This is a genomic window from Lentzea sp. NPDC003310 (assembly GCF_040610935.1).
Lineage (GTDB): Bacteria > Actinomycetota > Actinomycetes > Mycobacteriales > Pseudonocardiaceae > Lentzea.
The window spans coordinates 189,558-246,336 of the sequence record NZ_JBEXNC010000001.1 but is presented as its reverse complement, the minus strand read 5'-3'; the positions used below and the strand labels follow the sequence as shown (position 1 = coordinate 246,336).

Below are 56,779 nucleotides of genomic sequence, written 5' to 3'. Positions count from 1 at the left end.
GCGCGGCCGGGCGGTTCAGCACCGTGGTGTTCGGGGCGACGCCGAGCGCGACCGCGGCCCTGACCGTGACGTCCTTGGTGGCCGTGGCGGTGAAGCGCAGCGTGTAGGGCTGCCCCGCCTCCAGCGGGATGTCGTTCTGGCCGATCATCGCCGACCACGGGTTCGCGGTACCACCGGGGATCTGCGCGCAGAGCCTACCACCGACCACTGTGGACGGAGCGATCCCGCTGCTCCACCACGGGGTCTTGACGGTGTCGAACGTGCCGTTGAGCACCCGCTCGTAGGCCTCGGCCGCGTGGGCGGACGGGACGAGCGTCGCGATCAGGACGAGCGGGAGGCCGACTGCCGTCAGCCTGGTCTTCACGGACATACCGGGGCCTCTTCGGGTCGAAGGTCGTCCGGCACGACCGCAGCGTCGGAGCGAATGGTCACCCACCCGGCCCGCGCTGTCAACGACCGGCGCGTCATCGAAATGTGACCGGGGCTCCCTCTTCCCCTCCGGATGAACTCGTGGTTACAGTCCTGTAAGCGCTCACAGTTTCCCCCGATCTATTGAGCGCGCACCGGCCGAAGCCGCAGCGTCGCAGCAGGTGAACGGTGTTCCAGGGGTCTGCCGGGCGGCCAAATCGAGTGTTAGCGCTTGCAGACCATCCACCAACTGGAGGTTCTTCGATGGGTGTTCGACCGAGGCGCGCTCTGCTCGCCACAGCTCTGCTCGGCTCGCTGGCGGCCGTGTCCGCCTGCGGCGGTGGCGCCGGCTCCGCGGCGTCGGGGGACGTCACGCTGATCGTCAAGACGTTCAGCCAGTTCGGCTACGACGAGCTCTACCGGGAGTACGAGGCGAGCCACCCCGGCGTCAAGATCAAGGAGGAGAACATCGGCAAGCTCGGCGACTACACGCCGAAGCTGCAGCAGTGGCTCGCCACCGGCAAGGGCGCGGGCGACGTCGTGGCCATAGAGGAGGGCATCCTCTCGCAGTTCATGGCGAAGCCCGACCAGTTCGTGAACCTGCTCGACCACGGCGCCAAGGACCTCTCGGCGAACTTCCTGCCGTGGAAGTGGCAGCAGGCGTCCACTTCGGACGGCGGCAAGGTGATCGGCCTCGGCACGGACGTCGGCGCGCAGGGCATGTGCTACCGCAGGGACCTCTTCGAGGCCGCAGGCCTGCCCACCGACCGCGACCAGGTCGGCGCGCTCTGGCCGACCTGGGAGAAGTACCTGGAGACCGGCAAGCTGTTCAAGTCCAAGAAGCCCGACGTCGGCTTCTACGACTCCACCGGCAGCGTCTACCTGAACATGCTGATGCAGTCGGGTGACCACACCTACTACGACGCCACGAACAAGCTCGTCATCGACTCGAACACGGCCGTGCGAGACACCTGGAACTCCTCCATCGACATGGTGGAAGCAGGGCTTTCCGCCAACATCGAGCAGTGGAGTCCACAGTGGAACGCGGGCTTCAAGAACGGCACGTTCGCCACGATCCCCTGCCCGTCCTGGATGCTCGGCACGATCGAGAAGCAGGCGGGCCCCGAGAACAAGGGCAAGTGGGACGTCACCCGCGTGCCCGGCAACGGCGCGGTGCGCGGCGGCTCGTTCCTCGCCGTCCCGGCCCAGAGCACGCACCAGAAAGAAGCTGCCGAGCTCGCCAAGTTCCTGACCAGCGCCAAGGGTCAGACCGCGGCGTTCAAGGCGAAGAACAACTTCCCGTCGTCGCCGCAGGCCATCGACGACCCGGTGGTGCGGGACTTCACGAACCCGTACTTCAACGACGCACCCGTCGGCAGGATCTTCGGCGACAGCGTGAAGGCGCTCGAGCCCGTCTACCTCGGCCCGGACAACAACGCCATCGGTGACCGCGTCGGCAACGCGCTGCTCGCCGTGGAGCAGGGCAAGCTCCGGCCCGACGAGGCCTGGAACAAGGCCGTCGACGACGCGAAGCGCCTGGCCAAGTAGCGACCTGGCGGCCGGGGCGCGCGGTGGACCCCGCCCCGGCCGCCATCCCCACACCCGAGGACACACGTTGGTGACTGATCTGCGGCCGAGGACGGCCACGAGCCCGACCAGCCCCGAGCCTCCCGCGACGACCACGCCGCCGGGCGGCCGGTGGCGCGACCGGATCTCCCGCGTCGAGGTGCGGTGGTCTCCCTACCTGTTCGTCGCGCCGTTCTTCGTGATCTTCGCGGTGTTCGGCCTGTTCCCGCTCGTCTACACGGCCTGGGTGTCGTTGCACGACTGGGACATCACCGGCGCCGGCGCGTTCGTCGGGTTCGACAACTACGTCACGCTGTTCGGCGACCCCGACTTCTGGAACGCGGTCCTCAACACCCTCGGCATGCTGGTGCTGGCGACCGTGCCGCAGCTGCTGGGCGCGCTCGTGCTCGCGAGCCTGCTCAACCAGAAGCTGCGCGGGGTGACGTTCCTGCGCATGGGTGTGCTGCTGCCGATCGTCACGTCCGTCGCCGCGGTCGGCATCGTGTTCAGCCAGATCTTCGACCGCGACGCGGGCATGGTGAACGGCCTGCTGGGCCTCGTGAACGTCGACGCGGTCGACTGGCGCGCCGACAGGTGGTCGTCCTGGACCGCGATCGCGACGATGGTCAACTGGCGGTGGACCGGCTACAACGCGTTGATCTACCTCGCCGCCATGCAGGCCGTGCCGAAGGACCTGTACGAGGCGGCCACCGTGGACGGCGCCGGCAAGGTCCGGCAGTTCTGGAGCATCACCGTCCCGAACATCCGGCCCGCCATCGTCTTCACCGTCATCATGTCCACCATCGCGGGCATGCAGCTCTTCACCGAGCCGCTGATCTTCGGCCAGGGCAGCTTCGCCATCTCCGGCGGCAGCCTGCGCCAGTTCCAGACGGTGTCGATGTACATGTTCGAGAAGGCGTTCCGGGACTTCGACTACGGCTACGGCTCCGCCGTCGCGTGGATGATCTTCCTGCTGATCACGCTGCTCGGCGTCGTCAACTTCCTGATCACGCGGAGGTCCCGCTGATGCGCAAGACGCACCCCCTGGTCTACCTCACGCTGATCGCGGGCATCGCGCTCTCCGCGTTCCCGCTGTACTGGCTCTTCGTCGTCGCCACCCGCGCCAACGACGTCGTCGGCGACTGGCCTCCCCCGCTCGCGCCCGGCCCGAACTTCGCCGAGAACGTCGGCAGGCTGTTCGCCGCCGAGGACGCGAACTTCCTGCTGGGCCTGGTGAACTCGCTGCTCACCTCGGCGGTGATCACCGTGTCCGTGGTGTTCTTCTCGTCGCTGGCCGGGTTCGCGTTCGCCAAGCTGAGGTTCCGCGGCCGCAACGGACTGCTGCTCGTCATCCTCGCCACCATGATGATCCCGGTGCAGATGGGCATCATCCCGCTCTACATGATCATGGTGGAGCTGGGCTGGCAGAACCGGATGGAAGCGATCGTCGTGCCCGCGCTGGTGTCCGCGTTCGGCGTGTTCCTGATGCGCCAGTACGCCGCGCAGGCCGTGCCGGACGAGCTGATCGAGGCCGCGCGCATCGACGGGTGCAGCACGTTCCGCACGTTCTGGACCGTGGTGCTGCCGGCCCTGCGGCCCGGGGCCGCCGTGCTCGGCCTGTTCACGTTCATGGGCGCGTGGAACGAGTTCCTCTGGCCGCTCGCCGTGCTGGAGGCGGACAACCCGACCGTCCAGTTCTCGCTCTCGCAGCTCTCCACCACCTACTACACCGACTACACGCTCATGTTCACCGGGGCGTTGATCGCCACCGTGCCGCTGCTGCTGGTGTTCCTCGCGTGCGGCCGCCAGATCATCGGCGGCATCATGGAAGGGGCGGTCAAGGCATGACCACGTTCGGACCCGGCTTCCTCTGGGGCGCGGCCACGTCGAGCTACCAGATCGAGGGCGCGGTGGCCGAGGACGGGCGCGGACCGTCCATCTGGGACACCTTCTGCGCCACCCCGGGCAAGGTCGACGGCGGCGACACCGGCGCGGTCGCCGCCGACCACTACCACCGCTACCCCGAGGACGTCGCGATCATGCGCGACCTCGGCCTCGGCGCCTACCGGTTCTCGGTCGCCTGGCCGCGCGTGCAGCCGGACGGGTCCGGGGCCGTCGAGCAGCGCGGTCTCGACTTCTACCGGCGGCTCGTGGACACCTTGCTGGACAACGGCATCCAGCCCTGGCCCACGCTGTACCACTGGGATCTCCCCCAGCCGCTGGAGGACGCGGGAGGCTGGCCCGAACGTGACACCGCGCTCCGGTTCGCCGACTACGCCGCGCTCGTGCACGAGGCACTGGGCGACCGCGTCACGCACTGGACCACCCTGAACGAGCCGTGGTGCTCGGCGTTCCTCGGCTACGCCACCGGACGGCACGCGCCTGGCCGGACGGACCCGGCCGCCTCGCTCCGCGCCGCCCACCACCTGCTGCTGGGGCACGGCCTCGCCGCGCGGGCGTTGTCCGGCGCGCGGGTCGGCATCACGCTCAACCTCACCCACGTCACCCCCGGCTCGCCCGCGCCGGCCGACCTCGACGCCGCGCGCCGGATCGACGGCCTGCAGAACCGGCTCTTCCTCGACCCGGTGCTGCTGGCCGAGTACCCGGCCGACGTGCTGCGCGACCTGGAACCCGTCACGGACTTCGGTTTCGTCGAGGAGGACGACCTCAAGACCATCGCGGCCCCGCTCGACTTCCTGGGCGTCAACTACTACTCCCCCATGCTCGTCGGCCACGGCACCGAGGCGCGGCCGTCCGCGTACGTCGGCTCCGAGCACGTCCGGCACCTCGACGGCGGCCGCGCCCGCACGTCCATCGGCTGGGAGATCGACTCCGGCGGCCTCCTCGACCTGCTGCTGCGCCTGGACCGCGACCACCCGGAGATCCCGTTGTACGTCACGGAGAACGGCGCCGCGTTCGACGACGAGGTGCACGACTCCGGCCGCGTCGCCTACCTCGACGGGCACGTCCGCGCGTGCGCCGAGGCCGTGGCGCGCGGGGTGGCGTTGCGGGGCTACTTCGCCTGGTCGCTGCTGGACAACTTCGAGTGGTCCTTCGGCTACGCCCAGCGGTTCGGCCTGGTCCACGTCGACTACGCCACCCAGCGCCGCACCCTCAAGGACAGCGCGCGGTGGTACGCGGCACTGATCCGGCGCGGCGGGCTGTGAGCGCTTACAGAGTTGCTACGCTCGACCCACGCCGACGCACACAGGGGGATCCCCAGCATGAACACCCGGCCTCCCACCCTGGAGGAAGTGGCCCAGCGCGCAGGCGTCTCGACCGGCACGGTCTCGCGCGTCGTCAACAACGCCCGCCACGTCAGCGAGAAGGCGCGGCTCGCGGTGCAGAGCGCCATCGCGGAACTGGGCTACGTCCCGAACACCGCGGCCCGCTCCCTCGCCTCGCAACGCCGCGGCGCGGTCGTGCTGGTGATCTCCAGTGACGACCCGGCGCTGTTCGCCAACCTCTTCTTCGCCGAGGCCATCACCGGCGTCAACGCGGTGCTCGAGGAGACCGACCTGCAGCTCATGCTCCTGCTCGCCGCCTCGGAACGCGGCCGCGAGAGGTTCGCGAAGGTGCTGCAGTCCCGCAGCGCCGACGGCGTGATGCTGCTGGCGCTCAAGGAGAACGACCCGCTGTCCAAGATGGCCGAGAGCAGCGGCCTGCCCGCCGTGCACGGCGGCCGCTCGCTCGACCGAGCACCCCAGTGGTACGTCGACGCCGACAACCGCGGCGGCGCCCGCACGGCCGTCGAACACCTGATCTCCACCGGCCGCACCAGGATCGCCACCATCACCGGCGAGCTCGACACGCACGCCGGCATGTCCCGCTACATGGGCTTCCGCGAGGCGGTCGTGCTAGCGGGCCTGAGCGACGAACGGGTGGTGCACGGCGACTTCGGTGAGGCCAGCGGCGCGGCCGGGATGAAGCGCCTGCTCGACGACCACCCGGACCTCGACGCCGTCTTCGTCGCCTCCGACGCGATGGCCGCCGGGGCGCTCGGCGTGCTGCGCGAGAACGGCAAGCGCGTCCCGCAGGACGTCGCCGTGGTCGGGTTCAACGACATCGTCACCGCGCAGCACACCCAGCCCGCGCTCACCACGATCCGGCAGCCCATCGAGGCGCTGGGCCGCGAGATGACCCGGATGCTGGTGCGGCTGCTCAAGGGCGAGCAGCCGACGTCGCTGATACTGCCGACCGAGCTGATCGTCCGCGACTCCGCCTGAGCCGCGACCCCGCGCTGCGGCCGCCCGGTCGAACGGGCGGCGGCAGGGCGGGGTTTCCGCGCCGAGTGCTGGGCGATCGTCGCCTGCGGCCACCCAGGGGCCGGGCAGCCGGAGGCCGGGGCTCACCGCACCGAGTGCTCCGCTCTCACCGCCCGCACCCAGCCTGCGCTCGCCGCGCCAAGTGCTGGGCGATCGCCACTCGCCCCCAGCTGGCGCTCGCCACACCGAGCGCAGGGCGATCACCACCTGCGGCCACCCGGAAGACCGGGCAGCCGCAGGCCGCGGCTCACCTCACCGGTACTCCGCGACCACCGCCCGCACCAGCAGCGGGCTGGTACCGGTCACGTCCGCGGAGCCCACCGCGAGCACCCGGTTCGTCCCCGGCACGGCGGCGACGGCGTTGTAGTACGCCGCGTGCGTTCCGGCCGGCACCGGCGCGGGCACCGTCGTCCACCCCGCCGGACCGTGCGAGCTGAAGCTGCCCAGCGGGTAGTTGGCCGCCACCCACGGCACACCGTCGGAGCCCACCGCGACAGCCGCGGCCGAGGTGGCGTTCGGGCCGGCGACGGTCTGCCAGGTGGTGCCGTCACCGCGCACGACCAGCGTGCCCGGCTCCGTGTCGCTGCCGCCGATCGCCCAGATGTCCTTCGAGGACAGGCCGTCCAGCTCCCGGAAGGCGAACCGCATCCCGTTGAGTCCTGTGTCGACGGTGCGCCAGGCGGTGCCGTTCCAGTGGAACAGCACGGGTCCCACGTAGCCGTTCCACCAGCCGTTGCCCGCGGCCCAGACGTCGTCGGGCGCGAAGGCCTTGACGGCGTTCACGGTGCAGAAGTTGGGGAAGCTGCCGCCGTTCACGCACTCATTTGGCGCCGGGCGCTCCACCCACGACGACCCGGTCCACTCGTGGAAGACCGGCGCCATGCTCCGGTAGCCGACGAGCCAGGCGCGTCCGTCCACAGCGGACAGGTCCTGGACCGACAGCGAAGGGTCGGTTCCCGGCGGGTACGGCACGTCGGTCCACGTGCTGCCGTCGTAGCGCCAGACCAGCTTGACGGTGCCCTCCGGACGCCGCTCCACCCCGGCGACCCACACGTCCTGAGCGGACGACGTCGCGACGTGTTCGAACGACACCTGTCCCGGCACGGTCGGGAGCGAGGTGCGGGACCACCTCTTCCCGTTCCAGCGCAGCATCAGCGGACCGCCGGCGCCCTGCTGGTCCGGGTGGTAGCCCTCGAGGCCCACCGCCCACGCGTGCCGCGCGTCGGCCGCGGCCACGTCGCGCAGGACGCTCGTGGCGGTGGTCGGCGAGATCGAGGCCAGGCGCCACGCGGGCGCCGCCGCGACCGCCGGGCTCGCGGTGCCGGCGAGGACGACGGCGGAGAAGACAGCCATCCATCTGCGAACTCTCATAAGTCCCCCAAGCTCTTGACCGGACTGGTGCGCCGCCGATCATGCCGGGCGCCCGGCGGCACACCGGGCGTCCGAAGCTTCTTGACCTGGTTGTGCGGTGATCGTGACGGAGCCGTCGCGGCGAGGTAATCCGAATGGGATTCAGGTATGCCCTTGTGATCTAGGTCACCGGTTCGGTAGAACTGAACGCACGGTTACCGGAAATCGCGCCTCACGGATCGACCCCCTGCCACCCGAATGCTTGTGAGGACCTGTGCGAACCGCAGTCGTCGTCGCCCTGCTCGGACTCGGTGCCGTCGCCGCCGCGACCGGCCTCGTGCTGCAGCTGCACGCCTATCCCCTGCTGGCGAAGCTGCAGCACGACATCGACACGATCTCCGTCTCGAAGGGAGAGGGGGTCACCGCCGTCGTCTACCCGCCCGGCGGGCTGCCCGAGGTCCGGCACAACCTCAGCCTCACCGCGACCACCCACGTCGAAGGCGATCTCGCCGCTCCCGAGATCGCGAAGGACGGCGACGTGACCGTGTGGAAGCGGGCCACGATCGTCAAGGAGGACGCGGACCAGCTGGTGCTGAGCGCCGAGGTCCGCAAGATCTGCCTCGACCGGCGCACCGGCGAGGCCGTCGCTCCCTGCCACGGCGAGTTCTACGAGACCGAGCAGGGCGAGCGGATCACCGCGCGCGGCGGGCAGCTGCTGCAACCGGGCCTCAACTTCGTGTTCCCGTTCGACACCGGGCAACAGGACTACCGCTGGCACGACACGGTTCTCAAACGCCCGGTCGACATCCACTTCGACGGCGAGCAGCTGCTGCAGGGACTCGACGTGTACCGGTTCGAGCACACCGTCCCGCCGACCGCGCTCGACCGGTTCGCGGTGCCGGGCTCGCTGGTCGGCAGCCCGGAGCAGTCGGTCGACGTCACCCAGTACTACGGCGTCACCCGCACGTTGCTCGTCGAGCCGAGGACCGGCGCGGTCCTCTCGGTCCGCGAGGACATCCGGCAGGAGCTGCGCACCGACGCGCAGGCCGAGGGCGCCGGGACCCCGGTGTTCGCCGGGGAGCTGCGGCTGACCAACTCCTCCGTCACCGCGAACGTCGACGAGGTGAAGAAGAACCTGCCGAGGCTGTTCCTGATCACCACGCTCCCGGTGGGCCTGCTGGTCGCGGGCGCCGCCCTGATCGCGATCGGTGTGGTGCTGCTGCTCGTGCACCGGCGCGGTCTCGTCGCCGGGGCGCTGGCGCTGGTGCTCGGCGCGTGCCTGGCGGGCACGATCACCTACGCCGTCACCAGCGGCAGCGACCCGGACGACGCGCTCGACCTCAAGAACGTCGTGTCGTCCTCCAACGTCGACTACGGGCTCCGATGACCCCCGCGCTCCTCGATGATCCCGGCGACGCGCAGGAGCTCGCCCTCCGCCGCGGGCACCGCGATCAGGGTCACCGGCAGGGGGTTCCCGTCGGCGTCCGACCCCGCGCGCACGGACACGGCAGGGTAGCCGCTGATCCGCCAGAGCGGGGAGAACGGCGAGGTGGCGCCGTTGCGCACGAGCACGGCGCCGGGCAGCGACATGGTCTCGGCCGGGCCGGTGTGCCCCGGCGTCACCAGCAGGTCGACGCCCGTGAACATGTGGTTGAGCATCACCCGCTCCGCCGCCCGCATCGACCGGCAGATGCCGCGGAAGGGCCGCGGCAGGTAGCGGTCGAGCAGCTCCAGCTCGCGGGGACCGGCGGCCAGGTGCGGCGCGAGGACCAGCCTGGCCTCGCTCGCCAGGTGCGGGTCGTGGTCCACCACCTCGTTGACGTGCAACGACAACAGCGCGGCCACGTCCTCGACGGCCCGGCGCATCGGCGCGCGGGTGCGCCTGGTGACGGCGAGACCGCGCAGCGACACCCCGATCCTGAGTGGACGGTTGGCCGGGTCGGCCGTCCAGCCGATGCCGCGCAGGACGTGCGCCACGTCGCCCACCGTCCGCGCCACGACACCGCGTCCGCCGGAGGTCTCGAAGCCCACGACCCCGGCACCGCCCGCCGGCACCTGCCCGGCACCGGGCGCGCGGCGGGCCAGCACCGCGGCCACCACACCGGTGGCGACCGCGACCGCCGTGCCCGACACCTTCGGGTCCAGTGCCGTGGCGGGGACGTCCAACACGGGGTTGCGGTGCGCCTCGGCGGCCGACGTCCGTCCGACCACGACGGCGCCCGCCGCCTCCAGCGCCTCGAAAGCCGACCGCGGCAGGGAGTCCTCGACGGCCAAAGGCAGTCCGAGCAGGCCGCCGCGTGCTCCGCCTGCCAACCGCCGATCGGCCTCTTCGGCCCTGCGCCGGGCGGCGGCCAAATCGACATCTGTGAAAACACCGCGCGACGACTTCAGGCGGAGCTCCGTGGTCGCAAGGAGTTCTGCTGCGGTCGTCGCACCGCGCGCGAGCAGCCGGGCCTGCTCAACTGCTCCCGGATAGCACACAGGGGTTTCTTCCACGTGTCTCTTCCTCCGGCATCGTCGCCGACGAGTAAGGAACTGGTTCGTTCAGCCGCTACCCGTTGGACAGCAGGGGTTCCGCCGAACGGCTGTGCGCAGCGGCGGCCGAGTAGCTTCTTTCTCCACGCGGACCGATCAAGATGACTTGAGTCACCCCGGTCGAAGGGTTGCGCAGAGGTTACTGTCCGGTAGTTTCCTCGCCACTGTGACGTCCCTCTCATACCCGTCACGCATCCAGAAGGAGGACGAGTGCGACGTGTTGCGAGCCTCGTGCTGGTAGGACTGGGCATCTTCTCGCTGGCGCTCGGAGCAGTCCTGCGCTTCTACGCGTACCCCGAGCTCGCCGTCGTGCCACTCGACCAGAAGACGGAATCCGTCGCCGAAGGTGCCGCGAAGGTGTTCTACCCCAAGGAACTCGTGGTCCGGGACGCCCGGCTCACGGCCACCCGCAAGGTCGAGAGCAACCTGGTCGCCGCGGAGGCCAAGGTCGGCGGCGACGTGATGGTCTGGGACCAGGGCCTGGTCGTGACCGACTCGGAGAACCAGCTCGTCTCGGCGATGAAGCACCGGGTGTGCCTCGACCGGCGGACGAACATGGCACTGCAGGAGTGCACCCAGCAGTACGTGACCGACGCCGAGGGCGATCCCACGGCGGCCGACAAGGCGGTGCACCAGGAGGGCCTGAACTACAAGTTCCCCTTCGACACGCAGCCGCAGGACTACGAGTACTTCGACACCACCCTGCGCAAGGCGACCACCGCGCGCTACGAGGGCACCGACGAGATCGGCGGGCTCGAGGTCTACAAGTTCGTCCAGAAGATCCCGTCGACCAAGTTCCGCGACCAGGACGTGCCCGGCACGCTGGTCGGCAGCACCGAGGCGTCGGTCAAGGCGGAACGCCGCTACCAGAACACCCGCACCATGTGGGTCGAACCGGTCAGCGGCATCATCGTGAAGGGCACCGAACAGCAGCGGCAGGCGTTGTTCGGACCGGACGGAAAAGAAGGAACGGTGCTGCTCGACGCCACCTTGACCTTCAACGAGAAAACCGTCAAAGAATCGGTCGACCGGGCCTCCGAGGCGCGCGGGAAACTGACTCTCATCAGCACGACCGGACCCATCGTCCTGCTTTCCGTCGGCCTGCTCCTGCTGGCCGCGGGAATTCTGCTGGGCGTGGTCGGGCGGCGAGCTAGGCACGTCGCCTGAGCACGATCACGAAGTTCCACGAGGCGATCTCCCGGACCCCCGGGACGCGGGTGATCCACTTCGCCCACCACGGGTGGTACCGGGGGAACGTCTCGACCACGTCGGCGACGGTCTGGCGGTGAGCCCACCGCCGGACCGCCCCGACGCTCACCGGGAACAGCGAGGTGCCGAACGCGTTCTTCGGCGGCTTGCCGTTGAGGCGTTCGTACCGACGGCGCGCGTAGTGCCCGCCGAGGAAGTGCCACGGCGCGGTCTCGTGCCCGCCCCAGGGTGACCACCACGGCGTGTAGGACATGAAGATCGTGCCTCCGGGCCTGGTCACGCGCACCATCTCGGCCAGCATCAGCCACGGGTCGTCGACGTGCTCGAGGACGTTGGAGGAGTAGCAGACGTCCACCGACGCGTCGCGGAACGGCAGCGCCGTCCCGCTCGCGCGGATCATTCCGGGATCGGGTTCGCCCCGCGCGGAGAGCTCGCCGACGTCCGGGTCGAGCCCGACGTAGCGGGCGCCGGCGCCGCGGAACGCCTGCGCGAAGTAGCCGGGTCCACCGCCGACGTCGAGGACCACGGCGCCGTCCAGGGAGGCGTACGAGGACACCTGCGAGACGGAGTCGTCCGCGAGGATCGAGTAGAAGTGGTCCGGGTCGGACTGCTCTTTCAGAAATGCGCGAAAAAGCCGAACGGAACGCTCCAAAGTTGGCTTCCGCAACTTTTCCCGGGCCGAAACTGAACCGATCTCGACCATTGCTATCTCCCGCATTCCGTTTACGATGGCTACCTGGCAGTAACCTAGCACCGGGAGAGGCAGATGTCGCGTGGTCCTGATTACCGGCCGAGCATTCTGCTGGTGAATTGGCGCGACACCAGACACCCCGAGGGCGGCGGTTCCGAGCGGTACGTCGAACGCATCGCCGAGGGCCTCGCCCAGCTCGGGTACCGGGTCTCGATCCAGTGCGCGGGCCACGACCGCGCGCCGTCCGGCGACTGGGTGGCGGGCGTGCGCTTCCGCCGGCGCGGCAACAAGTTCACCGTCTACCTCTTCGCCCTGCTGGCGATCCTGCGCTCCGACGCGGACGTCATCGTGGACGTGCAGAACGGCATGCCGTTCTTCAGCCGCCTGGTCGCGCGCTGCCCGGTCCTGGTGCTGGTGCACCACGTGCACCGCGAGCAGTGGCACAGCGCGCTCGGCCCGGTCTTCGGCCGGATCGGCTGGTGGATCGAGTCCTGGCTCGCGCCCCGGCTGTACCGGAAGTGCCGCTACGTCACCGTCTCCAACGTGACGCGGGACGAGCTGGGGCAGCTGGGCGTCGAGCTGCGGCGCACGGCCGTCGTCCCGAACGGGCTCGACGCACCCCCCGCGGTCACGACGCGCCGCACGCAGGCACCGGTGCTCGTCGCGGTGTCACGGCTGGTGCCGCACAAGCGCTTGGAGCACGCGATCGACCTGGTCGCCGAGCTCCGTCCGAAGTGGCCGGACCTGCGCCTCGAGCTCGTCGGCGAGGGCCCGTGGAAGGACGTGCTGCAGCAGCACGCGATCGACCGCGGCGTCCAGGACAGCGTCGTGCTGCACGGCTGGGTCGACGAGCAGACCAAGCACGAGATCCTCGCCGGTGCCTGGGTGCACCTGTGCCCGTCGGTCAAGGAGGGCTGGGGCATCGTGATCATGGAGGCCGCCGCGCACGGCGTGCCGACGATCGCGTACCGCTCGGCGGGCGGCGTGGCCGAGGCCATCGTGGATCACGAGACCGGCTTGCTGGCGGACGACTTCCGCGAGTTCGTGGCGCACGCGGACGCGCTGCTGCGGGACCGCGCGCTGCGCAGCACGATGGGCGCGGCGGGCAGGCTGCGTGCCCGGCAGTTCAGCTGGGAGGAGAGCCTCGGGGCGTTCGAGAGCGTCCTGAACGGCGCCCTGCGCGGCAGCGGTGTGGTGCGGCGCGGGGCGGTCCGCGCACGGCGGGACGTCCCGTGGCAGCACGAACTCCCCGGCGCCGTGCCGGGTCAGACCGCCGGTGCGGGACCTCGCGTCCGCTGAACCCCGCTTCGCACAACGGATCCAGCAGCGGCAGCCGGCTGCGTCGTGGCCGTGGTGACCTCCCTGTCGTCACCACGGCCACGACGTCCGCCTCGGGCGTCAGGCCAGGCTGATGATGACGACGGTGTGCCCGTCCGGAACCGGCTGGAAAGCGGAGGACCGTTCTCCGGGCGCGTACGTCACGATGCTCAGCATCGGCAGGTCGGGTTGGCCGTGGAAGAGACAGCCCACACGCTTACCGCAGGGTGGCGTGGGCGGCCGCACGTAGCCCGCGCGGACGGCGGCGTCGATCTGCGCCTGGGCGACCTCGTCCGGCGAGCCGGGGCGGAGAGTGATGATCCCCATGCTGACCGGCGAGTTCCCGATCCCGGCCCCGCCGGTGTGCGATTCCTTGAGCACCAGCCCGGTCCTCGCGCCGATGCGGTCCGCCACCTCGGCCAAGTGCTGTCGCCGGGCCTTGACCCGGCGCCGTTCGCGGAACCACATCCGTCGGATCCCCTACCCCTGGTGCGGTACCTCGCGACCGCTGAGCACCGCTTCGCACAACAAGTCCAGCAACGCCGCAGCACCGGCCGCGTCGAAGTCCCTGCGCCGCACCCGCACCGTGGCCGTGGTGACCTCCCCCGTCGTCACCACGCCGAACGCGACACCGGACCGGCCGCTCGCCGCCGGGTAGAAGCGCAGCGCCTCCACGTCCGCCTTGACGACACCGAGGTTCGACGCGAGGAACGTGCTGCCCAGCCGGGACGCCAGCACCCGCATCCCCCAGCGGGCCAAGGGGTTGTGCTCGCTCGGGAAGCCCGCCTCCGGCGCCGCGGACGCCAGCAGGGCGCGCACGTCCTCGTCGCCCGCGCCGGCGGGCAGGCGCAGCCTCAGCAGGGCGCTGTCGGCCTCGGGACGCGGATCGGCGCCCCCGCGCCAGGACGCGCCGATCGCAGCGACGACGCGGTCGTGGGCGGCGCCACGGGCGGCGTTCCACCTCCGCGTGGTGTCCAGCGCTGCGGTGGTGAGCCGGGCGCTGCCGAGCTTGACGGCGGGCAACGCACGGGACACCAGGTGGTCGCCGGAGTCGTTGCCGCGCAACGAAGGCGCGATGCGCGTGGGAGGTGCCCACACCGCCTCGCGCACGCGGTCGGCCGCGTGCAGGAGGTACGGCCGGTCCGGGCTGCGCGACGCCACGCCGGTGGCCGAGCTGTGCACCGGTTCGCCGAGCGCGATGCCGAGCAGCGCGAGCAGGCCGAGGCCGTCGACCGCGCCGTGGTGGGCGGCGATCAGCAGGGAGTCACCGGCGAGCGCGACCCGGACCAGCGGGTCGCTCGCGTGGTAGTGGTCGTCGGCGAAGGCCGCGCGCGCACCGTCCCAATCGGACGGACGGAGCACGATGGCGGCCGGGCCGAGGTTCGGGAACTCCGCGCCGGCGCGGGACATCCGCGCGGCGACCGCCGCCGGGTCCGGCGCCTCGCGCAGGCTCGCCTCCAGCAGGATGCTCCAGGAGGCCGCCGGGTCCCCGGAGAAGGCCACGGGCACCCGTCAGCGGGAGCCGTAGTCGAGGACCTGCGGCTCGACGGCCTTCTGGCCCTCCTCGATCCGCTGCTCGACCACCTTGTCGGGGTTGTTCTGCTGCACGACGATCACGCCGACCCCTCCGGCGAGCGCGGCCCCGGCGACGATCGCGACCAGCACCGAAACCAGTTCCACGTCTTACTCCTCACGTCGGGGTGCCGCGAATCTACCGACCGGTAACCGTCTCCACAACAGGCTCGCGCCGATCAGTGACCCAGCCGCGACCCAGGCGAGCACAACGGGCGCAACCGGTGGGCCGTTCGGTGCAGCGGGCGTTGCTCCCGGCACGCGGTAGAGCGCCAGTTCGGGTCCGTCGTGCACTTTTTCCAGTCGTGCGAGCAGGTTCTCGTCCACGCGGCCCGGTGTGCCGTGCTCGACCAGCACCCAGCCGATGCCGGTCAGGTCGCCCGCGCGCAGCCGGGCCGCCCGCGGGTCCTCCCCCGCCACCACCTTCCCGCCGACGGACAGCGAGTCGTCCACGACGGTCGTGCCGGGCAGGAAGCGCGGCGCGGGGTCGAGCTGGGTGCGCCGGTCGTTCCAGTCGAACCGCCGGAACGCCGACAGCGGGAACACCGCCACGTCACCGGGCCGGTCGACGAGCTCCTCCCGCACCTGGGCCCACTCGGCCGGGTAGGCCACGGGTTCCAGCCGCCCGAACCCGCCCCACGCGAGGTCCGGCAGCAGCCCGAGCAGCACCACGGCGAGCAGGAGCCGCGCGCGCACCCGTTCCACCGCGTCGGCGAGCCCGAGCGCGAACGGCAGGGCGAGCCACGCCACCCACTTCTGACTGTCGCGCAACAACCCCGCGCCCGGCACGTGCTCGATCAACGTCTCCAGCAGCGCCACCCCGCCGGGCAGCACGGCCAGCAGCGCCAGCACCGCGCCGAACGCGCCGAGCCCGGCCAGCGGCCACACGGGCAGCCGCGCCGACAGCGACCTCAGCCCGAGGATCGCCACGCCGAGGAGCACCAGTGTGAGCAGCGGCAGGACGGGGTTGGCGCGGCTCACCGGCACGACCTCGGCGTTCCAGATCCCGCCCAGGCCGAGCACGCTGAGCACCGGCCCGCCCCAGTTCTCCGCCCGCGCGCTGAACGCCTCGACGCCCGCCGGATCGGAGAGTCCGTTGTGCAGCAACGACGGCACCCACCACGGCGCGTTCAGCACGACACCCACACCAAGGACCTGCCCCCACCCGCGGCGGCCGGCGACGACCAGGGCCGTGCCGAGCGCGAGGATGCCGCCCGGCGCCGAGAGCACGGCGGGCAGGCTCGCGAGCACGAGCCGGGTCCACGCCCTCGGTTCGCCCTCCCGCAACCGCAGCGCGGCCCTGGCGACCCACGGCAGTGCCGCGTAGCCCAGCAGCAGGGTCCAGTGGCCGATGAAGAGCCGCTCGGCCACGTAGGCGTTCCACGAGTACGCGACGGCGGCGACGACCCGCACGCCGGTCTTCTCCGTCGGCACGAGCAGCCCGGCGCCCAGCGCGCCCATGAAGACGATCGCGAGCAACGCGGCCTTCTGCACCAGCTGACCGGGCACGACCTGGGTCAGCAACGCCACGACGGCGTCGACCGGCACCGCCCGAGGCAGCGCGTCCCCGAGCCCGAACGCGGCGGCGTTGAGCGGCTGTTCCGGCGTGAACACCATGTCGTAGACGAGGACGTACCCCGGCATCAGCACAGGAGCCAGCGCGGCCAGCGCGAGCGTCGCGCACGCGGCGTAGAGCGTCAGTCCGTTCGGCCGCACTTGCTCCCTCTCCGGTCGCGCCGGGGCTACAGTCGCCGAAACTACCGGCCAGTAGTACCCATCGGTAGCCCCGCGGTAGACCTGCCGACCGGAAGGATCCCGCGTGTCCGCTCCGGCAACGACCACCACCCGCCTGGACGCCCTGCTGATCACCGGCGCGCTGCTCGGCGCCAACGCCGCGAGCTACGTGCTGACCATCGCCGCCGCACGGGCCCTGGCGCCCGCGGTCTTCGGCGAGCTCAGCGCCTTGCTCGCGCTCGTGGTCATCGGGGTGGTGCCCGCGATGAGCCTGCAGACCGTCGCCGCCCTGCGGGTGACGAGCCTCGGCCCGCGGCCGTTGTTCGGGCTGGGGCTGGGCGTGAGCGCCGGGATGACCGTGCTGACGCTGGCCCTCGTACCGCTGCTCGCCCGCCTGCTGCACCTGGACGGGCCGTGGCCGGTCGTGTGGCTCGCGCTGTCGCTGGCGCCGTTGACCGTCCTGGGCGTCCTGCACGGACTGCTGCAGGGCACGCACCGGTTCGGCGCACTGGCGCTGCTCGTGTCGCTGGAGGGACTCGGCAAGGTGGGCGGCGGGGTGATCGGCCTCTGGCTGTCCCCCTCCTCGACCTCGGTGCTCGCGGGCACGGCCATCGGCTCGTTCCTGGTGGTGCTCACCGGGTGGCGGTTGTGCGGCCGGCCCCGCCCGGCCCGGCCCGCGGGCGGACTCGACGTGCTGCACGCGTCGCAGGCCATGCTGGCGCTGGTGCTGCTGGTCAACCTCGACCTCGTGCTGGCCCGGCACCAACTGGCGGACCAGGCGGGCGGGTACGCCGTGGGCGCGGTCGTCACGAAGATCGCGTACTGGTTGCCGCAGGCGGTGGGCGTGCTCGTGCTGCCCCGCATGGCCGACGCGGACGACCGCCGCCGCATGCTGCCCAAGGCGCTCGCGGTGTGCGCGGGTCTGGACGCGTTCGTGGTCGCGGGCTGCGCGCTGTTCGGCCCGCTCGGCGTGTCGCTGATCGGCGGCGCGCACTACCAGGGCGACGCGATCCCGTTGTGGCAGTTCGCCCTCGTCGGGTCGTGCCTCGCGCTGGTGCAGCTGCTGCTGTTCTCCCGGATCGCGAGCGGGGACCGCCGCTCCACCACGGCGGTGTGGATTGCGGTCGCAGTCGAGATCGCGCTGATCTCCCTGTGGCTCAACGACTCCGTGAGCCAGGTCGTGACGGGCGCGCTGCTCGCCACGGCGGGCCTGGTCGTCGCGGGCACGGTCATCGAGGTCCGCGGCACCCGGCAGTCCTGATCAGTCGACGACGGGCGCCGTGCGTTCGGCGGCCGTCTCCTCCTCCGGCCGCGCCCGCGCGCCGAAGGGACCGAACGCGGCCGCGACCACCGCCGACACCGCCACCAGCAGCGACGCCTGCGTGAGCGGGATGTACGCCCACTCCTGGCCGTGGCCCAGCACGCGGCCCAGCACGGCGACCACCGAGCCGAGCGCGACCCCGGCCACCGCGATCACCTTCGGCGCCGCCGCCCAGAACTCGCGGGCGAGCAGGCACGCGATCACCGCCACGATCGGCAGCATCCCGCCGAGGACCGCCAGCAGCACCAGCATCGCGACGACCAGCCACCGGCTCGCCGACGGCGCCACGAACGCGACGCGGCGCCCCACCGGGAGCGCGGCGAGCACGAGCACGGCCAGCACGCCGAGCACGCCCACCAGCAGACCGGTCCGATAGCGGGTGTCCGGGCCGAAGTCCAGCGCCACCACGCCGCCGTCGCCCTCGGGCAGCACGTAGGCCTGCTGCCACCCGTCGACCCGGACCTTCTCGAGCACCTGGCCGTTCAGCGTGGCCGTCCAGCCGTCGTTGACGTTCTCGGGCACGACGAGCAGTGCCTTCGCTCCCGGCGCCACGGTGAGCTTGCGCTCGGTGGCCTCCCAGATCCCGGTGGTGACCTCGCGGTGCGTGACAACGGGTTTCGCGAGGCCGAGGTGCGTCACGGACACGTCCTGCACCACGAACGAGTCGGAACGCGTCGTCGTCAGCACGTGGTCGCCCGCGGGCAGGTCGAGGGCCGTGGCCAGGTCGTCGTCGCACAGCACGGCCGGGAGCGGGCGTCCGGCCACGACGTCGGCCAGCGTGCCGGACACCGAGCTGGTGATCCTCTTGCCGTCGACGTCGATGACCGGACCCTGCCCGCACGGCACGGTGAAGGGGGTCGTCGCGGGCACCGGTTTCAGCACGCCGTCCAGCGCGGGCACCTTCAGCTCACCGATCTCGGCCGGCCCGAGCCCGCCCGCCTCACGCACCACGAGCTCGAGCTTCTCGGTGTCCGCCGGCTTGATCGTGACGAGGCCGCCGGCCCCGACGCGCACGATCTCCGTGCCGGCGTCGGTGGTCACCTCCACCTCGACCGGCGGCCGCGCGCCCTCCAGCCGGAGCTCGGCCACCGACCGCTTGCCCTTCCAGGCGAGAGTGAGCGCCGGCCGCAGGTCCGTCACGTCCGGCACCCACGCCGTGCCGGGGTCACCGTCCACAGCGGACAGAGGGCTCGCCGCGACGTCGCCCGCCACCGAGGTCGACCCGGTCACGCTCACCCCGTCCGGGGCCACCGGGTTCTTCGCGCCCGCCGCGGGGACGACGGTGGCCCGCACGGCGAACTTCCCGTCCGCCGACGTGCGGAAGAGCCGCGTGAGCCCGTTGACCTCCTCGCCGAAGCGGGACAGCGAGGAGTCGCACCGCACCGCGTCGCCGGTGCGGTAGCAGGCGGGCCGGGCCTGGCTGCCGCGGGTGAACGAGAAGCCCGGCTCGGCCGCGTCGCGGTCGCGCGGCACGCGCAACGCCCGCTGCGCCGTCATGCCCGGCACGCTGAGCTCCTTGATGCCGACGTTGCCGTCCTGCCGGTCGGCCGCCACGCCGAGCACGGTCACGCGCACGCTGCCGGTCAGGCCGGGGCTGACGGCGTACTTGCGCGGCCCGCCACCGGGTTCGACGGTGTGCGTGGTCTCGCCGGTGTCCGTGGTGATCCTGATCCGGTTGACCGTCCAGCCGACCCGCAGGTCGTCGAGCAGGTCGAGGGTCACCTCGCCCACCGCGCGCGGGGTGTCGAGGTCGATCTGCAGCCACTGCCCGGCGGGGCCGGTGAAGCTGGACGAGTGCCAGGCGGTGCCGCCGTCGCCGTCCACCGCAGCGAACGGCGAGTTGGCCGGGTCGATCGCGCCCGCCGCGTCGGCGTACGCGGTCGACGTGGACGCCCGGACGGCCCGGATCCCCCGGTACTCGGCCACGGTCTGGTGCCGCACGTCCTGGAACGGCGACACGTCCAGCGCGACGCGGCCCTGCCGGGACGCCTCGTCCGCGGACATCGTCTGGCTGAGGTTGTCGGAGACCCGGCCGACGTTGCGCTCCTTGCGCCGCAGGCCGTCGGTGACGAGCAGCTCCGCGGACTCCCCGACCGCGTCACCCGCGAGGATCGCCGGCTGGTCGGCCTTGATCAGCCCCTGGGACAGCAGCGGCAGCAACGACTCCGGGCCACCGCTGACGGTCGGCACGTCGGCGACGTCGACGGCGGTCGCGACAGGGACAGGCCGCTTCACCTCGAAGATCTCGAGCGACCTGCCGGTCGCGTCCCGGTCGACCGAGCTGACGAGCCGCTGGTCGCTCATCCGCACCTCGGGACCGAACTCGGCGACCCGTTCGACGCCGGGTGATCCGGCGAGCGCCTGGCGCAGCACCGCGAGCGGCGGCGACCCGGTCTGCTCGCGCGCGACGTCGTTGCGCAGCAGCAGGAACCGGTAGCCGCCGCGGGCGAGGAAGTCGGCGAGCCCGGCCGAGCCGCGGCCGTCGGCGAGCGCGTCGTAGACGGCGTCCATGTACCGGGTGTTGCCCTCGGAGCCGAGTGGAACCTGGTTGCGCACCGCCCACGGCGACTCGGCGAGCGACTGCATCGGCTCGTCCACGGTCCGGCCCCACGTGTACTGGCCGAACCCCGTGGCGGGCAACAGCAACGTCCGCGCCCGGCCGTCCTTCTCGGCGAGCCACGACGCCGCCTCGCGCCAGTGCGCGGGCACCTCCGACCAGCCGAGGCCGGGGCGCAGGGTGAGCAGCCACGCGGGTGCCGCGACGACCGCGATCAGCAGCAGCGCCACGCCGGTCCGCGCGCGGCGCCGCCAGTGCTCGGGCGCGGCGCGCAGCCCCGTCGGCCGGGACAGGTGCAGGCCGTGGACGAACCCCAGGACCACGCAGAGCCGCAGGACGGGTTCGAACTTGTGCACGTTGCGCAAGGGCGCGAGCGGCCCGTCCAGCAGGCCGCGCACGAGCTCGGCGATCGGCGAGTCGAGCGACCCGACGTACCCGACGGTCAGCAGCGTGAGGCCGGCGAGCGTGCCCAGCACGAGGAACCGGCGCTCCGGCAGCCCGAGCCGGGCGAGGCCCACGACGCCGATGAGCGCGACCGCCGCGGTGCCGGCCATCAGCACCGGGTTGTCGACGAGGATGAACCCGTTGGGCCACCACGGTTCGCCCTGCAGCACGTAGGCGACCCACTGGTTCGTGCCGCGCAGCACCTGGAACAGCGACATCGGCGCGGTGGTGTTCGCGGCCGACTCGATGTAGTCGAGGAACGGCAGGCTGTACCGCCCGAGCAGCAGCAGCGGCACGATCCACCACAGCGCGACCGCGAGGACGCACCCGGCCCACCACAGCACCAGCCGGACGTGGGCGCCGTTCCACTTCCGCGTGAGCAGCCAGATCCCGGGCAGGACCAGCGCCATCACGACCATGGCGCCGTTGATGCCGCCCATGCACAGCACCGCGAGCGCGGACAGGGCGGCCGCGCGGCGCGGTGACCCGATCCGGTCCGCCAGCACCAGCGGCAGCAGCACCCACGGCAGCATGACGGCGGGCAGCATCTCGGCGGACAGCGGCCCGATCTCGGTCAGCACGCGCGGCGCCAGCGCGTAGGCGAGCGCCCCGGCGTACCTGGTCGGCTCGTGGCCGATGCCCAGCGCGCGGGCCAGGCGCAGGACGCCGTAGAAGGCGAGGCAGAGCAGCAGCGCGCACCAGAGCCGCTGGGTGACCCAGGCCGGGATGCCGAGGACCTGGCCGAGGGCGAAGAACGGCCCCATCGGGAAGAAGTAGCCGTACGCCTGGTTCTGCAGCTCCCCCGCCGTCGCCGCGGGGTTCCACAGGTGCAGGGCCCTGCCGAGGAAGCCGACGGGGTTGACGGCCAGGTCGAGCTTGGTGTCGAAGGTGGCCGTGCCGAACCTCTGCGCGAACGACAGCGCCGTGAGTGCGAGCAGCACCCACGTCGTCGGGTTCCGGTGTGCGATCTTCAGGCTCCTGATGGCGGAGGAAGTTACCACCGGGTAGTGCTCGGGGGCGACTGTCGCTATCTTGGGCCCCCACGACCGTTCTGGGGCGCACTCAGGCAGGTGGCGATGACTTCTTCGACCGCGTTCGAGCAAGCGTGGGAACTGGGCGACCGGGTGCCCGGCTGGTTGACAGTTGACCAGGCGGCGATGTTGTGGGCGGCCGCGCTGCGGCTCGGGCCCGGCGCGCGGATCGTGGAGATCGGCAGTCACCAGGGCAGATCCACCACGGTGCTGGGCCTCGCGGCCACGTCCGTCGGCGCGACGGTGGTCGCCGTCGACCCGTTCGTCGAGGGCAAGCTGTTCGGCGGCACGCCGACGCGCGTGCGCTTCGAGAAGAACGTGGCGTCGGCGGGACTGACGGACGTCGTGCGGCTCGAGGCCGAGTACAGCACCGAGCTGCGCAAGCGGTGGGACGAGCGCATCGACCTGCTGTACATCGACGGCAAGCACGACTACTGGACCTACACCGACGACATGCTGTGGTCGGACCACCTCGTGCCCAACGGCGAGATCCTGGTGCACGACGCGTTCTCGTCGATCGGGGTCACCAGCGGCATCCTGGCGAAGGTGTTGTTCGGCAAGCGGTACGTGTACGTGGACCGGGCGGGCTCGTTGGCGCGCTTCCGTTTGGCAGAGCCGAACTGGGCCGATCGCAGGCGTGTGCTCGCCGAGATGCCGTGGTTCCTGCGCAACGTGGGCATCAAGGTCCTGCTGCGCCTGCGGCTGCGGCCGGTGGCGCGGCTGTTCGGCCACCACGGGCCGTACGACCCGTACTGATCGTCTCCCGCTTTGACCGTCTACTGGGGACGGCAGGCGGGTGGCTGGCACAGCATCGTGCTGAGCGCCTGGGCGAAGATGTCGCTGATGCCGGCGGGGTCGACGGTGGTGAAGGCCTTGCCGCCGGTCGCGTCGGCGATCCGCGTCAGCTCGTCCACGTCGACGTCCGGCCCCATGCCGATCGCGATGACGGGCAACGGCCTGCGCTTGTCCTGCAGCTTGGCGAGCTCGTCGAGCAACTGGCGCTGGCTGATCGAGTCCGGGTCCTCGTTGCGGCCGTCGGTCATGATCGCGACGATGTTGATCCGCCCGAGCTCCCAGTTCTTCCGGGCCTCCTGGTAGGCGGCGAGGGTGGTGTCGTAGAGCCCGGTCGCCCCGTTCGCGGTCGCCCGCGTGGCCCGGACGGCGGCGACCGCCTGCCCGTTCGCGAGGTGCTCCTTGACCGACGCGAACGGGATGATCTCCTTGTAGTCCTTCGGCCCGTCCAGCCCGGTGGAGAACTTCCACAGCCCGATCTGCGTACCGGGCTTGAACAACCCGAGCCCGCGTTCGGCCGCGGCCACGGCCAGTGCCATCCGCGTGGTGCCCGTCCGGGGCACGATCTGGTTCATCGACCCCGACACGTCCAGCACGCCGAGCACCCGCGCGGTCAACGTCAGCCCACTCCACAACCGCAAGGTCTCGTCCACCACGTTCTGGTCGAGCGTCGCGGCCTTGTCGTCCGGCGCGCGCAGCCCGAACTTCGTGAAGTCGGTCCCGGACCGCAGGTGCGCCAGGAACTTCTCCGCGCCGGCCCGCTGCGCCTCCCCCGCGTCGGGCAGGACCACGTACGGGAAGTCCAGCGGCGGCACGGGTTCCTCGGCGGCGACCGCGGTCAGCCTCGCCGCGCCAGGAGTGGAGTTGTGCCGCTCCAACGCCTGCTCGGAGGTGGGGAACACGTCCAGCGGCCGGCCGAACAGGTCGTCGGCCCGCTCGGAGTAGTCGCCGGACACGGGCCGGATCGTCGCGACGGCGGCGGCCGCCGACTCCTTCGCCGTGAACCCGCGCATCGCGAGCAACGCGGACAGGCTCGCCGGATCCTTGGCGGGATCGGCGATCCCCGCCACCGCCTTCGCACCGGGTCCGATCAGCTCGCGCCAGTTCTTGCCCTTGCCGGTGTCCTTCACCGCGAGAACCACCGGCGACAGGGCCACCGACACACCGGCCTCGGGCACCCTCCACGCACCGGAGTCCCGCGCCTGCCGCAACCACATGGTCGACTCGGGCACCCACACCGACGGCGACTCGCCACCCCCGGCCAGCAGCGCCGCGGTGTCCCGCGCGGGCTCGGCCTTGACCTCGACCCGGTAGCAGTCGTCGCCCGTGTCCAGGTTCGCCGCCCGTTCGGTGAGCGCCGGAGCCACCCCCGGCGCCGCCGTGACGTGGACGCTGACCGGGTCCGTGCAGCGCGTGGCGGTGAGCCGGTCGATGACCGCGTCGCCGCCGATCCAGGCGGCGATGGACAACACGAGCAGCACCGAGAGCGCGACGGCGGGGGCCGTCACCCGCCGTGGTCGCACCATGGCGGACACCCTAGACAACGGGGCGCGGCACGACCAGAACTCCCGGGTTCCGATTTCGCGGACTCGCCACACGCGGTGTCGAAGATCCCGTGTCCGGGCACCCCTCCACCACACCTACTGGAGCAGGGAGGCAGTTGTGCAGGGCGACGTCGAGACCTACCACGAGAACGACACCTGGAAGAACAAGATCGAGGGCAACTCACAGGCGTCCAGCACCCACGACACGAAGGACGAGGCGGTCGCCAAGGGCCGCGAGATGGCCATCGAACGCGGTGTCGAGCACATCATCCGCAACCTCGACGGCACGATCGGCGAGAAGAACACCTACCCGCGCAGCAGCGACCCGCGCAACATCCCGGGTTGACGCCATGGGCGGGGTTTCGACCGAGCGCGGCGAAACCCCGCCCACCGCCGTCAGAGCGCGTACCGGCCGAAGAACTGCCACATCAAGGCGTTCGCACTGATCTCACGCGTGGTGTTGCCGTTCCCCACCGACGCGTTCGGCGTCCCCGGCCAGGTGTGGCCGCCGTCCGACACGGTGTACAGCACGACATCGCCGCCGCACCGGTACGACGACGAGGTGACGTGCGCACTCACGGTCGCGACGACCGGAGCACCGGCACACCCGTTGATCGCCGCCCAGCGCTGCTGCGCCGAAGGCACCGAATAGCTCCACAACTGCGCGTTGCCACCGCCGTCGTACGGGTTGGTGGCGTCCTGCCGCCCGTGGAACGCGACCACCGGCACCGCACGTCCGGGCCTGCAGGCCGAAGCATCCGGCCGGGACGTGTCGGCAGGATCCGGGCGACCGGCGCGCAACCCGGCCACCGGGGCGATCGCTGCCACCCGGTCCGGGCGCGCGCACGCGTAGGCCGAGACCATGCGGCCGCCGCCCGAGTAGCCCGTCGCGTAGACGCGGCGCGGGTCGGCGCACTGCGCGGTCAGGGTGGTGATCACCTGGTCCAGGAACGCCACGTCGTCGCGGCCCGAGGGCTGTCCCGCGAAGCCGGGCACGTTCCACGCGCGGCCCGACCCGCTCGCCAGAGCGCCGTCCGGTGCGGCGACCACGTAGCCGTGGGTGTCGGCGGAGGCTTTCATGTCGCTGTAGTGGAGTTGGCCCGCTCCGGTGCTGCCGGTGCCGTGGAGGTTGAGCACCAGGGGCGCGTTGGGGCGAACACCGCGCGGCACGTAGACCGTCACGTCGTGGCCGGACACGCGCACCTTGCTCTCGCCCACCGCGCAGGAACCCGGTAACCGCCACTGCTGGTTGGTCTGGCCGTTGCAGGACCAGATCTGCACCGGGGTGAGGTCGGCGCTCGACTGGCCCCGCGCGTCCAGGCAGCGGCCGGTGGCCGGGTTGACCAGGGTCTGGCCGGCGGGGGTCCACTGCTGCTGCGGGGTGCCGTTGCAGTCCCACAGCTGGACGCGGGTGCCGTCCGCGTTCGTCCCGCCTTGCACGTCAAGGCATTTGCCCAGCGCGCGCAAAGTGCCAGCCCCGCTGGCCCACCGCTGGGCCGCGGTGTCGTTGCAGGTGAAGAGCTGGACCTGGGTGCCGTTCGCCGGGGCCGCTCCCGCGACGTCGAGGCACTTGCCGCCCAGGCCCGTGACGGCTCCGTCCGCAGTGGACAGTGCGGGAACCGTGAACTCGCCCTGGTTGAGGGTGCGCGGGTGGAAGTAGCCCGCCTGCACCTCGGCCGGGGTGTTGTTGCCGCGCAGGTGTTCCGACCACACCATGAAGTAGCTCCAGCGGGTCTGGCTGTCGAGCATCGCCGGGGTCGGCACCTTGCCGGTCTCGGCGAGTGCGATGGGCTTGCCGTTCGCGATGGACTGGATCTGCTGGTAGTCGCCGGAACTGGGCAGGCCCTTGTACCAGACGTCGAGCGAGACGACGTCGACGTACTGCGCGCCGGGGTAGTACGCGGCCCAGTTGCCCGCGGGGTTGTCCTGCACGTTCCAGACCCAGATCAGGTTGTCGAGGCCCTTGCCCGCGAGGTGGTCTCGCGTGATGCGGAAGAGCTTCGCACTGCCCTCGGGACCCGGCCGGTTGCCCCACCAGTTCCACGCCTCGTTCATCTCGTGCAACGGCCGGAACAGCACCGGCACGCCCGCCGCCTTGAGCTGCTGCAGGTACGGGACCACCTCGTCGAGGCGGCGCTTCCACGCGGTGTTGAGCGCGGTGCCGTTCGTGACGACCTCGGTGAACTGCGCCTGGCTGATCTGCGTCTTCACCCCGCCGTCGAACTGGCAGGTGCTGCCACCGGTCGGCGTGCAGACGTGCCACGTCAGCGCGACCAGCGACCCGTTGGCCCACTCGGTCTTCGCCTGGTCGACCACGCGCTGCCGGTTGGCGACGTCCTCCGGCCGGAACATCAGGTCGCCGCCCCACAGCCCGGGGTACTGGCCGGTGATGTCCTTGACCTGCTGGGTGTACTGGCCGGGGTTGCTCGCCGGCTCCTTGTTGTGCTGCCCGGAGACGACGTACCGCCCGGTGATCGAGCTCAGGTAGTTGATCACGTTCTGCCGCGTGGACGGCGGGAAAGCCCGCGCCTGCGGTGACACCACGACCAGAACGCCCAGGAATGTCAGGACGGCGCTCAGCACAGCGCCGTACCGAGTTGCGTGTCGCACTCGCTCCTCCTCATGGCCTGAGACGGCTCCCGGCGGCGAAGCCAGCAACTAAAGCGTTTAACTAGAGGCAAGCTAGCGGCCAGCTGTAGACGTTGTCCAGGATGAGCAAGGCTTCAACTAAAGCGATTTATCAGGCGGCGGCGCCGTGGAGGCACGGGGCACTAGCCGCGGCGCGTGCACCAGGCGTTCGCGCGGCGGCTCGCCCGTCATCACGTCGAACAGCGCCCCGGCCGCCTGCGCGCCGAACGAGAAGACGTCGTGCTGCATCGCGGACAACGTCGGCCGGGTGAGCTGGCACAGCTGCGAGTCGTCCCAGGCCAGCAGCGACAGGTCGGCCGGCACGGACAGGCCGAACTCCGCGGCCACGCCCAGCGCCGCGACGGCCATGACGTCGTTGTCGAACACGATCGCGGTCGGCCGGTGCGGCGAGAGCAGCAACGTGCGGCAGGCCCTGCTGCCCTGGTCCGCCGAGAAGTCCGCCACCACCGTCCGCGCCTCCAGCCCCAGCTCGCCTGCCACCTCGGCGAACGCGGCCGTGCGGATCGCGCTGTGCCCCAGCTCCGGCGGTCCGCTGACCCGCGCGATCCGCCGGTGCCCCAGCGCCGCGAGGTACCGCACGGCCTCCGTGATCGCCTCCGCGTCCTCGGTCCACACCGAGGTGAACGGGCCGGCGAGGCTCGGGTGGCCCACCACGACGGCGGGCACGCCGATCTCCGCGAGTGCCGGGATGCGCGGGTCGTCCACGTGCAGGTCGACGAGGATGCTGCCGTTGACCCGGCCGCCCTGCCACCACTCGCGGTGCACGTCGACCTCCTCGTCACCGTCCACCAGCCGCAGCAGCAACGAGCACGAGCGGCGGCTCAGCACGCTCTCGATGCCGGAGATGAACTCCATGTAGAACGGCTCCAGGCCGAGCAGCCGCGCCGGCCGCGCGATCGCGAGGCCCACCGTGTGGATCCCGCGCCCCGACAACGACGACGCCGCGAGGTTCGGCCGCCAGCCCAGCTCCCGCGCGACGGCGAGGATGCGCTCCTTCGTCGTCGCGGACACGCCCGGCCGGTCGTGCAGGGCGATCGACACGGCCGACGTCGACACCCCGGCACGCGCGGCGACGTCCTTGATGGTCACCCTGCGGTCGATCGACCCGTTCTGGCTCACCCGGCGGACCACCCCTCGCACTCGGTCACTTCACCGTGTGAGTCTATGGGAACGGTCCCAGAACACCACAGCAGGTAGACGTAAGGTGAAACGCTTAAGCTCACCACCCGGCCTGCGCCCTCTTGATCACCCGCGCTGCTATGTTGGCGTCTTCCGGCTGACCAGGAGGTTCGCGTGAAGCGGCCGACGATCTCGGACGTCGCGCAGCGTGCGGGGGTGTCGATCAGCGCCGCGTCGTTCGCGCTGAACGGACGGCCTGGCGTGTCCGACCGCACCCGGCAGCGGATCCTCGCCGCGGCGACCGAGATCGGCTGGCACCGCAACAGCGCGGCGCACGTGCTGTCCGGCGGCACGACCAACGTCATCGGCATGGCGATCCCCCGCCCCGCGACGACGCTGGGCGTCGAACCGTTCTTCATGGAGCTGGTCAGCGGCATCGAGTCGGTGCTGGCGACGCCGGGATACGCGCTGATGATGCAGGTGGTCGCGGACGCGGACGCCGAGCTCAAGGTCTACCGCTCCTGGTGGGGCGAGCGCCGGGTCGACGGGGTCATCGTGGTCGACCTGCAGGGCGACGACCCCCGCGTCGGTCTGCTGGAGCAGCTCAAGCTGCCGTCCGTCGTGGTCGGCGGCCCCGCCGACGTGGGCTCGCTGCCGCACGTCTGGGCGGACGACGCGGCCGCGGCCGCCGAGACCGTCGGCTACCTCGCCGCGCTGGGCCACCGCCGGATCGGCCGGATCGCGGGCCTGCCCGGCCTGCTGCACACCCGGCGCCGCGACGAGGCGTTCCGCGACGCCGCCACGACGTGCGGACTCGAGCGGATCGACGTCGTGCACACCGACTACACCGGCCTGCAGGGCGCGCAAGCGACCCGCAAGCTGCTCAGCTCGCCGGACCGGCCGACCGCGATCCTCTACGACAACAGCATCATGGCCGTCGCGGGCATGTCCGTCGCCGACGAGATGCGGCTGTCGGTGCCGGCCGACCTGTCGATCGTCGCCTGGGACGACTCCCAGCTATGCCAGGTGATCCGGCCCGCGATCACCGCGCTCGCCCGGGACGTCGCCGCGTACGGCGCGCGCGTCGCACGGCTCATGCTCGACCTCGTCGCGCTCGACGGCGAGGTGGAGCAGCGCAGCGTGGAGGTGCCGGCGCCGCGGCTGGTGCCGCGCTCCAGCACGGCACCGCCCCGCCGCTGACCTACCCCCGCAACTGGTTGGCACTGCGCAGCACGTCCGGCGCCAGCAACGACTTCGGCGCGAACGCCGCGGAGGTCCGCACCTCGAACACCGCGGTCTCCCCCGGCAGCAGGGTCACCAGGCCGCGGTCCACCTCGCAGTCGTCCGCCAGCAGCGTCAGGTCCTTCAGCACCGACCGGGCGGTGACCGTGACCCGGTAGCCGCCCTCCACGGCACGCGCTCCGGCGTCGAACACCGGTGCGGGCAGGGCGTTCCCGCCGAAGAACGCGACGGAGCGGACGTCGCCCGCCGAGGCCACGACCACGTCGGCGAGCCGGACCGGCAGGGCGAGGGTGAGCGCCGCGCGAGGGCCCGCGATGAACGGCAGGACCGCCTCGGCCTCCTGCGCCCCGTCGAGCCGCAGGCACCGGACCCGCACCTCCCCCGCCCACTGCTCCGCCGTGTCGTTCACGACGACCACCGCGTCCTGCTTGATCGTCAGCAGCCTCGGGGCGTAGGCGGCCCGCAACGCGTACCAGGCGGGCTTGCGCCTGCCCCTGCCGTCGACGACCGCCCAGGACGTCACCGGCCAGCAGTCGTTGAGCTGCCAGAGGATCGTGCCGGAGCACTTGGGCCACAGCGACCGGAAGTGCTCGATCCCGGTGCTCACGGCGTGCGCCTGGTTGAGCTGCGCGGCCCAGTGCCAGTCGTCGAACCCCCGCACGTCCGGGAAGTGCTCGGCGAGCCGGCGCGCGATCTTGCGGTTGCCGTCCTCGGCCTTCATGTGCGCGGTCATGCCCCGGCCGTACGGGGCGAGCGGCTCGTCGTGGATCGCCTCGGTCACGGTGGTCCGGGTGGCCGGGCCGCAGAACCCGAACTCGGCGACGAACCGCGGTTCGTAGTCGAGGTAGGCGGTGTAGTCGCGGTCGTTCCAGACGTCCCAGATGTGCGTGCAGCCGTGGGCGGGGTCGTTCGGGTGCAGGTCGGCGGAGACGGAGTACGGGCTGCTCGGCAGGTACGGACGGCTCGGGTCGAGCTCGGCGACGATCTTCGGCAGGACGTCGGTGTAGTACCCGATCCCCCACGACCGCTCGCCGAGCAGTTCCTGCCAGCCCCAGTCGTGGTAGCCCCAGATGTTCTCGTTGCCGCCGTTCCAGGCGATCAGGCTCGGGTGCCCGGCCAGCCGGGTGACCGCGTCCCTCGCCTCGGCGACGACCTCGCCGCGCAGCGGTTCCTCCTCCGGGTAGGCCGCGCACGCGAACAGGAAGTCCTGCCAGACCAGGAGTCCCCTCTCGTCGGCGAGCGAGTAGAAGTCGTCGGACTCGTAGATGCCACCGCCCCAGACCCGCAGCAGGTTCACGCCGGCACCGAGCGCCTGGTCGAACCGCTCGGCCAGGCGAGCGCGGTCGACGCGGTGCGGGAAGCAGTCGTCCGGGATCCAGTTGACGCCCTTGACGAAGATCCGCTCGCCGTTGATCCGGAACGTGAACTCGGTGCCGTGCACGTCGGCGTCCGTCAGCAGCTCGACGGTCCGGAACCCGACCTCGCCGCGCCAGGTGTCCCCTGTGGACAGTGCCACCTCCAGCGGGTACAGCTTCTGCTCGCCGTACCCGCGCGGCCACCACCGCTCGACGTCGTCGAGCTCCAGCCGCAGCACCGTCTCGTCGGACCCGGGCGGCAGCTCGGCGCGGACCTCGTGCTCGCCGATGCGGGCGAGCACCGTCAGCGGTCCACCACCGGTCCGCCGCACCTCGACGTGGACGTCCGCGACTCCGTCGGCGCTCGTGAGCGGGCGGACGGCGGCGATGCGGGCGGTGCGCCACTCCTCGATCGCGAGCGGCCGCCAGATCCCGGCGGTGACGAGGTCGGGACCCCAGTCCCAGCCGAAGTTGCAGGCCATCTTGCGGATCATGTTGTACGGGTGGGAGTTCACGTGCGGACGCGCGCCGAGCAGCCGTTCCTGGTCCTCGGCGTGCTCCAGCGCGCTCGTGAACGTCACCGCCAGGTGGTTCTCCCCGTCCCGCAGCGCCGCGCGGACGTCGAACCGGTAGCGGCGGTGCATGTTGTACGTGGACGCGACCTCCTGGCCGTTGAGCTCGATCCGCGCGACCGTGTCCAGGCCGTCGCACACCAGCTCGACCTGCGTGTCCTCGGCCGCGCTGTACTGGAAGACGGTCTCGTAGCGCCAGTCGGCGCGGCCGATCCACGCGAGCTTCGACTCGTTCTCGTCGAGGTACGGGTCGGGGATGAGCCCGGCCGCCAGCAGGTCGGTGTGCACGCACCCCGGCACGGCCGCGGGCACCACCCGTGCGCCGATCCGGCTCTCCCCGACGGCGCGGACGGTCCACCCCTGGTGAAGCTCGGTCCTGGTCACGATGTCTCCTGAGCTGGTCACTTGACGGCTCCCGTGGTGAGGCCGCTGTAGATGAAGCGCTGCAACGCGAGAAAGACGATCAGGGTGGGGAGGATGACGAGCACCGTGCCCGCCGAGATGACCTCCCAGTGCGCGCCGTACGGGCCCTTGAACCGGAACAGCGCGGTCGAGATGGTGCCGAGCTTGTCCGAGGGCATGTACAGGAACGGGATGTAGAAGTCGTTGTAGATCGCGACGCCCTTGACGATCACGACGGTGGCGATCGCGGGCCGCAGCAACGGCAGCACGATCCGCCAGTAGATCGTCAGCGAGCCGGCGCCGTCGATCCGCGCCGCCTCGTCGAGCGCCACCGGGATCGAGCGCATGAACTGCAGGAACACGTACACCGCCACGATGTCCGTGCCGGTGTAGAGCAGGATCGGCGCCCACCTCGTGCCGTTGACGCCCAGGGCGCTCACCACTTGGTAGGTCGCGACCTGCGTCGTCACGCTCGGCACCAGCGTGGCCACCAGGAACAGCGCCATCACGAGCTTCTTGGCGCGGAACCGGAACCGGTCGACCGCGTACGCCGTCATCGAGCCGATCAGCACGGTGCCGGCGAGGGCGAAGACCAGGATGAACGTCGTGTTCCACAACGCGAGGGCCATCTTGCCGTCGGTGAACGCGATGGCGAAGTTGTCCAGGTTGAGCCAGTTCGCCGGCGCGGCCAGCGGGTTGCGGTTGGCACTCGCCTCCTCGCTGGTGCGCAACGACGTCAGCAGCACCGCGAGCAGCGGCAGGACCACCGCGACCGAGGCGAGCACCAGGCTGAGGTACTTGAGGAACGCGGCCAGCGCGTGCCGTGCGGTCACGAGTGCTCGACCCTCTCTTCGGGCACGAGCGTGCGCTGCAGCCAGGTCACCAGCAGCACGATCACCAGCAGCACGACCGCGGCCGCCGAGGCCAGGCCGACCTTGTTGAACGTGAAGGCCAGCTTGATCGCCTGGATGACGAACGTCTCGCTGTTGTTCGCTCCCCCGGTCATGACGAACGGGATCTCGAACACCGACAGCGCGCCGGACACCGCGAGGATCACGCACAGGCTGATGATCGGCTTGATGCTCGGCACGATCACGTGGCGGAACTGCTGCCACCGGCTGGCTCCGTCCAAAGTGGCCGCTTCGTGCAGGTGCGGCGGGATCGACTGGATGGCGCCCAGGAACAGCACCAGGGTCAGCCCGGTGTAGCGCCAGACCGACACCCCGGCGAGCGAGGTGTTGACGAGGTCCGGGTCGCCGAGCCACAGCCGCGGCTGCACGCCGAGGACCGCGAGCGCGGAGTCGAGCGTGCCGCCGGGCTGGAAGAAGTAGAGGAAGACGAACCCGATCGCGACGCCGTTGATCAGGTACGGGAAGAAGAAGATCCCCTTGAACACGTTCCCCAGCCGGGTGCCGAAGCTCAGCACCGTCGCGAGGTACAGCGCCAGCACCGTCTGCAGCAGGGCGCCCACGAGGTAGAAGAGGCTGACCGCGAAGACCTGGAAGAGCTGCGGCCGGGTGAACAGCTCGACGTAGTTCTCGGCGCCGACGAAGTCGCGGGAGCGGCTCAGGCCGTCCCAGTCCGTGAAGCTGTGCACCACCATGCTGACGACCGGCACGTAGGTGAACGCCACCAGGAACGCGAGCGGGACGAGCAGGTAGAGCCACGCCTGGCGCTGGGGCTGCGATCGGGACATGTCAGCCGATCTCGCCCTGCGCCTCGGCCCACCTCTTGTTGAGGTCGGCGAACACGCCCACGAGGTCTCCCGGCGCCGCTCCCCTGGCGACGTCGACGATCCGCTGCGGGTAGTCCTTGGCGCCCAGGCCGACCTCGGAGGCCTTGTCGATCTGGCTCACCAGGTTGTTCTTCGCCCAGCCGAGCCGCACCAGCTCGACCCCGGCGTCCTCGAACGGCTTGAGGCTCTCCGGCAGCGGCGAGCCCTTGACCGCCGAGATCGACAGCGACTGCTGGGCGTCACCCGACTTGCCGATGAACCAGTCGATCCACGCCCGCGCGGCCTCCTTCGCCTTGCTGTGCTTGTTGATCGCGTAGAGGTAGTCGGGCCGCACGGCCGCACAGAACTTCCCGCCGGTCTGGGCCGGGAACGGCATGAACCCGATGTCCTGCGGGTCACGGCCGGCCTTCGTCGCGGCGGCGCGCATCTGGACCACCGCCCACGACCCGAGCCACATGGTCGCGATCTCGCCGGTGGCGACAAGGTTCTTCGAGTTCTCCCAGTTCGTCGTGTTCGGGTCGGCCTCCGACAGTCCGTTGTGGACGATGTCGTGCAGCAGGGTGTCCACGACGTGGAGGTCCCTGCCCGGTCCCCACGGGTCCTTGGTCTCGGCCAGCTTGTCGTTGGCCGCGGCGTCGCAGCTCGGCGACCCGAGCGCGTTGCCCCAGGTGGTGAGCGGCCAGCCGTCCTTGTAGTTGGTGTAGTACGGGGTCGAGCCGGTCTTCGTCTTGATCGCCCGGAGCGCGTCGAGGAACTCCGCGGGGGTCTTCGGCCAGTCCGTGACGCCGGCCTGCCGCCAGACCGCCTTGTTGTAGACGAACCCGCCCGCAGTGCCGATGTTCGCGAGGCCGTAGACCTTGCCGTCCACCGTCGCGCGGTCGGTGAAGTCGTACTTCGCGGCGAGTTCGTCCGAGGTGCCCAGCGGGGCGAAGAACTGCGGGTACTGGTTGGAGTCGACCGAGCCGGGGATGAGGACGACGTCGCCGTAGTCCTCGCCGCTCATCCGGATCCGGACCTCGCCCTCGTAGTCGGTGAGGCCCTGGAACTCGACCTTCACGCCGGGGTAAACCTTCGCGAACTCGTCGGCGTACCGCTTCGTCGTGCCGTCCTGCACCTGGTCCGTCCGGTTGGTGAGGACCGTGATGGCCCCGGTGACCTTCGCGGGGTCGCCGGGGACCGCGACCACCGGCGCGTCCTCCGCTCCACCTCCACCGCAGGCGGAGAGAGCCAGCGCGAGAACGGTTCCGAGCACTGTCCTGCGTTTCGCCGTCACATCACCCTCCGAACTTAAGCGTTTTAGTTGCTTGACCGGCGCTTAACCTAGACGCAACAGGAACCGGTGTCTACAACGCTTTAGCTACGGAAGGAGCCGGACGTGGGCGCCGCACGGGTGCTTTTCGTCGTTTCACCGGCTAAGGTTCGAGGTGAGCAGTTGAGCGAAGCAGCTGCGTCCTTCAATCCCGAGCCGGATCCCGAGGGGCGAGGAGACTGCGCCGTGTTCACCACCTCCCACCTGCCGTTGCACGTCCAACGCGAAGTGTGCGTGCTCTCCGTGGTCGTGCGAGCGAGCGGAGACGTCGACCAGGACACCGTGGCCGCGCTGCACGACGAGCTGCGCGTCGCCTTCGCGGTCGCCACACCGCCGCACCCGGTGGTGGTGGACCTGTCCGAGGTCACCTTCTTCGGCTCCGCCGGCATCAACGAACTGCTGACCCACCACCGGCTCGCCGCCGCGTCGGGCATCCCCCTGCGGATCGTGGCCACCCACCGGATGGTGCTGCGGCCGCTCACGGCGGCGGGGCTGGGCGACGTCCTGGAGATCCACCCGGACGTCGAGCAGGCCCTGCGGCTCGCCCCGGCCGTCCCTCCCGCTCCTCGTCGCGCCCGCTGACCACCCTCCACAGTGGCCGGTCGCGCTCGGAGCGGGGGTCGCCGACCCCGCCCTCCTGCGTGGCCCGCGCCGTGGTGGTCCTACGATTGCGCGGCTCATCGTGTGGTGAACAGGGCGCTCGCGCGTCGTACCAGGGGAGGCTTCGATGCACGGGGGTCCGACCTCCCGCGCCGCCGCTGACGGACCTTCGCTGAAGCGGTGGTCGGTCTGGATCTCGGCGACGCTCGTCGTGGTGCTGCTCGCGGCCACCGCCGCCGTGCTGCTGGCGATCAGCGAGCTGTCCCAGGCCCGCTCGCGCCTGCTCGACGTGGTCGGCCCGGCCGTGGTCAGCGCGCAGCAGCTCGGCACGGACATCGTCGACCAGGAGAACGGCGTCCGCGGCTACGTGCTCAGTCGCAGCGACGACTTCCTGGAGCCGTACGAGAACGGGCTGGACCGGCAGGCGGCCGCCCGCGAGACGGTCACGGTGCTCGACACGCCGGAGGTGGCCGAGTACGTGCGAGCGCTCGACGCCGCGCTCACGAACTGGCGCACCGAGTACGCCGACCCGGTGATCGCCGCGGTCCGCACCGGCGCCCCCGTCCCGGACGAGGCGATCGGCAAGCGGCGCTTCGACGAGGTCCGCACGGCGCTGACGACGTTGCAGACCGAGCTCGCGGTGCAGCGCGCGAACGGCCGCGCCGCCCTCAACGACTCGGCGAGCCGGATGGCGGTCACCTGCGTGGTCGCCCTGGCGGTGCTGCTGGTCGCGGTCCTGGCCTGCGTGGCCGCACTGCTCTGGTACGTCGTGCGGCCGCTCACCCGGCTGCGCGCCCACGTCGACATGGTGGCGGGCGGCGACTTCGAGCACACGGTGGTCGCCGACGGCACGCAGGAGCTGCGGGCGCTGGGCCGCGACGTCGACTCGATGCGCACGCGGATCGTCGAGGAGCTCGACCACGCGAAGGAGCGCAACCGCGCCCTGGACGCCGCCACCGAGGAGCTGCGGCGGTCCAACGTGGAGCTGGAGCAGTTCGCTTACGTCGCCTCGCACGACCTGCAGGAACCGCTGCGCAAGGTCGCGAGCTTCTGCCAGCTGCTGGAGAAGCGCTACCGCGGTCAGCTCGACGACCGCGCCACCCAGTACATCGACTTCGCCGTGGACGGCGCGAAGCGGATGCAGCTGCTGATCAGCGACCTGCTCGCGTTCAGCAGGGTGGGCCGGATGCGGGACAAGCAGGTCGTCGTCCCCGCGGCCGACCTGGTCGACGAGGCACGCCACAACCTGGCCCAGGCCCTGGAGGAGTCCGGCGCCGAGGTCGAGGTGGGCGACCTGCCGGAGATCCGCGGCGAGGCCCGGCTGCTCGCCAGCGTGTTCCAGAACCTGATCGGCAACGCGGTGAAGTTCCACGGCGACGAGCCGCCGCACGTGCGGATCGACGCGGAGCCCGACGCCGACGGCATGTGGGTGTTCTCGGTGCGCGACAACGGCATCGGCATCGAGGAGCAGTACGCGGAACGGATCTTCGTCATCTTCCAGCGCCTGCACACCAAGGACCGGTACCCCGGCACCGGCATCGGGCTGTCCATGTGCCGCAAGATCGTGGAGCACCACGGCGGCCGCATCTGGCTCGACACGGAGGCGGGTGCGGGCACGACGATCCGCTTCACGCTGCCGCCCGCGAACGCGGACGTGCCGGTGCCGATCGGCTAGAACGCGAGGCCGGGGTGGCAAGCGCTGTGGCACGCCCGGCACGCGCTCAAGAGCCGCCACTCCCCTGCACGCCACCAGCCCACCACACGCCCCAACTCACCGAGCGCGGGCCACGTCCCTAGACCCCGGCGAGCCCGCACTCCCGCGCCACCAGCCCGCCCGTGCCACACCGGACCACCGCGAACACCGTCTTGCCGCCCCTCAGCCCGAGCCGCGCGCCCCAGGCGCTCGACAGCCCGGCGACGAGCGCCATCCCGTTCCCCCGGTGCCCGCCCAGCCGCGACCGCCCGCGCCTCGGCCGGACCGCGGACTGGTCGTCGACCTCCACGGTCACCCGGCACGGTCCGCCGCCGCGGAACAGCCGCAGGCGCCCCGCGCCGGTCGTGTGGTCGAGGACGTTGGCCGCCAGTTCGGTCACGACGAGCTGGACGTCGTAGCAGTGTTCGGCGCCGAGGCCGTCGAGGGCGCCGCGCACCCAGTCGCGCAGCGCCGGCAGGACGACCTGCCGCTCGATCGCCAGGTCGACGATCAGCGACTCGGGGCTCTCCGCCGCGAGGGTCACGGCCGGCTCAGGCGCGGGCCGCGACGAGGCGCAGGCCGCGCAGGTGGGACCGGGCCGCGATCAGCCTCGTGCGGGCGTCGGTCAGCTCGCCGTACTCGAGGTGCTCGTCCGCGGCGGCGACGTGCTCCAGCGCCTGCCGAGGGGCGCTCGCCGCCTTGGCGACGGCGGTGGCCAGGCAGCGGCGGGCGTGTTCCGACCGCACGGCCAGGTCTGCCCCGGACGTCGCCCGGATGGAGGCGAGGACGTCGCGGAGCGCGCTGTCGAACGAGCTGTGGTTCACAGTGGGGCCGCCTTCGGACAGTCGGGACACGGGGCGCCGACTGCTTGACGCCGATCCCGGCTACCCGCCCTCGATCTGATCAAACGAGCGGCGGGCCGGGCGATCCCTCACGAACAGGTGAAGAGCACGGGGCACGGGGCGTAGCTGAGCGCCGCCCTCGCCTCCGGCTGGAGCCCCTCGCCCGGGCCGGCCGCGCACCCGGACACCACGAGCAGGTCGGCCGGCGAGGACCAGGTCGCCGACCGCACCGGTTCGACGACGACGCCGGGACACGCGGAGCGCGCCAGGGCGACCGCCTCGTCCAGCGCGTCGCGGCTGCCGGGGTGCGGACGGCTCAGCAGGCGCAGCCGGGTGGACCGGCGCGCGCGGCAGAACGCGATCGCGCGCCGGAGCACTCCCCCGCTCCCCACCGGTCCGAGGACCGCCGTCACCACGCCGAGGTCCCGGGCGCCGGTGCCGCCGAGCACCACGACGTCCCGCAGGTCCCTCCCGGCCAGTGGCGGCACGGCCGACGCGGACTCCCGCGAGACCACGACCAGCGCGCCCTCCCAGCGCGCGGTCGGGTGGCCGTGTTCGACGTGGACGGACAACCCGGCGTGCTCGGCCGGCAGCGCCGCGACGGCCGCGTGTGCCGAGGCGTCGTGCTCCCCGGCGTGCACCACCAGTCCGACGCCGAGCGCCTCCGCGCACGAGGCGGCCCACCGCACTCCGGCGACGCCGCAGTCCCCCAGGTCCACCAGCACGCAGGTCGCCGTGATGCCGACGGGATCCGGCGCGAGGGCCGTCATCGCGGCACGCTCGCCAGGAGTTCGTTCATCGCCTGTCCTCTCACGGAGGGTCACCCGCGGGTGGCGCGCCGCAGATCTGCGCGCCACCCGCTGCGGATCAGCCCCGGCTCGTCTTCAGGTAGGCGATGTAGGTGTCCGCCGCCGCGCGGGCCCGTTCCCGCAACGCCTGCGGGTCCGTGCCCGCCGCGGCCTTGAGGCCCTCGCAGCTCGCCGCGAGGGCGTCCGGCCCGAGCACGCTCATGGCCGTGTCGGGCAGCTCGTCCTTCATGCACCGAGTGGCCCGCCCGACGGCGTCGGGGCTGCAGTAGTCCTCCGGCGAATAGCACTTCTCGGCCACGCGGTCGAGAACGGGTTTGCTGCGCGCGTAGATCAGTTCCATCCCGCCGAGCCCGGACACCGCCTGGGGCAGCACGACCTCGGTGAGCTGCTGCACGTCCTTGCGTTGAGCACCGGGTTCGAGCTGCGCGGCGCAGACGCGCGACATGAACTCCTCCCGCGAGATCTTCGTCAGCGTGCCGACGGTGTCGCTGAAGTTGCCGAGGCACGCGAGCGCGTTCGCGGCCGTGGGAGCGAGCACCAGCGGCACCGCCGCGCACAACGCCGCCAGCACAGTCGTCCTCGTCTTCATGTCGTCCTCCTGGGATCGCCGCGGTTCGGTCCACCTGCTGGTACCCCGGGCGCATGCGCGACACCACAAGGGTCGACCGCATCGGGTGAGGGCTCACGGGGAGTGACGCCGGGTCCTCTTCGGACGGTCCGCGACCCCGCCACCGCTCACCCCGGTGACACGGGCGGCGGTGATCGCCTGCATCATCTGCGTCATGCGCAGCTCACTGTTCAACCACGAGGAACGGTCCGTCGAGCCGGGAAGCTTCCAACTGCAGAACGAACGCATGCTGAAGGTGGACCTCACCGGCAGCGGCGGGTTCTTCTTCGCCAAGCAGGGGTCGATGGTCGCCTACCAGGGCGACGTCGACTTCGCCTACGAGGGCGCGGGCGGTCTCGGCAAGCTGTTCAAGAAGGCCTTCACGGGTGAAGGCATGTCGCTGATGAAGGTGTCGGGCAGCGGGGACGTGTTCCTCGCCCAGGACGCCGACGAGATCTTCGTGCTGTACCTGGAGGACGAGTCCGTCACCGTCAACGGCAAGAACGTGCTGGCGTTCGACAGCACGCTCAAGTGGGACATCAACCGCACCGAGGGCGCGTCGATGCTCAGCGGTGGCCTGTTCAACACCACGTTCACGGGCACCGGCGCGCTGGCCGTCACCGCCTACGGCACGCCGGTCGTGCTGAACGTGGACGTGCCCACGTTCGTCGACATGCAGTCCGCGGTGCTGTGGTCCACCTCGCTGCAGTCCTCGATCCGCAAGACGGCCAAGCTCGGCGCGGTCATCGGGCGCGGGTCGGGCGAGGCGTACCAGCTCGCCCTGCAGGGTCAGGGGATCGTCGTCGTGCAGGCCTCGGAGGGCCACCCGGTGCCGACCGCGCAGTAGGCGCTCAGCGGACCCGTTCGCCGGCGACCCAGACGCCGGCGACGGTCCGCGTGGCCGTGCCGTCGCCCTCGAGCAGGAGCAGGTCCGCCCGCTTGCCGGGCGCGACCTCGCCCCGGTCCGCCAGGCCGAACACCTTGGCGGGCAACGACGTCGCGGCCGCCAGTGCCTCCACCGGCGTCAGTCCGGCGGCGGTCAGCAGCTCCAGTTCCCGGTGCATCGACTCGCCGTGCCTCGGGGCGAACGGGGCACCGGGCGCCGAGTTGGCGTCGGTGCCGGCGAGCACGGGGACGCCGGCCGCGTGGAGCTTGGCGACCGTGTCGCGGGCGTGCTCGTAGCGGAAACCGGCCGCTCCGAACGCTTTCGCGGTGCCTTCCATCATCGTGAGCGTCGGCGACGACACCGTTCCCGCGTCCCGCATGCGGGCGGTGGTGTCATCGTCGAGCACGGCGTCGAGCGGCGCGTGGGTGATGACGTCGACACCGGCCCGCACGGCGACGCGGAACGCGCCCGTCGTGACGGCGTGCGCGACGACCAGCAACCCCTGTTCGTGTGCCTCCCGCACCAGGGCGTTCACGGTCGGCTGGTCCATCCCCTCCGGCGGCGCGGCCTCCGTGACGATCTTGAGGTAGTCGGCCCCGTCGGCGACGCGGCGGGCGACGAACGCCCGTGCCTCGCCTGGGTTCGTGACGACGCCCTCCGCGGGGAAGCCGGGCATCCCGGCGTGGTGACCGCCTGCCCCGACCGCTGGAATGGTGGCGCTCAGCACCTGGGCCACGCCCTTCTGCCGGCGCATCTCGTCGACGAACGCGACCGGCCACGCGCCCATGTCCAGACCGGTCGTGACGCCCCAGCGCGCGAGGCCCTCCAGGTCGGCGCGGCCGCGCACGACGTGCACGTGCGTGTCGATCAGGCCCGGCAGCAGCACGTGCCCGGTGCCGTCCACGACGGTGTCGGCCGTGCCGTCCGCCAGCACCAGGTCGCCGAACACCACCCGGCGCGGCCCGCTCACCGCTGAGCCGTCGAACACGCGCACGTTCTCGATCGCCGTCGTCATCGCGCCCTCCTCGCAGATACCTTTTACGAAAGCTATCACGAAAGGCATCCGGTAGAATCCAGAGCATGTCCTCGCTGTCCCTCGCGCAGCACGCCGTGCGGCTGCACACGGTGCTGGAACGCCCGATCGCCGAAGTGCTCAAGCAGCACGGGTTGTCCCGCGGCGAGCTCGACGTGCTGGGGGCGCTGGCCTCGGGCGGTGACGCGCGTCCTCAGGAGCTCTCGTCCCAGCTGCTGCTCACGACGGGCGGCCTCAGCAACATCCTGCGCCGACTGGAGAACGACGGGCACGTCACGCGCGAGGCGAGCCGCACCGACGCGCGCAGCAGCATCGTCCGCCTTACCGCACAAGGGGAAGAGGTCGCGTGGAAGACCGGCGCGGCCGTCACCGAGGTGATCGAACGCGCGCTCGCCGCCGTGGACCCGTCCGTCGTCGAGGCCGCCGACGACCACCTGCACCGCGTCCTCGTCGCGCTGGACGAGGACGACCCGGTGCACCGCACCTTCAGCTGATCACGGCGTTGAGCCCGCTCGCCTGCGTGCGCCAGTCGACCTGGTTGTTCGCGCCGCCGGCCCAGCGCTGGCCGATCCGGTTCAGCGCGTCGCGGTCCGCCGCCCAGACCGAGTCGGACTGCTGACGCGCGAACTGCTGGTACGCCACGGAGTTCGTTGCTTTGACCAGATCGTTGAGGTAGCGCAGGAAGATGCCCTTGAACTGCTTCTGGTTGTCGTCACAGGCGTTTGTGCCGGTGTCGCACGACTCTGTCAGCACGCCACCGCGCACGAGCACGGGGCTCGCGATCGCGGAGTCCGCGAGACGCCGGGCCGCGTCGAGGTACCTGCTGTCCCCGGTCGCCCGCCAGACCTCGGTGAAACCGCCGATTCCCAGGCCCTGGTTGTAGGTCCACACGGTCTGGCCGTTGTTGCGGCAGTCGCCGGTGAGCCCGTCGTTCACGAGCCCGGTGCCCCCGACCAGCCCACTGGCGAGGTACCAGTCCGCAGCGGTGCGGGCACGCTGCAGCCACGTCGTGTCGCCGGGCGTGCGGCAGTGGATCGACGCGGTGAGCCTGAGGTACTGGCCGTTCGTCACGGCGTTCTTGTACGTGCGCTCGCGATCCCACCAGACACCGCCGCCGCACGTGCGCGTGTCCCAGTACTGGTGCACGTACGACGCGATGGTGGTCGCCATGGCGAGATAGCGCTGATCGCCCGTGCGGTCGTAGGCGGCCACCCAGGCAAGACCCCACCACGCGCTGTCGTCGATCGACCGGCTGATGAAGTTCCCTTCGATCGGGTCCGTGCTCCGCTGCCCCGCCGGGAACGCGCCGCGGTTGACGTCGAAGGTCCGCGCGATCACCCAGTCGTACTCGCGCAGTCCGGAGTCCATCACGGCGGTGAGCGTCGTCGCCGAGTTCCACCAACTCGACGGCCACCACGCCGTAGAAGGGTTGTAGGAGTACATCAGCGCGTCGGCCGCGGCACGAGCTCTGCTCGGCACGGGCCGTGCCCACGCCGTGCAGCTGCCCTCCTGGTGCGCCGCCTCCCGCCCGCACGCACGCACCGCGCCACCGAAGTGCCGGCCACGCGGATCCCTGGTGGCGAACAGGTTCGTGCGCACCGAGGTCGCGCCCGCCGGTGTCGCGACCCGCCCCAGCGACGACCCGCCCGGCCAGCTCGCCCCGCCGTCCCACGACCGGTCGAGCCACACCTCGTCGCCCGGCCCGCCCGCCTCGACGCTCCCCCACGCCATCCCGTTCAGGTCGGTGTGCAGGCGGATGACGCGACCGTGCAACGTGGTCGGCGGCACGGGTTGCGCGTCACCGTTGGCCTGCCCCGCACCGGTCCGGTCGCACAGCACGTCGCAGACCGTCGGGTAGATCCAGTCCGTGCACGTCACACCCGCCGCGTCGCCGCACGCGCGGATCAGGCCGCGCCGGTGCTGAACGGGGTCGGTGACGTTGTACATCAACGTCCTCGTGCCGGTCCACGTGCCGGGGATGCTCGCCCGCCCCAGCAGCCCCTCCCAGCTCGTGCCGCCGTCCCAGGACCGGTCGAGCCACACCGAGTCGCCGGCGACGCCGTCGTCGATGCTGCCCCACGCCATGCCGTCGCGGTCGGACACGTGCAGCACGAGCCGGCGGCCGTTGATCCGCTTCTCCGGCACCGGGAAGGTCTCCTGGGCGGCCTTCGACGGGTCGAGGGTGTCGCAGGACAGCACGCATACGGCGGCGGCGACCAGCGGCGCGGTGCTGTGTGGCGGACTGCTGGGCGGTGCCTGGGAAAGCGGAGCCAGTGCCACCAGGACGGCCACGACGAAGTTCAGCACCCCGACCACACTCCCCGCATCCGTGGGAACGCTCTCATGGTCTTGGGGTGGCGGGACGCGGGTCAACGGCGTGACCGGTTCTTGTCCCGGACAAGAACTCCGGTCAGGCGATGGAGGCCGCGCAGCTCATGGCCGCCGTCGGCGCCGCATCCCCGTGCGTGCGCAGCAGATGCGCCTCTCCCCACACCCGCACCGTCTCCCCGTACGGCGTGAGCCGGTAGATCACGGGCGCCGGCACCGGCCCGGTCTCCACCCGCTCGACGAGCCCGTCCGCCTCCAGCTCGCGCAGCTCCGGGGACGGCGGCGTCACCTGGGAGACGAACTGGGTCGCGGTCGACCGCCGCGCCGGGGCGTGATCCGGGACACGAGGGCAACCAAAACGGCCTCCGATCGCATGGGTAGGGGTGAGGGCACCTGACGGGTGCCCCTGACCCGGTGGAGAGTCGCGGTGCGCAGAGGACGGTTGATCGCGGCAGCTGTGTTCGCGCTGGCTGTCGCGGGCATCGCGGTCCCCACCCTCACCCTCGTGGACGTGCGGCGGCCGCCCGAGCAGCGGCCGACGGTGGTCCGGACCGACGACATGACGTGGCGGAGCACGCCCTCCTCGACGCCGGGCCGCCCGTGACGGCACCGGGCTGGGAAGCCGAGTTCACGCGCGTCTACGACCGGTGCGTCGACTCGATGCGCTTCACCGCGTTCCTCATGTGCGGCAACTGGCACGAGGCCGAGGACGTGCTGCAGTCGGCGTTCCTCAAGCTGTACCTGGCCCAGCCGGACATCACCGACGGCATCGAGGCGTACCTGCACCAGATCGTTGTGCGGACCTTCATCGCCGAACGGCGGCGGGTGCGCTGGCGCCGCGAGAAGCTGACCGACGCGCCGCCCGAGAGCCTGGTCGTCACGCCCGGCGCGGAGGACGGGCTCGTGGTGTGGGAGGCGTTGTCGACGATGCCCGCACGCCAGCGCGCGGTGCTGGTGCTGCGCTACTGGAACGACATGAGCGTGGAGGACGTCGCCGCCGCGCTGAAGTGCTCGACCGGCACGGTGAAGTCGCAGAGCAGCAAGGGGCTGGAGACGTTGCGGCGCAGGCTGGGACCGGAGTTCGACCGGTCGGGGCTGGAGGCGTGATGGACCACGAGGACACCCTGCGGGACACCTTCTCCTTGCTGGGAGGGGAGGTCGCGCCACCGAACGGCAACTCGGCCGCAGGGGTGATCAGGCGCGGCCGGGCCGTGCGGTCGCGCCGGCGCACGGCCGCGGTGATCGGCAGTGCCCTCGCCACGGCCGCGGTCGCCGCGCTGGCACTGGTGCTCCTGCCCGATCCACCGTCCACACCGGACCCTGGCCCGCCGCTGCCGTCCACCACTGTGCTCACGACGCCGAGCGGCGGACCTTCCACCACGCGGTGACCAAGGCCTGTGTCGAGGTCCGGGTCCGCGACACAGGCCCTAGTAGGCCGAGAGGATCTGGTGGTTCCACCACAGGTCGAGCTTGTCGAGGACGTCGATGTTGCCCTGCTTCTTGAGCGTGCCGATCATGAGGGTCTTGCTGTCCACCCACCACACCTGCGCGGTGTCGCCGTCGAGGAAGCACGTCGTGAACTCGTTGGGCAGCGGCCCGGACACGTCGCGGTAGAACAGCGCGTAGTGGATCGGGTCGGACTTGGGCCGGCACCCGCCGCGGTCGTCCATCCGCGGGATGCCCCGGCTCGTGACCACGGCCTGGAAGTACGCGTTCTGCGCGGCGGCGTCGGCGAACAGGCGGAACTCGGCCTCGGTCGGCGGCGGGGCGAACGGGTCGTCGGCGTTCGCGGTGGTGCAGCGGGCCATGGCGACGGTGCCGTTCTCCGCCTTGACGGGCTTGCAGGAGTTGGCGGTCCGGTAGACGGCCGGGATGGCCGCCTGCAACGTGTCGTCCTGCGGCGTCCGGGTCGTCGTGGTGGTCGTCGGCGTGGTGGTGGTGACGGTGGTGGAACTCGTGCTGCTCGTGGACGAGGTGGTCGTGGTGCCCTGGCCACCGATGATCTTGTCCTTGTTGGCGACGATCAGCGAGGTCACGACGATGCCGAGCACGAGCGCGAGGGCGCCGACGACCATGCCCGCCCGCTTCGTGCGACTGGCAGAGGCCGGGTGGTGGGGGCTCTGGAACGGGGGTGACGTGGGCGGGCCGAGGGGCGCCGTCGGGTGGTGGTAGCGGGGCTGCGGTTGAGGTTGGGCGACGGGCAGCGGGAGGCCGTGTGCCGGACTCGGGTGCTGCGGCCACGTGGTGTGGGCCGCGTGGCCGCCGGGAGGTGTGGCGGGGCCGGGCTGCCCGGCGGGAGTGGGCTGGGACGCCGGACCGGACTGGACGGCCCCCGCGCCGACAGGTCCACCGGCGGGCGGCGTCACGGGTCCCGCCGAAGCCACGCCCGCACCGGGTCCGGCCGGAGCCACGCCCGCACCGGCACCTGCTCCCGCCGAACCAGCGGGCGACGCCAGCGCCTCCGCCGCCGCCCGTGCCAGCTCCCCCGCCGTCGCGTACCGGTCGGCCGGGTCCTTGGCCATGCCCTTCGCGATCACCGCGTCCAACGCCTGCGGCACGGCCGGGTTCAGCGGTGACGCCTTCGGCGGTTCCTCCTTCATGTGCGCCCAGATCTGGGCCGCCGTGCCGTCCGCCGTGAACGGCCGCCGCCCCGACAGGCAGGCGAACAGCACGCACGCCAGCGCGTACACGTCGGCCCGGCCGTCCACCGGCCCGCTCTCGAAGCGTTCCGGGGCCATGTAGTCGAGGGTGCCGACGACGGAACCGGAGGCGGTCAGGGCCGTGGCCGCCGGGGACGAGCTGCGGGCGATGCCGAAGTCCACCAGGTAGACGAAGTCGCCGGAGGTCACGAGGACGTTCGACGGCTTCACGTCGCGGTGCACGAGGCCGTCGGCGTGGGCGGCGTCGAGCGCGCTCGCGACCTGGTCGACGATCCGCACGGCCCGCGCGGGGTCGAGGAAGCCCTCCCGGATCAGGTCCGAGAGGTCGGCGCCCTCGACGAGCCGCATGTCGAGGTAGAGGCGGCCGTCGATCTCGCCGTAGGCGTGGATCGGGATGACGTGCGGCTCGCGCAGCCGTGCCACGATCTGCGCCTCGCGGCGGAAGCGGGCGCGGTAGTCCTCGTCGTCGTGGTAGCCGGGCGAGAGCCTCTTGAGCGCCACGAACCTGTCGTGCGCCGTGTCGTAGGCCCGGTGCACCTCGCCCATCCCGCCGCGACCGAGGAGCTCCTCGATCCGGTACGGCCCGAACGTCTCTTCCGTCATCGTCCCCGTGTTCCCGAGCGTGTGGTCCCGTTCGAGTCGACGCGCGCCGGCCGCCACGCGTTCCACCGGACAGCAGCCTACGAAATCCGCTGACCGGACGGTGCGAGGACCGGCATCTCGGGACCGTCGTCGCTCAGCGGGGGCCGAGCGGCAGCACCCTCGACAGGACGGGCACGGTGGCCGCGGCGACGATGGTGTGCATGAGGATCAGCGCGATCGAGTTCACCGGCGCGGCGCCTCCCGCGAGGATGCCCAGGTCCGGGATCCACGAGACCACGACCACGGCGGGGACCAGCACGCGCAGCACCTTGCGCGGGTCGCGGGCGAACCGGCGCACGAGGTACCAGCCGAGCGTGCCGAGCAGGATGCCGAGCACGGTGGCGGGCGCGTACTCGGCGAACGCGAGACCCATCCGCTCGGTGCCCTCGGGCACGAACCTGCCCGCGACCAGGGCGATCAGCGCGTTGACGGCGATCGAGACCACGGCCGCGCCGAGCAGGCCGACGACGACCTCGCCGGCGCTGGGCGCGAGAACGGAGGAACGAGCCGGGAAGCTGGTGTCGGCCATGAGCCCTGTCCTTAGGTAGGCTGAATTGCAAGCGGTCACTTGCATTCAAGGTAGCCATCCGGCCACGCTGATGCAAGTGCTCACTTGCATACATCGAGGAGGGTGCGTGGCCGGCCGGGTGACCGACGAGACGGTGTTCGACGCGGCGCTGGCGGTGATCGCCGACCAGGGCTACGAGCGCGCGACCACCCGCGCCATCGCGGACGCCGCCGGGATCAACGAGGCGACGCTGTTCCGCCGGTTCACGTCCAAGCAGAACCTGCTGCGGCTCGCGGTGCGCGCCAACTTCGCCGGGTTCGCGCTCGACCTCGACGCGCCGAGCGACGACGTGGAAGCCGACCTGATCACGATCCTGAGCTACTACACGCACCTGTACGAGACGCGCGGCGGCGTGGTGATGACCTTGATGCGGGAGGCGAAGTTCAGCCCCGAGGTCGCCGCGGTGCTCACCGAGCCGGAGAAGCTGCTGGAGCGCGTCGACGAGGTGGTCCTGCACCACCAGCGGCGGGGCGCGCTCGTCACCGAACCGCCGCGGCACACGTTCTTCGCGCTGGTCGGGCCGGTGATGATGCGGTCGATCGCGCGCCGGGTCGACCAGCGGGCCACGCAGGCGCCGGCCGACCCGAAGGCCGTCGTGCGCCGGTTCCTCGACGGCCACCGCCCCTGAACCCGAAGGGGCGGAAGCGGGCCAGAGCCAGCCGCTGTTCTCCGCGTCCAGGAGCAGTCCACTCCGGAGCCTTTGCGCTCAGGCGGTTTGTCCCGACGGCTGTTCGGGTGGTTTCTCCTCGGCGAACTCGATGTTCATTTGGTTGCTCGTTGACACGCCCCGCGGGCACTCGGCAGGCTGCACCGTCCCTGTGATCGAAAGGTGCCGCTCGTCATGAAAATCCGTTTCGTCTTACCGGCCCTCGCCCTGCTCGCCACCGCGTTCGCCACCCCTGCCGCGGCCGCCGCGGAGCCCATCTCGGCCGCCGACGCCTGCTACACGTGGGGCCGCACCCTGTCGCAGGGCGCGTCGGGCGAGGACGTGCGCCAGCTGCAGATCCGGGTCGCGGGCTACCCCGGCTACGGCGCGGTGCTCGGCATCGACGGCCAGTTCGGCCCGGCCACGAAGGCGGCCGTGACCCGCTTCCAGCAGGCCTACGGCCTCGGCGCCGACGGCATCGCGGGCTCCGCGACGTTCTCGAAGCTCTACGCCCTGCAGGACAACGACTGCACGCCGGTCAACTTCTCCTACGACGAGCTGAACAACTGCAACTCGGACTGGTCGGGCGGCAACGTCTCGGCGGCCACCGCGCGCGCCAACGCGTTGGTGTCCATGTGGAAGCTGCAGGCCATGCGGCACGCGATGGGCGACCGCCCGATCGACGTCAACGGCGGCTTCCGCAGCGTCTCGTGCAACAACGCGGTCGGCGGCGCCGCCGGCAGCCGGCACCTCTACGGCGACGCGGTCGACCTGGGCGCGGGCGCGCAGGGCTTCTGCAACCTCGCGCGGCAGGCGCGCAACCACGGCTTCAACGAGATCCTCGGCCCGGGCTACACCGGCCACAACGACCACGTGCACGTCGCGCACAAGTCGAGCCGGTTCTGGTCGGCGCCGAGCTGCGGCATCTAGGCCGGCTGGTCCTCCACGGCCTGCACGGGCGGGCTCGCCGCGAGCCACTCGAGCTCCGCGGCGAGCACGCCGAGCTGGAACCTCGACTGGACCCCGAGCAACGACTGCAGGCGCGCGATGCGCCGGTTCAGCGTGCGCAGGCTGACGTCGAGCTCTCGTGCGATCGCGCGGTCGGTCGCGCCGGTGCGCATGAGCCGCAGCAGGCGCTGGGTCGCCACCGTGGGCTCCTGGCTCACCGGCAGGTGGGTGACCACCCCCGGTGTTACGCGGGTCACAGCCATGTGGCGACTCTATGTCGGACTATTGGCGGCAGTCAATCAAAAGTCGGCGGTTTTCTGTCAGATGGCAGCTATCTTCAGGTTGAGGACCGCCATTAGAGTGGTCGGACATGCCGAGAGGCGGGCGCATGTCAGGGATGCGCCCGCCTCTCGGCGTGCAGAGTCCATGCGAGAAGAACGCCTACGTAGCGTGCGACGAGAGCTGCATCTCCGACGCCGCGGCCACCTCACCCAGCCGCGCGTCCAGCACCTCCGGCGACAGCACGTGCCGCACCACCATCGCCGCCGCCCCCAGCGCCCCGGCGGTCACCCCGGCCGTGGACGCCACGATCCGCAGGTTCTCCGTGGCCAGCGGCAACGACCGCCGGTAGATCGACTCGCGCACCCCCGCCAGCAGCATCTCCCCCGCCTCCGCCAGCAGGCCCCCGATCACCACGAGCGACGGGTTGAACATCGAGACGCACCCCGCGAGCACCTCGCCGATGTCCCGGCCGGCCTGCCGCACCACGCGCCCGGCCTCCAGGTTGCCGGCGCGGACGAGGTTGACCACGTCCGCCGTCGAGTGCGCCGGGTGTCCCAGCTCGCGCAGCCGGGCGGCCAGCGCGGGGCCCGCGGCCACGGCTTCGAGGCACTCGGTGTTGCCGCACCGACACAGCGCCGAGCCGCCGTCGGGCACGCGGATGTGCCCGAGGTCGCCGGCCGCGCCCGCCGCGCCCCGGTGCAGGACGCCGTTGCTGATCAGGCCCGCGCCGATGCCGGTGGCAGCCTTGACGACGATCATGTGCGCCACGTCGGGGTGGGCGGCGGTGTGCTCGCCCAGGGCCATGAGGTTGACCTCGTTGTCCACCAGGACCGGCACGTCGAACTCCGCCGCGATCGCCGCCGGGACGTCGACGCCGTCCCAGCCCGGCATGATCGGCGGGTTGTTCGGGCGGCCCGTGGAGTGCTCGACCGGACCAGGCAGGCCGATGCCGACGCCCGCGATCTCGCGGGTGGCGAGGCCGGTGAGCTGCGCGCGCCAGGTCGCCACCAGCAGCGGGAGGATGACCGACGGGCCGTCGGCCACGTCCATCGCCACCTCCTCCACGGCGAGCAGGCGGCAGGACAGGTCGGAGATGGCGACCATGGCGTGGGTGGCGCCCACCTCGGCCGCGAGCACGACGGACGCGGCCGGGTTGAAGCCGAAGCGGCCCGCCGGGCGGCCGCCGGTCGACTCGCCCGTGCCGCTGTCGCTGACCAGGCCCGCCGCGACCAGCAGGTCGAGGCGGGCGCGCACGGTGGATCGGGCGAGGCCGGTCGCGGCCACGATCTCCGCTCGGGTGCGCGGGCTGCCGTCCATCAGCATGCGCAGCACTGCGGCAGGCGAACCCGCTTCTACACCCAAGGTGCTCTCCATCGAACAATTGTCACATCGGAACCGGGAGGCGGTCGGGATCAGCCCCCGGAGCTGAACGCCGCGTCGAACGAGGCCGAGGGCGGGTCGAAGGCGTTGCGGCGGATGAACTCCAGCGCCTCCGGGGCGCCGACGAGCCGGTCCATGCCGGCGTCCTCCCACTCCACGCTGATCGGGCCCGCGTAGCCGATCGTGTTGAGCATCCGGAACGACTGCTCCCACGGCACGTCGCCACGGCCCGTGGAGACGAAGTCCCAGCCCCGCCGCGGGTCCGCCCACGCGAGGTGCGAGCCCATCCGCCCGTTGCGGCCGTTGCCGACCTGGCGGCGGGCGTCCTTGCAGTCGACGTGGTAGATCCGGTCGCGGAAGTCCCACAGGAACCCGACCGGGTCGAGGTCCTGCCAGACGAAGTGCGACGGGTCCCAGTTGAGGCCGAACGCCGGCCGGTGCCCGATGGCCTCCAACGCGCGCACGGTCGTCCAGTAGTCGTACGCGATCTCCGACGGGTGGACCTCGTGCGCGAACCGGACGCCGACCTCGTCGAACACGTCGAGGATCGGGTTCCAGCGGTCGGCGAAGTCCTGGTAGCCCGCGTCGATCATCGACTGGGGCGCCGGCGGGAACATCGCGACGGTCTTCCAGATCGACGACCCCGTGAAGCCCACGACCGTGTCGACGCCGAGCTTCGCTGCGGCCCGCGCGGTCATCTTCATCTCCTCGGCCGCGCGCCGCCGCACACCCTCGGGGTCGCCGTCGCCCCAGTTGCGGGCGGATAGGATGCCCTGGTGCCGCTCGTCGATCGGGTCGTCGCAGACGGCCTGGCCGGTGAGGTGGTTGGAGATCGTCCACACCTTCAGGTCGTGCTTCGCGAGGATCTCGAGCCGCTCGGCGACGTAGGAGTCGTCCTCGGCCGCGCGCCACGGGTCGAGGTGGTCGCCCCAGCAGGCGATCTCCAGGCCGTCGTAGCCCCAGCCCGAGGCGAGCCGGCAGACCTCCTCGAACGGCAGGTCGGCCCACTGGCCGGTGAACAACGTGATCGGACGTGCCATCTCGACGATCCTCCCTCAGACCTGCTGCCACGTACCGGACGTCGCGCTCGCCTCGACGGCGGCGAGCACCCGCTGCACCCGCAGTCCGTCGGCGAACGTCGGCTCCGGGTCCACCCCCGCCGCCACCGCCCGCACGAAGTCCACGGCCTGGTGCGTGAACCCGTGCTCGTACCCGAGCCCGTGCCCGGCGGGCCACCAGGCGCCGACGTACGGGTGCTCCGGTTCGGTGACGATGATCCGGCGGAACCCGGCGACGGACGAGTCCTCGGTGCCGTCGAAGAACTCCAGCACGTTCATGTCCTCGAAGTCGAACGCCAGGCTGCCCGCGGAGCCGTTGATCTCGATGCGCAGCGCGTTCTTGCGGCCGTTCGCGAACCTGGTCGCCTCGAACGAGCCCAGCGCGCCGCTGTCGAACCGCGCCAGGAACAGCGCGGCGTCGTCCACGGTGACGGGACCGGTCTGTCCGGTGGCGGCGGTACCGGACAGACCGGAGTGCGCGGAGGCGAGCGGGCGCTCGGGCACGAACGTCACGAGCGTGCCCATCACCTCGCTGATCGTGTCACCGAGGATGAACTGGGTGGCGTCGACGATGTGCGCGCCGATGTCGCCCAGCGCGCCCGAGCCCGCCTTCTCCTTGTCGAGCCGCCAGGACAGCGGCGCCTCCGGGTCCACGATCCAGTCCTGCAGGTACTGGGCGCGCACGTGGTGGATCCGCCCGAGCCTGCCCTGGGCGACCAGGTCGCGCGCCAGGCCCAGCGCGGGCACCCGGCGGTAGGTGAAGCCGACCATCGCGCGCACGCCGCGCTGCGCCGCGCGGGAGGCCGCCTCCGCCATGGCGACGGCCTCGTCGACGGTGTTGGCCATCGGCTTCTCGCACAGCACGTGCTTGCCCGCGTCGAGCGCGGCGATCGCGATCTCGGCGTGCGTGTCGCCCGGTGTGCAGATGTCCACGACGTGCACGTCGTCGCGGTCCAGCACGGACTTCCAGTCGGTCGTCGACTCCGCCCAGCCGAGCTTCTCGGCGGCCGCGCCGGTGCGGTCGGCGTCGCGGCCCGCGAGCACGGACATCACCGGCCGCACCGGCAGGTCGAAGAAGCGCGGCGCGACCCGCCACGCCTGGGAGTGCGCGGCTCCCATGAAGGCGTGGCCGATCATCGCGATGCCCAGTTCAGTCACCGTGTGTCCTCTCAGGACTCGAAAGCGGTCGGCAGGTAGCGGTCGACGTTGTCCTTGGTGACGACCGGCGCGTACAGCTGGACCTCGCGCGGGACCTCGACCTCGACCAGGTCGCCCAGTGCCTTGCCCTGCACGGCGAGCCGCGCGAGGCGGATGCCGTCGGCGCCCTGGGTGGACGGGTAGATCACGGTCGCCTTGTGCGGGCCGTTGTCCGCCTTGATCTCGCGCATGACGTTGGCCGAGCCGGCACCGCCGACCATGAAGAACTCGCTGCGGCCGGAGTTCTTGATCGCGGCGGTGACGCCGACGCCCTGGTCGTCGTCGTGGTTCCAGATGGCGTCGATCTTGCGGGCGGCCTGCAGCAGGTTCGCCGCGGCCTTCTCGCCGGACTCCACGGTGAACTCGGCCGCGACGCGGTTGCTGACCTTCAGGCCGCAGCCCTGCAGCGCGTCCGCGAAGCCCTTGCTGCGGTCCTGGGTCAGCGGCAGCGAGTCGATGCCGGCGATCTCCGCGACCACGGCGTCGGTCTTGCCGTTGAGCTTCTGGCAGACGTACGTGCCGGCCGAGACGCCCATGCCGTAGTTGTCGCCCAGCACCGTGGAGCGGGCGGCGAACGGGCTGTCGAACTCGCGGTCGACGTTGATCACCGTGATGCCGGCCTTCATCGCCTTGAGCGCGACCGGGGTGAGCGCCGCGCCGTCGAACGGCAGCAGGACGATCGCGTCCACCTTGTCGTTGATGAAGGTCTCGACCTGGCTGATCTGGAGGTTGGGGTCGTTGGTGCCCTCGACGACGCGCAGCTCGACGTCGGAGTACTTGCCGGCCTCCTTCTTCGCCGCGTCGGTGATCGCGGCCATCCAGCCGTGGTCGGCGGCCGGGGCGGAGAAGCCGATGACGACCTTCTTGCCCGGTTCGTCGTTGGCGACCTTCACCCCGCCGCCCTGGTTGCCTCCGCCCTGGGGCTCGGGCGTGTTGCCGGTGCAGGCGGTGAGCGTCAGTGCTGACGCAGCGACGAGAACGGAGATTCTCTTGAAGCGCATGGGTTTCTGCTCTCCTAGGGTGGCGGCGGTCGGGAACGCGGCGTCAAGCGCCGCTGCGTCGGGCGAGCCGCTGCTGGAGGAGGACGGCGACCACGATGATCGCGCCCTTCGCGACGGCCTGGGCGGAGATGGAGAGGTTGTTCAGGGTGAAGACGTTCGACAGCGTGGTGAAGATCAGGACGCCGAAGACGGTGCCGGCGATCGTCCCGCGGCCACCGGAGAGCAGCGTCCCGCCGATCACGACCGCGGCGATCGCGTCGAGCTCGTAGAGGCCGCCGTGCGTGGCGCTGCCGGTGGTGGTGCGGGCGATGAGCATGACGGCGGCGAGACCGCAGCACAGGCCGAGCAGCGTGTAGAGCATGACGGTGTGCCGCCGGACGTCGATGCCCGCGAGCCGGGCCGCCTCGGGGTTGCCGCCGACCGCGAACGTGCGGCGCCCGAACGTGGTGCGGTTCAACAGGACCCAGCCGCCGACGGCGACGAGCGCGAAGATCACCACGAGCACCGGCACCCCGAGCACCGAGGCGTCGAAGAACGCGGCGAAGCCCGGCACGTTCACGATCTGCGTCTTGCGGTTGGAGATGATCTCGGCGAGACCGCGTGCGGCGGCGAGGCTCGCCAGGGTCGCGATGAACGCGACGACCCGTCCGTAGGCGATGAGCGCGCCGTTGACGAGGCCGCACGCACCACCCACCAGCAACGCCGTGAACACCATGACGATCCAGTGCGAGTCGTTCGCGATCCCTTGTGTGGCGAGCGTGGTGGCCCACACCGAGGACAGCGCGACGATCGCGCCGACGGACAGGTCGATCCCGCCGCCGGTGATCACGAACGTCATGCCGATGCTCACGACCCCGATCACGGCCGCGAGCCGCAGGATGGTGAGCAGGTTGTCGACGTCGGCGAAGCGGTCCCCCGCCGTGACGACGCCGCCCAGGCACAACAGGACCAGGGCGACCACGAGACCGGTGTTGCGCCCGGCCGCGGAGCCGAGCAGCGCCGAGAGGCCCGACTCCTTCTTCGCGACCGGAGCGGTGCTCTGCGCGGACAAGGCGGTGTCCTCGCTCATGCGGCGTGTCCTTCCATGACCAGGTCGAGGACCCGGGACTCGTCGATCTCGTCGGCCGGTCCGTCGTGGACGACCCGGCCCTCGCGCACCACCAGCACCCGGTCGGCGAGGCCGAGGACCTCCTCGACGTCGCTCGACACGACGACCACGGCCACGCCGGTGTCGGCCAGTGCGCGGATCAGTTCGTAGATCTCGCTGCGGGCGCCCACGTCCACGCCGCGGGTGGGTTCGTCCAGCAGCAGCACCCGGCACTCGCGCAGCAGCCACCGCGCGAGGACGACCTTCTGCTGGTTGCCGCCGGACAACCCGCGCACCACGCGGTCGACCCCGGCGGGCCGGACGTCGAGCGACTCGGTGAGCTGGCGCGACCGGGCGCGTTCGGCGCGGTCGTCGAGGAAACCGAAGCGGGCGAACGCCGACATGGAGGAGACGGTGATGTTGCGGAACACGGCCTGGTCCAGCAACAGGCCCTGGCTCTTGCGCTCCTCCGGGCACAGCCCCATGCCCGCGCGCACGGCCACCCCGACGCTGCCGCGCCGCAGCTTCCGGCCGTCCACCTCGACGGTGCCCTCGGCCGCCCGGCGCGCGCCGTAGATCGTCTCCAGGATCTCCGACCGCCCCGAGCCGACGAGCCCGGCGAGCCCGACCACCTCACCGGCGCGGACCGTGAGGTCCACGCCGGTGAAACGGTCGCCGTCGGCCAGTCCGCGCACCACCAGCACCTCGGGTGCGGCCGGGTCCACCGGGTTCCGCTGCGGGAACACGTTGTCCAGCACGCGTCCGGTCATCAGCGCGATCAGCTCGGAGGTCTTCACCTCGCGAGCGGGCAGACCGGTCGCGACCGTGCGGCCGTCCTTGAGGACGGTCACCCGGTCGCCGATCTCCCTGATCTCCGCCAGCCGGTGCGAGATGTAGATCACCGCCACCCCCTGGGCGGTGAGCTCCCTGATGACGCCGAACAGGACCCGCACCTCGTCGGGGTCCAGCACGGCCGACGGCTCGTCCATGATCAGCAGCTGCCCGTCCAGCGACAGCGCCCGCGCCATGCTGACGACCTGCTGGTGCGCCACGGACAACCGGCCCACGTCGCGGTCCGGCGAGATGTCGCGGTGCCCCAGCCGGTCGAGCAGCGCGCGGGTCCGGCGCCGCGCCTCGCCCCGGCGGCTGAAGCCCGCCGTGGACAGTTCGTGACCGAGGAACACGTTGTCCGCCACGGACAACCCGGCCACGAGGTCGAGCTCCTGGTAGATGGCGGCCACGCCGCTGCGCATCGCCGCGGTCGGGTTGCCGAACTCCACGACCTCGCCGCGCCAACGGATCTCGCCCTCGTCGGGGCGGTGCGCGCCGGCCAGCACCTTGATGAGCGTGGACTTGCCGGCGCCGTTCTGGCCGAGCAGGCAGTGCACCTCTCCCGCGCGGACGTCGAAGTCCACCCCGCCCAGCGCCGTCACGCCGGGGAAGCGCTTGACCACGCCCTGGACGGACAGCAGCGCGGGTGAGCTCACCATTGAGTCCTCCGGGGTCCGGCAACCGTTGTGCCAGAAGGGATTGCGATCCAACTGGTGAGTGACGCTAATGAGACGGCCCGCCCTCGTACAAGACTGGCGGGGTGGCACATAAACGCCAAAGTTCTGCTTGACCGGAGCCTCCACAAGTGGTCGACAATCAGTCGACGTCCACTCGGCACCATGGGCCATGACCAAGGACCGCGAACTAGTCAGACTGACCAGCGGGGACCCGCGCCGCGACGCCCGGCTGGTCGAGCTCCAGGTGCCGAGAGGCCCCGACGACATCAGGTCCGAGGCGCGCCG

54 protein-coding genes (2 of these 54 only partly in view) are annotated in these 56,779 nt (G+C 71.4%); 22 read left to right on the top strand and 32 right to left on the bottom strand.

All coding sequences use genetic code 11. The features are described from left to right. Positions 1–370, bottom strand: partial view of a glycoside hydrolase family 9 protein gene (locus ABZX02_RS01165; RefSeq protein ID WP_355294068.1) — the beginning only. It extends 1,850 nt beyond the left edge of the window; only the first 370 of its 2,220 coding nucleotides appear in the window; it begins with the start codon at positions 368–370; the stop codon falls past the left edge of the window. Between the two features lie 302 nt (positions 371–672). On the opposite strand from ABZX02_RS01165, the gene ABZX02_RS01160 reads away from it, so the two are divergent. The 5 genes from ABZX02_RS01160 to ABZX02_RS01140 all read left to right on the top strand — a co-directional run bounded on the left by ABZX02_RS01160 (position 673) and on the right by ABZX02_RS01140 (position 6,200). After that, the gene (locus ABZX02_RS01160) at positions 673–1,956 is read left to right on the top strand and encodes an extracellular solute-binding protein (RefSeq protein ID WP_355294067.1); all 1,284 of its coding nucleotides are present in this window, start codon (positions 673–675) and stop codon (positions 1,954–1,956) included. A 70-nt stretch (positions 1,957–2,026) separates the two neighbouring features. Continuing rightward, positions 2,027–3,001, top strand: a complete 975-nt coding sequence (locus ABZX02_RS01155) for a sugar ABC transporter permease (protein WP_355294066.1) — start codon at positions 2,027–2,029, stop codon at positions 2,999–3,001. Continuing rightward, on the top strand, positions 3,001–3,822 hold the full coding sequence (locus ABZX02_RS01150) for a carbohydrate ABC transporter permease (protein WP_355294065.1): 822 nt from the start codon (positions 3,001–3,003) through the stop codon (positions 3,820–3,822). The genes ABZX02_RS01155 and ABZX02_RS01150 overlap by 1 nt, the downstream gene beginning before the upstream one ends. Next, the gene (locus ABZX02_RS01145; protein ID WP_355294064.1) at positions 3,819–5,141 is read left to right on the top strand and encodes a GH1 family beta-glucosidase; all 1,323 of its coding nucleotides are present in this window, start codon (positions 3,819–3,821) and stop codon (positions 5,139–5,141) included. The genes ABZX02_RS01150 and ABZX02_RS01145 overlap by 4 nt, the downstream gene beginning before the upstream one ends. A gap of 57 nt (positions 5,142–5,198) precedes the next feature. After that, complete coding sequence (locus tag ABZX02_RS01140) at positions 5,199–6,200, top strand: LacI family DNA-binding transcriptional regulator (RefSeq protein WP_355294063.1); 1,002 nt, start codon at positions 5,199–5,201, stop codon at positions 6,198–6,200. Between the two features lie 291 nt (positions 6,201–6,491). Here the strand turns inward: ABZX02_RS01140 and ABZX02_RS01135 are convergent, their stop codons facing one another. Then, positions 6,492–7,592, bottom strand: coding sequence for a hypothetical protein (locus ABZX02_RS01135; protein ID WP_355294062.1), 1,101 nt, complete (start codon positions 7,590–7,592; stop codon positions 6,492–6,494). Positions 7,593–7,863: 271 nt separating this feature from the next. On the opposite strand from ABZX02_RS01135, the gene ABZX02_RS01130 reads away from it, so the two are divergent. Then, positions 7,864–8,976: a DUF3068 domain-containing protein gene (locus ABZX02_RS01130; protein ID WP_355294061.1), complete on the top strand. Its 1,113-nt coding sequence runs from the start codon at positions 7,864–7,866 to the stop codon at positions 8,974–8,976. On the opposite strand, the gene ABZX02_RS01125 is transcribed toward ABZX02_RS01130, so the two are convergent. Next, positions 8,961–10,085, bottom strand: coding sequence for a hypothetical protein (locus ABZX02_RS01125; RefSeq protein WP_355294060.1), 1,125 nt, complete (start codon positions 10,083–10,085; stop codon positions 8,961–8,963). The genes ABZX02_RS01130 and ABZX02_RS01125 overlap by 16 nt on opposite strands. Positions 10,086–10,334: 249 nt before the next feature. Between ABZX02_RS01125 and ABZX02_RS01120 the strand changes: the two genes are divergently transcribed. After that, positions 10,335–11,291, top strand: coding sequence for a DUF3068 domain-containing protein (locus tag ABZX02_RS01120; protein ID WP_355294059.1), 957 nt, complete (start codon positions 10,335–10,337; stop codon positions 11,289–11,291). Here ABZX02_RS01120 and ABZX02_RS01115 read toward each other — a convergent pair. Beyond that, positions 11,275–11,985 (bottom strand): class I SAM-dependent methyltransferase, encoded by a 711-nt coding sequence (locus ABZX02_RS01115; RefSeq protein ID WP_355294058.1) that lies wholly within the window; start codon positions 11,983–11,985, stop codon positions 11,275–11,277. The two genes, ABZX02_RS01120 and ABZX02_RS01115, sit on opposite strands and share 17 nt — an antisense overlap. A 153-nt stretch (positions 11,986–12,138) precedes the next feature. Between ABZX02_RS01115 and ABZX02_RS01110 the strand changes: the two genes are divergently transcribed. Beyond that, on the top strand, positions 12,139–13,323 hold the full coding sequence (locus ABZX02_RS01110; RefSeq protein WP_355294057.1) for a glycosyltransferase family 4 protein: 1,185 nt from the start codon (positions 12,139–12,141) through the stop codon (positions 13,321–13,323). Positions 13,324–13,422: 99 nt separating this feature from the next. Here the strand turns inward: ABZX02_RS01110 and ABZX02_RS01105 are convergent, their stop codons facing one another. Genes ABZX02_RS01105 through ABZX02_RS01090 form a run of 4 tightly spaced genes read right to left on the bottom strand, consistent with a single transcriptional unit; the run spans position 13,423 to position 16,629 of the window. Beyond that, positions 13,423–13,809 carry a hypothetical protein gene (locus ABZX02_RS01105; RefSeq protein WP_355294056.1) on the bottom strand — a complete coding sequence of 129 codons (387 nt, stop codon included), beginning with the start codon at positions 13,807–13,809 and terminating at the stop codon, positions 13,423–13,425. 12 nt (positions 13,810–13,821) lie between these two features. Next, positions 13,822–14,844, bottom strand: a complete 1,023-nt coding sequence (locus ABZX02_RS01100; protein ID WP_355294055.1) for a hypothetical protein — start codon at positions 14,842–14,844, stop codon at positions 13,822–13,824. Between the two features lie 9 nt (positions 14,845–14,853). After that, the gene (locus ABZX02_RS01095) at positions 14,854–15,021 is read right to left on the bottom strand and encodes a hypothetical protein (protein ID WP_355294054.1); all 168 of its coding nucleotides are present in this window, start codon (positions 15,019–15,021) and stop codon (positions 14,854–14,856) included. Positions 15,022–15,024: 3 nt separating this feature from the next. Next, a complete protein-coding gene (locus ABZX02_RS01090) occupies positions 15,025–16,629 on the bottom strand; it encodes a hypothetical protein (RefSeq protein ID WP_355294053.1) in 1,605 nt (534 codons plus the stop codon). Positions 16,630–16,732: 103 nt separating this feature from the next. On the opposite strand from ABZX02_RS01090, the gene ABZX02_RS01085 reads away from it, so the two are divergent. After that, positions 16,733–17,908 (top strand): polysaccharide biosynthesis protein, encoded by a 1,176-nt coding sequence (locus ABZX02_RS01085; protein ID WP_355294052.1) that lies wholly within the window; start codon positions 16,733–16,735, stop codon positions 17,906–17,908. Here the strand turns inward: ABZX02_RS01085 and ABZX02_RS01080 are convergent, their stop codons facing one another. Next, positions 17,909–21,970 (bottom strand): alpha-(1->3)-arabinofuranosyltransferase, encoded by a 4,062-nt coding sequence (locus ABZX02_RS01080; RefSeq protein ID WP_355294051.1) that lies wholly within the window; start codon positions 21,968–21,970, stop codon positions 17,909–17,911. A 75-nt stretch (positions 21,971–22,045) separates the two neighbouring features. Between ABZX02_RS01080 and ABZX02_RS01075 the strand changes: the two genes are divergently transcribed. Beyond that, a complete protein-coding gene (locus ABZX02_RS01075; protein WP_355294050.1) occupies positions 22,046–22,756 on the top strand; it encodes a class I SAM-dependent methyltransferase in 711 nt (236 codons plus the stop codon). Positions 22,757–22,776: 20 nt separating this feature from the next. On the opposite strand, the gene ABZX02_RS01070 is transcribed toward ABZX02_RS01075, so the two are convergent. Further along, positions 22,777–24,318 (bottom strand): substrate-binding and VWA domain-containing protein, encoded by a 1,542-nt coding sequence (locus tag ABZX02_RS01070; protein ID WP_355294049.1) that lies wholly within the window; start codon positions 24,316–24,318, stop codon positions 22,777–22,779. Between the two features lie 136 nt (positions 24,319–24,454). Here ABZX02_RS01070 and ABZX02_RS01065 point away from each other — a divergent pair, with 136 nt between their 5' ends. Then, a complete protein-coding gene (locus tag ABZX02_RS01065) occupies positions 24,455–24,682 on the top strand; it encodes a DUF2188 domain-containing protein (protein ID WP_355294048.1) in 228 nt (75 codons plus the stop codon). Positions 24,683–24,732: 50 nt separating this feature from the next. On the opposite strand, the gene ABZX02_RS01060 is transcribed toward ABZX02_RS01065, so the two are convergent. Then, positions 24,733–26,946, bottom strand: a complete 2,214-nt coding sequence (locus tag ABZX02_RS01060; RefSeq protein ID WP_355294047.1) for a glycosyl hydrolase — start codon at positions 26,944–26,946, stop codon at positions 24,733–24,735. Between the two features lie 117 nt (positions 26,947–27,063). After that, positions 27,064–28,104 carry a LacI family DNA-binding transcriptional regulator gene (locus ABZX02_RS01055; RefSeq protein ID WP_355294046.1) on the bottom strand — a complete coding sequence of 347 codons (1,041 nt, stop codon included), beginning with the start codon at positions 28,102–28,104 and terminating at the stop codon, positions 27,064–27,066. 174 nt (positions 28,105–28,278) lie between these two features. On the opposite strand from ABZX02_RS01055, the gene ABZX02_RS01050 reads away from it, so the two are divergent. Continuing rightward, on the top strand, positions 28,279–29,304 hold the full coding sequence (locus ABZX02_RS01050; RefSeq protein WP_355294045.1) for a LacI family DNA-binding transcriptional regulator: 1,026 nt from the start codon (positions 28,279–28,281) through the stop codon (positions 29,302–29,304). 1 nt (position 29,305) lies between these two features. Here the strand turns inward: ABZX02_RS01050 and ABZX02_RS01045 are convergent, their stop codons facing one another. The 4 genes from ABZX02_RS01045 to ABZX02_RS01030 are packed head-to-tail and all read right to left on the bottom strand — an operon-like array spanning position 29,306 to position 34,662. Beyond that, positions 29,306–31,657, bottom strand: a complete 2,352-nt coding sequence (locus ABZX02_RS01045) for a glycoside hydrolase family 2 protein (protein WP_355294044.1) — start codon at positions 31,655–31,657, stop codon at positions 29,306–29,308. Positions 31,658–31,674: 17 nt separating this feature from the next. Next, positions 31,675–32,508, bottom strand: a complete 834-nt coding sequence (locus ABZX02_RS01040; protein WP_355294043.1) for a carbohydrate ABC transporter permease — start codon at positions 32,506–32,508, stop codon at positions 31,675–31,677. After that, positions 32,505–33,371, bottom strand: coding sequence for a sugar ABC transporter permease (locus tag ABZX02_RS01035; protein WP_355294042.1), 867 nt, complete (start codon positions 33,369–33,371; stop codon positions 32,505–32,507). The genes ABZX02_RS01040 and ABZX02_RS01035 overlap by 4 nt, the downstream gene beginning before the upstream one ends. A gap of 1 nt (position 33,372) precedes the next feature. Beyond that, entirely contained in the window at positions 33,373–34,662 is a 1,290-nt protein-coding gene (locus tag ABZX02_RS01030; protein ID WP_355294041.1) for an ABC transporter substrate-binding protein, read from the bottom strand. A 243-nt stretch (positions 34,663–34,905) separates the two neighbouring features. On the opposite strand from ABZX02_RS01030, the gene ABZX02_RS01025 reads away from it, so the two are divergent. Beyond that, complete coding sequence (locus ABZX02_RS01025; protein WP_355294040.1) at positions 34,906–35,301, top strand: STAS domain-containing protein; 396 nt, start codon at positions 34,906–34,908, stop codon at positions 35,299–35,301. 145 nt (positions 35,302–35,446) lie between these two features. Next, on the top strand, positions 35,447–36,994 hold the full coding sequence (locus ABZX02_RS01020; RefSeq protein WP_355294039.1) for an ATP-binding protein: 1,548 nt from the start codon (positions 35,447–35,449) through the stop codon (positions 36,992–36,994). Between the two features lie 118 nt (positions 36,995–37,112). On the opposite strand, the gene ABZX02_RS01015 is transcribed toward ABZX02_RS01020, so the two are convergent. The 4 genes from ABZX02_RS01015 to ABZX02_RS01000 form a co-directional block, all read right to left on the bottom strand. Beyond that, positions 37,113–37,556, bottom strand: coding sequence for an ATP-binding protein (locus ABZX02_RS01015; RefSeq protein ID WP_355294038.1), 444 nt, complete (start codon positions 37,554–37,556; stop codon positions 37,113–37,115). A gap of 7 nt (positions 37,557–37,563) precedes the next feature. Further along, a complete protein-coding gene (locus tag ABZX02_RS01010; RefSeq protein WP_355294037.1) occupies positions 37,564–37,866 on the bottom strand; it encodes a hypothetical protein in 303 nt (100 codons plus the stop codon). Positions 37,867–37,943: 77 nt separating this feature from the next. Next, on the bottom strand, positions 37,944–38,624 hold the full coding sequence (locus tag ABZX02_RS01005; protein ID WP_355294036.1) for a hypothetical protein: 681 nt from the start codon (positions 38,622–38,624) through the stop codon (positions 37,944–37,946). 97 nt (positions 38,625–38,721) lie between these two features. Beyond that, entirely contained in the window at positions 38,722–39,252 is a 531-nt protein-coding gene (locus ABZX02_RS01000) for a hypothetical protein (RefSeq protein ID WP_355294035.1), read from the bottom strand. Between the two features lie 193 nt (positions 39,253–39,445). Between ABZX02_RS01000 and ABZX02_RS00995 the strand changes: the two genes are divergently transcribed. Further along, on the top strand, positions 39,446–40,117 hold the full coding sequence (locus ABZX02_RS00995) for an AIM24 family protein (protein WP_355294034.1): 672 nt from the start codon (positions 39,446–39,448) through the stop codon (positions 40,115–40,117). A 4-nt stretch (positions 40,118–40,121) separates the two neighbouring features. Here the strand turns inward: ABZX02_RS00995 and ABZX02_RS00990 are convergent, their stop codons facing one another. Next, positions 40,122–41,171, bottom strand: coding sequence for an amidohydrolase family protein (locus ABZX02_RS00990; RefSeq protein WP_355294033.1), 1,050 nt, complete (start codon positions 41,169–41,171; stop codon positions 40,122–40,124). Between the two features lie 65 nt (positions 41,172–41,236). Between ABZX02_RS00990 and ABZX02_RS00985 the strand changes: the two genes are divergently transcribed. Then, a complete protein-coding gene (locus ABZX02_RS00985) occupies positions 41,237–41,683 on the top strand; it encodes a MarR family transcriptional regulator (RefSeq protein WP_355294032.1) in 447 nt (148 codons plus the stop codon). Here the strand turns inward: ABZX02_RS00985 and ABZX02_RS00980 are convergent. Beyond that, entirely contained in the window at positions 41,676–43,496 is a 1,821-nt protein-coding gene (locus ABZX02_RS00980; RefSeq protein ID WP_355294031.1) for a glycoside hydrolase family 76 protein, read from the bottom strand. The two genes, ABZX02_RS00985 and ABZX02_RS00980, sit on opposite strands and share 8 nt — an antisense overlap. A 103-nt stretch (positions 43,497–43,599) precedes the next feature. Further along, on the bottom strand, positions 43,600–43,806 hold the full coding sequence (locus tag ABZX02_RS00975) for a winged helix-turn-helix transcriptional regulator (RefSeq protein WP_355294030.1): 207 nt from the start codon (positions 43,804–43,806) through the stop codon (positions 43,600–43,602). Positions 43,807–43,944: 138 nt separating this feature from the next. Between ABZX02_RS00975 and ABZX02_RS00970 the strand changes: the two genes are divergently transcribed. The 3 genes from ABZX02_RS00970 to ABZX02_RS00960 are packed head-to-tail and all read left to right on the top strand — an operon-like array spanning position 43,945 to position 44,905. After that, positions 43,945–44,121, top strand: coding sequence for a hypothetical protein (locus ABZX02_RS00970; RefSeq protein ID WP_355294029.1), 177 nt, complete (start codon positions 43,945–43,947; stop codon positions 44,119–44,121). Next, positions 44,082–44,624, top strand: coding sequence for a SigE family RNA polymerase sigma factor (locus ABZX02_RS00965; protein WP_355294028.1), 543 nt, complete (start codon positions 44,082–44,084; stop codon positions 44,622–44,624). The genes ABZX02_RS00970 and ABZX02_RS00965 overlap by 40 nt, the downstream gene beginning before the upstream one ends. Next, a complete protein-coding gene (locus ABZX02_RS00960; protein WP_355294027.1) occupies positions 44,624–44,905 on the top strand; it encodes a hypothetical protein in 282 nt (93 codons plus the stop codon). Before ABZX02_RS00965 ends, ABZX02_RS00960 begins: the two co-directional genes overlap by 1 nt. A gap of 39 nt (positions 44,906–44,944) precedes the next feature. On the opposite strand, the gene ABZX02_RS00955 is transcribed toward ABZX02_RS00960, so the two are convergent. Both ABZX02_RS00955 and ABZX02_RS00950 read right to left on the bottom strand, forming a co-directional pair. Beyond that, positions 44,945–46,846: a protein kinase gene (locus ABZX02_RS00955; RefSeq protein WP_355294026.1), complete on the bottom strand. Its 1,902-nt coding sequence runs from the start codon at positions 46,844–46,846 to the stop codon at positions 44,945–44,947. Between the two features lie 67 nt (positions 46,847–46,913). After that, complete coding sequence (locus ABZX02_RS00950; RefSeq protein WP_355294025.1) at positions 46,914–47,348, bottom strand: DUF6069 family protein; 435 nt, start codon at positions 47,346–47,348, stop codon at positions 46,914–46,916. Positions 47,349–47,454: 106 nt separating this feature from the next. Here ABZX02_RS00950 and ABZX02_RS00945 point away from each other — a divergent pair, with 106 nt between their 5' ends. Further along, complete coding sequence (locus tag ABZX02_RS00945; RefSeq protein WP_355294024.1) at positions 47,455–48,015, top strand: helix-turn-helix domain-containing protein; 561 nt, start codon at positions 47,455–47,457, stop codon at positions 48,013–48,015. 213 nt (positions 48,016–48,228) lie between these two features. Next, a complete protein-coding gene (locus ABZX02_RS00940; protein ID WP_355294023.1) occupies positions 48,229–48,963 on the top strand; it encodes a D-Ala-D-Ala carboxypeptidase family metallohydrolase in 735 nt (244 codons plus the stop codon). Here the strand turns inward: ABZX02_RS00940 and ABZX02_RS00935 are convergent. The 7 genes from ABZX02_RS00935 to ABZX02_RS00905 all read right to left on the bottom strand — a co-directional run bounded on the left by ABZX02_RS00935 (position 48,960) and on the right by ABZX02_RS00905 (position 56,476). Continuing rightward, positions 48,960–49,244: a LuxR C-terminal-related transcriptional regulator gene (locus ABZX02_RS00935; RefSeq protein WP_355294022.1), complete on the bottom strand. Its 285-nt coding sequence runs from the start codon at positions 49,242–49,244 to the stop codon at positions 48,960–48,962. The two genes, ABZX02_RS00940 and ABZX02_RS00935, sit on opposite strands and share 4 nt — an antisense overlap. 178 nt (positions 49,245–49,422) lie before the next feature. Then, positions 49,423–50,637, bottom strand: coding sequence for an ROK family transcriptional regulator (locus ABZX02_RS00930; RefSeq protein ID WP_355294021.1), 1,215 nt, complete (start codon positions 50,635–50,637; stop codon positions 49,423–49,425). 38 nt (positions 50,638–50,675) lie between these two features. After that, positions 50,676–51,683 carry a sugar phosphate isomerase/epimerase family protein gene (locus ABZX02_RS00925; RefSeq protein ID WP_355294020.1) on the bottom strand — a complete coding sequence of 336 codons (1,008 nt, stop codon included), beginning with the start codon at positions 51,681–51,683 and terminating at the stop codon, positions 50,676–50,678. A gap of 15 nt (positions 51,684–51,698) precedes the next feature. Then, a complete protein-coding gene (locus tag ABZX02_RS00920) occupies positions 51,699–52,838 on the bottom strand; it encodes a Gfo/Idh/MocA family oxidoreductase (protein WP_355294352.1) in 1,140 nt (379 codons plus the stop codon). A 32-nt stretch (positions 52,839–52,870) separates the two neighbouring features. Further along, positions 52,871–53,899: a substrate-binding domain-containing protein gene (locus ABZX02_RS00915; protein WP_355294019.1), complete on the bottom strand. Its 1,029-nt coding sequence runs from the start codon at positions 53,897–53,899 to the stop codon at positions 52,871–52,873. A gap of 43 nt (positions 53,900–53,942) precedes the next feature. Further along, a complete protein-coding gene (locus ABZX02_RS00910) occupies positions 53,943–54,968 on the bottom strand; it encodes an ABC transporter permease (protein ID WP_355294018.1) in 1,026 nt (341 codons plus the stop codon). After that, the gene (locus ABZX02_RS00905; protein ID WP_355294017.1) at positions 54,965–56,476 is read right to left on the bottom strand and encodes a sugar ABC transporter ATP-binding protein; all 1,512 of its coding nucleotides are present in this window, start codon (positions 56,474–56,476) and stop codon (positions 54,965–54,967) included. The genes ABZX02_RS00910 and ABZX02_RS00905 overlap by 4 nt, the downstream gene beginning before the upstream one ends. Positions 56,477–56,663: 187 nt before the next feature. Here ABZX02_RS00905 and dgt point away from each other — a divergent pair, with 187 nt between their 5' ends. Further along, positions 56,664–56,779: the 5' end (the start) of a dGTP triphosphohydrolase gene (gene dgt / locus ABZX02_RS00900; RefSeq protein ID WP_355294016.1), read on the top strand. It continues 1,318 nt past the right edge of the window; 116 of the gene's 1,434 nt are visible here — the first part of the coding sequence; its start codon is at positions 56,664–56,666; its stop codon lies off the right edge, out of view.

What these genes read in the sequence shown, in the direction of transcription:
- ABZX02_RS01070 (WP_355294049.1), bottom strand. Translation starts at nt 24,318, where the DNA reads ATGGTGCGACCACGGCGGGTGACGGCCCCCGCCGTCGCGCTCTCGGTG.
- ABZX02_RS01140 (WP_355294063.1), top strand. Translation starts at nt 5,199, where the DNA reads ATGAACACCCGGCCTCCCACCCTGGAGGAAGTGGCCCAGCGCGCAGGC.
- ABZX02_RS01075 (WP_355294050.1), top strand. Translation starts at nt 22,046, where the DNA reads ATGACTTCTTCGACCGCGTTCGAGCAAGCGTGGGAACTGGGCGACCGG.
- ABZX02_RS01000 (WP_355294035.1), bottom strand. Translation starts at nt 39,252, where the DNA reads ATGAAGACGAGGACGACTGTGCTGGCGGCGTTGTGCGCGGCGGTGCCG.
- ABZX02_RS00910 (WP_355294018.1), bottom strand. Translation starts at nt 54,968, where the DNA reads ATGAGCGAGGACACCGCCTTGTCCGCGCAGAGCACCGCTCCGGTCGCG.
- ABZX02_RS01005 (WP_355294036.1), bottom strand. Translation starts at nt 38,624, where the DNA reads ATGACGGCCCTCGCGCCGGATCCCGTCGGCATCACGGCGACCTGCGTG.
- ABZX02_RS01160 (WP_355294067.1), top strand. Translation starts at nt 673, where the DNA reads ATGGGTGTTCGACCGAGGCGCGCTCTGCTCGCCACAGCTCTGCTCGGC.
- ABZX02_RS00905 (WP_355294017.1), bottom strand. Translation starts at nt 56,476, where the DNA reads ATGGTGAGCTCACCCGCGCTGCTGTCCGTCCAGGGCGTGGTCAAGCGC.
- ABZX02_RS00935 (WP_355294022.1), bottom strand. Translation starts at nt 49,244, where the DNA reads ATGGCTGTGACCCGCGTAACACCGGGGGTGGTCACCCACCTGCCGGTG.
- ABZX02_RS00940 (WP_355294023.1), top strand. Translation starts at nt 48,229, where the DNA reads ATGAAAATCCGTTTCGTCTTACCGGCCCTCGCCCTGCTCGCCACCGCG.
- ABZX02_RS00915 (WP_355294019.1), bottom strand. Translation starts at nt 53,899, where the DNA reads ATGCGCTTCAAGAGAATCTCCGTTCTCGTCGCTGCGTCAGCACTGACG.
- ABZX02_RS01135 (WP_355294062.1), bottom strand. Translation starts at nt 7,592, where the DNA reads ATGGCTGTCTTCTCCGCCGTCGTCCTCGCCGGCACCGCGAGCCCGGCG.
- ABZX02_RS00990 (WP_355294033.1), bottom strand. Translation starts at nt 41,171, where the DNA reads ATGACGACGGCGATCGAGAACGTGCGCGTGTTCGACGGCTCAGCGGTG.
- ABZX02_RS01145 (WP_355294064.1), top strand. Translation starts at nt 3,819, where the DNA reads ATGACCACGTTCGGACCCGGCTTCCTCTGGGGCGCGGCCACGTCGAGC.
- ABZX02_RS00995 (WP_355294034.1), top strand. Translation starts at nt 39,446, where the DNA reads ATGCGCAGCTCACTGTTCAACCACGAGGAACGGTCCGTCGAGCCGGGA.
- ABZX02_RS00960 (WP_355294027.1), top strand. Translation starts at nt 44,624, where the DNA reads ATGGACCACGAGGACACCCTGCGGGACACCTTCTCCTTGCTGGGAGGG.
- ABZX02_RS00925 (WP_355294020.1), bottom strand. Translation starts at nt 51,683, where the DNA reads ATGGCACGTCCGATCACGTTGTTCACCGGCCAGTGGGCCGACCTGCCG.
- ABZX02_RS00950 (WP_355294025.1), bottom strand. Translation starts at nt 47,348, where the DNA reads ATGGCCGACACCAGCTTCCCGGCTCGTTCCTCCGTTCTCGCGCCCAGC.
- ABZX02_RS01105 (WP_355294056.1), bottom strand. Translation starts at nt 13,809, where the DNA reads ATGTGGTTCCGCGAACGGCGCCGGGTCAAGGCCCGGCGACAGCACTTG.
- ABZX02_RS01150 (WP_355294065.1), top strand. Translation starts at nt 3,001, where the DNA reads ATGCGCAAGACGCACCCCCTGGTCTACCTCACGCTGATCGCGGGCATC.
- ABZX02_RS00985 (WP_355294032.1), top strand. Translation starts at nt 41,237, where the DNA reads ATGTCCTCGCTGTCCCTCGCGCAGCACGCCGTGCGGCTGCACACGGTG.
- ABZX02_RS01020 (WP_355294039.1), top strand. Translation starts at nt 35,447, where the DNA reads ATGCACGGGGGTCCGACCTCCCGCGCCGCCGCTGACGGACCTTCGCTG.
- ABZX02_RS00930 (WP_355294021.1), bottom strand. Translation starts at nt 50,637, where the DNA reads ATGGAGAGCACCTTGGGTGTAGAAGCGGGTTCGCCTGCCGCAGTGCTG.
- ABZX02_RS00920 (WP_355294352.1), bottom strand. Translation starts at nt 52,838, where the DNA reads ATGATCGGCCACGCCTTCATGGGAGCCGCGCACTCCCAGGCGTGGCGG.
- ABZX02_RS01035 (WP_355294042.1), bottom strand. Translation starts at nt 33,371, where the DNA reads ATGTCCCGATCGCAGCCCCAGCGCCAGGCGTGGCTCTACCTGCTCGTC.